The sequence below is a fragment of the Ureibacillus acetophenoni genome, from assembly GCF_900220965.1.
Lineage (GTDB): Bacteria > Bacillota > Bacilli > Bacillales_A > Planococcaceae > Ureibacillus > Ureibacillus acetophenoni.
Window position 1 is genome coordinate 1 of the sequence record NZ_OBQC01000018.1, and the last position, 57,671, is coordinate 57,671.

56 protein-coding genes and 1 riboswitch (1 of these 57 running past the window's edge) are annotated in these 57,671 nt (G+C 34.5%); of the genes, 41 read left to right on the forward strand and 15 right to left on the reverse strand.

The features are described 5' to 3' along the window. Positions 1-266: 266 nt before the first annotated feature. The 4 genes from CRO45_RS17615 to CRO45_RS17630 all read left to right on the forward strand — a co-directional run bounded on the left by CRO45_RS17615 (position 267) and on the right by CRO45_RS17630 (position 4,467). The gene (locus CRO45_RS17615; protein ID WP_097150944.1) at positions 267-1,250 is read left to right on the forward strand and encodes a glutathione S-transferase family protein; all 984 of its coding nucleotides are present in this window, start codon (positions 267-269) and stop codon (positions 1,248-1,250) included. A 12-nt stretch (positions 1,251-1,262) separates the two neighbouring features. Next, positions 1,263-1,766, forward strand: a complete 504-nt coding sequence (locus CRO45_RS17620) for a GNAT family N-acetyltransferase (RefSeq protein WP_097150945.1) — start codon at positions 1,263-1,265, stop codon at positions 1,764-1,766. Positions 1,767-1,945: 179 nt separating this feature from the next. After that, entirely contained in the window at positions 1,946-2,860 is a 915-nt protein-coding gene (locus tag CRO45_RS17625) for an ABC transporter ATP-binding protein (protein ID WP_097151003.1), read from the forward strand. Beyond that, complete coding sequence (locus CRO45_RS17630; RefSeq protein ID WP_097150946.1) at positions 2,857-4,467, forward strand: ABC transporter permease; 1,611 nt, start codon at positions 2,857-2,859, stop codon at positions 4,465-4,467. The genes CRO45_RS17625 and CRO45_RS17630 overlap by 4 nt, the downstream gene beginning before the upstream one ends. A 66-nt stretch (positions 4,468-4,533) precedes the next feature. Here the strand turns inward: CRO45_RS17630 and CRO45_RS17635 are convergent, their stop codons facing one another. Then, entirely contained in the window at positions 4,534-6,438 is a 1,905-nt protein-coding gene (locus CRO45_RS17635; protein WP_097150947.1) for a trypsin-like peptidase domain-containing protein, read from the reverse strand. Positions 6,439-6,996: 558 nt separating this feature from the next. Here CRO45_RS17635 and CRO45_RS17640 point away from each other — a divergent pair. Further along, positions 6,997-7,407, forward strand: coding sequence for a gamma-type small acid-soluble spore protein (locus CRO45_RS17640; protein ID WP_141400339.1), 411 nt, complete (start codon positions 6,997-6,999; stop codon positions 7,405-7,407). Positions 7,408-7,482: 75 nt separating this feature from the next. Here the strand turns inward: CRO45_RS17640 and CRO45_RS17645 are convergent, their stop codons facing one another. After that, the gene (locus CRO45_RS17645) at positions 7,483-8,043 is read right to left on the reverse strand and encodes an NAD(P)/FAD-dependent oxidoreductase (protein ID WP_097150949.1); all 561 of its coding nucleotides are present in this window, start codon (positions 8,041-8,043) and stop codon (positions 7,483-7,485) included. 342 nt (positions 8,044-8,385) lie between these two features. Between CRO45_RS17645 and CRO45_RS17650 the strand changes: the two genes are divergently transcribed. The 10 genes from CRO45_RS17650 (at position 8,386) to CRO45_RS17695 (ending at position 21,097) form a co-directional block, all read left to right on the forward strand. Beyond that, positions 8,386-8,619 carry a hypothetical protein gene (locus CRO45_RS17650; protein ID WP_097150950.1) on the forward strand — a complete coding sequence of 78 codons (234 nt, stop codon included), beginning with the start codon at positions 8,386-8,388 and terminating at the stop codon, positions 8,617-8,619. 148 nt (positions 8,620-8,767) lie between these two features. After that, the gene (locus tag CRO45_RS17655; RefSeq protein WP_097150951.1) at positions 8,768-10,258 is read left to right on the forward strand and encodes a class I adenylate-forming enzyme family protein; all 1,491 of its coding nucleotides are present in this window, start codon (positions 8,768-8,770) and stop codon (positions 10,256-10,258) included. Between the two features lie 306 nt (positions 10,259-10,564). Beyond that, positions 10,565-11,380: a transporter substrate-binding domain-containing protein gene (locus tag CRO45_RS17660; protein ID WP_170949549.1), complete on the forward strand. Its 816-nt coding sequence runs from the start codon at positions 10,565-10,567 to the stop codon at positions 11,378-11,380. Positions 11,381-11,474: 94 nt separating this feature from the next. Continuing rightward, positions 11,475-11,990, forward strand: a complete 516-nt coding sequence (locus CRO45_RS17665; RefSeq protein WP_097150953.1) for a GNAT family N-acetyltransferase — start codon at positions 11,475-11,477, stop codon at positions 11,988-11,990. Positions 11,991-12,194: 204 nt separating this feature from the next. After that, positions 12,195-13,415: a carboxylate--amine ligase gene (locus CRO45_RS17670; protein ID WP_097150954.1), complete on the forward strand. Its 1,221-nt coding sequence runs from the start codon at positions 12,195-12,197 to the stop codon at positions 13,413-13,415. Beyond that, positions 13,416-14,138 (forward strand): cysteate racemase, encoded by a 723-nt coding sequence (cuyB, locus tag CRO45_RS17675; RefSeq protein ID WP_097150955.1) that lies wholly within the window; start codon positions 13,416-13,418, stop codon positions 14,136-14,138. 148 nt (positions 14,139-14,286) lie between these two features. Then, positions 14,287-15,429: a DEAD/DEAH box helicase gene (locus tag CRO45_RS17680; RefSeq protein ID WP_097150956.1), complete on the forward strand. Its 1,143-nt coding sequence runs from the start codon at positions 14,287-14,289 to the stop codon at positions 15,427-15,429. Positions 15,430-15,433: 4 nt separating this feature from the next. Next, positions 15,434-16,663 carry an aminopeptidase gene (locus CRO45_RS17685; protein ID WP_097150957.1) on the forward strand — a complete coding sequence of 410 codons (1,230 nt, stop codon included), beginning with the start codon at positions 15,434-15,436 and terminating at the stop codon, positions 16,661-16,663. Positions 16,664-16,847: 184 nt separating this feature from the next. Further along, positions 16,848-18,023, forward strand: a complete 1,176-nt coding sequence (locus CRO45_RS17690) for an exonuclease SbcCD subunit D (protein ID WP_097150958.1) — start codon at positions 16,848-16,850, stop codon at positions 18,021-18,023. Continuing rightward, on the forward strand, positions 18,020-21,097 hold the full coding sequence (locus CRO45_RS17695) for an SbcC/MukB-like Walker B domain-containing protein (RefSeq protein ID WP_097150959.1): 3,078 nt from the start codon (positions 18,020-18,022) through the stop codon (positions 21,095-21,097). Before CRO45_RS17690 ends, CRO45_RS17695 begins: the two co-directional genes overlap by 4 nt. 54 nt (positions 21,098-21,151) lie before the next feature. On the opposite strand, the gene CRO45_RS17700 is transcribed toward CRO45_RS17695, so the two are convergent. After that, positions 21,152-21,475 (reverse strand): DUF4870 domain-containing protein, encoded by a 324-nt coding sequence (locus CRO45_RS17700; protein WP_097150960.1) that lies wholly within the window; start codon positions 21,473-21,475, stop codon positions 21,152-21,154. A 227-nt stretch (positions 21,476-21,702) separates the two neighbouring features. On the opposite strand from CRO45_RS17700, the gene map reads away from it, so the two are divergent. Beyond that, positions 21,703-22,455 (forward strand): type I methionyl aminopeptidase, encoded by a 753-nt coding sequence (gene map, locus CRO45_RS17705; RefSeq protein ID WP_097150961.1) that lies wholly within the window; start codon positions 21,703-21,705, stop codon positions 22,453-22,455. A gap of 24 nt (positions 22,456-22,479) precedes the next feature. On the opposite strand, the gene CRO45_RS17710 is transcribed toward map, so the two are convergent. After that, positions 22,480-23,211: a hypothetical protein gene (locus CRO45_RS17710; protein ID WP_097150962.1), complete on the reverse strand. Its 732-nt coding sequence runs from the start codon at positions 23,209-23,211 to the stop codon at positions 22,480-22,482. Between the two features lie 403 nt (positions 23,212-23,614). Here CRO45_RS17710 and CRO45_RS17715 point away from each other — a divergent pair, with 403 nt between their 5' ends. Further along, a complete protein-coding gene (locus tag CRO45_RS17715; protein ID WP_170949550.1) occupies positions 23,615-24,211 on the forward strand; it encodes a GNAT family N-acetyltransferase in 597 nt (198 codons plus the stop codon). A gap of 36 nt (positions 24,212-24,247) precedes the next feature. Here CRO45_RS17715 and CRO45_RS17720 read toward each other — a convergent pair whose 3' ends face one another. Both CRO45_RS17720 and CRO45_RS20160 read right to left on the reverse strand, forming a co-directional pair. After that, a complete protein-coding gene (locus CRO45_RS17720) occupies positions 24,248-24,823 on the reverse strand; it encodes a beta-class carbonic anhydrase (protein ID WP_097150963.1) in 576 nt (191 codons plus the stop codon). A 99-nt stretch (positions 24,824-24,922) separates the two neighbouring features. Further along, on the reverse strand, positions 24,923-25,063 hold the full coding sequence (locus tag CRO45_RS20160) for a hypothetical protein (protein WP_170949551.1): 141 nt from the start codon (positions 25,061-25,063) through the stop codon (positions 24,923-24,925). A 303-nt stretch (positions 25,064-25,366) separates the two neighbouring features. Here CRO45_RS20160 and motA point away from each other — a divergent pair, with 303 nt between their 5' ends. The 4 genes from motA (at position 25,367) to CRO45_RS17740 (ending at position 29,044) form a co-directional block, all read left to right on the forward strand. Continuing rightward, complete coding sequence (gene motA, locus CRO45_RS17725) at positions 25,367-26,170, forward strand: flagellar motor stator protein MotA (RefSeq protein WP_097150964.1); 804 nt, start codon at positions 25,367-25,369, stop codon at positions 26,168-26,170. Then, positions 26,154-26,909, forward strand: a complete 756-nt coding sequence (gene motB / locus CRO45_RS17730) for a flagellar motor protein MotB (protein WP_097150965.1) — start codon at positions 26,154-26,156, stop codon at positions 26,907-26,909. Before motA ends, motB begins: the two co-directional genes overlap by 17 nt. Positions 26,910-27,041: 132 nt before the next feature. Further along, positions 27,042-28,130: a carbohydrate kinase gene (locus tag CRO45_RS17735; protein WP_097150966.1), complete on the forward strand. Its 1,089-nt coding sequence runs from the start codon at positions 27,042-27,044 to the stop codon at positions 28,128-28,130. Further along, positions 28,130-29,044: a pseudouridine-5'-phosphate glycosidase gene (locus tag CRO45_RS17740; RefSeq protein ID WP_097150967.1), complete on the forward strand. Its 915-nt coding sequence runs from the start codon at positions 28,130-28,132 to the stop codon at positions 29,042-29,044. The genes CRO45_RS17735 and CRO45_RS17740 overlap by 1 nt, the downstream gene beginning before the upstream one ends. A gap of 142 nt (positions 29,045-29,186) precedes the next feature. On the opposite strand, the gene CRO45_RS17745 is transcribed toward CRO45_RS17740, so the two are convergent. Then, on the reverse strand, positions 29,187-29,408 hold the full coding sequence (locus CRO45_RS17745) for a DUF1128 domain-containing protein (RefSeq protein WP_097150968.1): 222 nt from the start codon (positions 29,406-29,408) through the stop codon (positions 29,187-29,189). Between the two features lie 182 nt (positions 29,409-29,590). Between CRO45_RS17745 and CRO45_RS17750 the strand changes: the two genes are divergently transcribed. From CRO45_RS17750 to CRO45_RS17765, 4 genes are all read left to right on the forward strand, one after another. After that, positions 29,591-29,914 (forward strand): YtxH domain-containing protein, encoded by a 324-nt coding sequence (locus tag CRO45_RS17750; protein ID WP_097150969.1) that lies wholly within the window; start codon positions 29,591-29,593, stop codon positions 29,912-29,914. Positions 29,915-30,010: 96 nt separating this feature from the next. After that, positions 30,011-30,946, forward strand: a complete 936-nt coding sequence (locus CRO45_RS17755; protein ID WP_235864655.1) for a YihY/virulence factor BrkB family protein — start codon at positions 30,011-30,013, stop codon at positions 30,944-30,946. 177 nt (positions 30,947-31,123) lie between these two features. Continuing rightward, positions 31,124-31,699, forward strand: a complete 576-nt coding sequence (locus CRO45_RS17760; RefSeq protein WP_097150970.1) for a TetR/AcrR family transcriptional regulator — start codon at positions 31,124-31,126, stop codon at positions 31,697-31,699. Positions 31,700-31,786: 87 nt separating this feature from the next. Further along, positions 31,787-33,982 (forward strand): YhgE/Pip domain-containing protein, encoded by a 2,196-nt coding sequence (locus tag CRO45_RS17765; RefSeq protein ID WP_097150971.1) that lies wholly within the window; start codon positions 31,787-31,789, stop codon positions 33,980-33,982. A 242-nt stretch (positions 33,983-34,224) separates the two neighbouring features. On the opposite strand, the gene CRO45_RS17770 is transcribed toward CRO45_RS17765, so the two are convergent. Continuing rightward, a complete protein-coding gene (locus CRO45_RS17770; RefSeq protein WP_097150972.1) occupies positions 34,225-35,775 on the reverse strand; it encodes a fumarate hydratase in 1,551 nt (516 codons plus the stop codon). A 141-nt stretch (positions 35,776-35,916) separates the two neighbouring features. Next, complete coding sequence (locus tag CRO45_RS17775; protein WP_097150973.1) at positions 35,917-36,114, reverse strand: SE1561 family protein; 198 nt, start codon at positions 36,112-36,114, stop codon at positions 35,917-35,919. A 900-nt stretch (positions 36,115-37,014) separates the two neighbouring features. On the opposite strand from CRO45_RS17775, the gene CRO45_RS17780 reads away from it, so the two are divergent. The 6 genes from CRO45_RS17780 (at position 37,015) to CRO45_RS17805 (ending at position 42,786) form a co-directional block, all read left to right on the forward strand. Continuing rightward, a complete protein-coding gene (locus CRO45_RS17780) occupies positions 37,015-38,211 on the forward strand; it encodes an MFS transporter (protein WP_097150974.1) in 1,197 nt (398 codons plus the stop codon). Between the two features lie 127 nt (positions 38,212-38,338). Then, the gene (locus CRO45_RS17785) at positions 38,339-39,778 is read left to right on the forward strand and encodes a sodium:solute symporter family protein (protein ID WP_097150975.1); all 1,440 of its coding nucleotides are present in this window, start codon (positions 38,339-38,341) and stop codon (positions 39,776-39,778) included. 40 nt (positions 39,779-39,818) lie between these two features. After that, positions 39,819-40,970, forward strand: coding sequence for an NAD(P)/FAD-dependent oxidoreductase (locus tag CRO45_RS17790; protein WP_097150976.1), 1,152 nt, complete (start codon positions 39,819-39,821; stop codon positions 40,968-40,970). A 33-nt stretch (positions 40,971-41,003) separates the two neighbouring features. Beyond that, entirely contained in the window at positions 41,004-41,309 is a 306-nt protein-coding gene (locus CRO45_RS17795) for a (2Fe-2S)-binding protein (RefSeq protein WP_097150977.1), read from the forward strand. A 2-nt stretch (positions 41,310-41,311) separates the two neighbouring features. Beyond that, positions 41,312-42,541, forward strand: coding sequence for an NAD(P)/FAD-dependent oxidoreductase (locus tag CRO45_RS17800; protein ID WP_097150978.1), 1,230 nt, complete (start codon positions 41,312-41,314; stop codon positions 42,539-42,541). Further along, positions 42,538-42,786: a (2Fe-2S)-binding protein gene (locus tag CRO45_RS17805; protein ID WP_097150979.1), complete on the forward strand. Its 249-nt coding sequence runs from the start codon at positions 42,538-42,540 to the stop codon at positions 42,784-42,786. The genes CRO45_RS17800 and CRO45_RS17805 overlap by 4 nt, the downstream gene beginning before the upstream one ends. An 83-nt stretch (positions 42,787-42,869) precedes the next feature. Here CRO45_RS17805 and nspC read toward each other — a convergent pair whose 3' ends face one another. Both nspC and CRO45_RS17815 read right to left on the reverse strand, forming a co-directional pair. Next, entirely contained in the window at positions 42,870-44,009 is a 1,140-nt protein-coding gene (nspC, locus tag CRO45_RS17810) for a carboxynorspermidine decarboxylase (RefSeq protein ID WP_097150980.1), read from the reverse strand. Beyond that, on the reverse strand, positions 44,010-45,236 hold the full coding sequence (locus tag CRO45_RS17815; RefSeq protein WP_097150981.1) for a saccharopine dehydrogenase family protein: 1,227 nt from the start codon (positions 45,234-45,236) through the stop codon (positions 44,010-44,012). A gap of 411 nt (positions 45,237-45,647) precedes the next feature. Between CRO45_RS17815 and CRO45_RS17820 the strand changes: the two genes are divergently transcribed. From CRO45_RS17820 to CRO45_RS17830, 3 genes are read left to right on the forward strand one after another with little or no spacing between them, the layout of a single operon-like run. After that, a complete protein-coding gene (locus tag CRO45_RS17820; RefSeq protein ID WP_097150982.1) occupies positions 45,648-46,028 on the forward strand; it encodes a GntR family transcriptional regulator in 381 nt (126 codons plus the stop codon). 27 nt (positions 46,029-46,055) lie between these two features. Further along, positions 46,056-47,162 (forward strand): DUF1648 domain-containing protein, encoded by a 1,107-nt coding sequence (locus CRO45_RS17825; RefSeq protein ID WP_097150983.1) that lies wholly within the window; start codon positions 46,056-46,058, stop codon positions 47,160-47,162. 16 nt (positions 47,163-47,178) lie between these two features. Then, positions 47,179-47,973 (forward strand): CPBP family glutamic-type intramembrane protease, encoded by a 795-nt coding sequence (locus tag CRO45_RS17830; protein WP_097150984.1) that lies wholly within the window; start codon positions 47,179-47,181, stop codon positions 47,971-47,973. Positions 47,974-48,027: 54 nt separating this feature from the next. Here the strand turns inward: CRO45_RS17830 and CRO45_RS17835 are convergent, their stop codons facing one another. Together CRO45_RS17835 and rlmD are read right to left on the reverse strand one after the other, a co-directional pair. Further along, entirely contained in the window at positions 48,028-49,290 is a 1,263-nt protein-coding gene (locus CRO45_RS17835) for an L-lactate MFS transporter (RefSeq protein ID WP_097150985.1), read from the reverse strand. 441 nt (positions 49,291-49,731) lie between these two features. Then, positions 49,732-51,093: a 23S rRNA (uracil(1939)-C(5))-methyltransferase RlmD gene (gene rlmD, locus CRO45_RS17840; protein ID WP_408057170.1), complete on the reverse strand. Its 1,362-nt coding sequence runs from the start codon at positions 51,091-51,093 to the stop codon at positions 49,732-49,734. 182 nt (positions 51,094-51,275) lie between these two features. Further along, a riboswitch (FMN riboswitch) is annotated at positions 51,276-51,407 on the forward strand. Between the two features lie 304 nt (positions 51,408-51,711). Here rlmD and ribE point away from each other — a divergent pair. Genes ribE through ribH form a run of 3 tightly spaced genes read left to right on the forward strand, consistent with a single transcriptional unit; the run spans position 51,712 to position 53,464 of the window. Beyond that, positions 51,712-52,350, forward strand: a complete 639-nt coding sequence (gene ribE / locus CRO45_RS17845; RefSeq protein ID WP_097151006.1) for a riboflavin synthase — start codon at positions 51,712-51,714, stop codon at positions 52,348-52,350. A gap of 15 nt (positions 52,351-52,365) precedes the next feature. Next, a complete protein-coding gene (ribB, locus tag CRO45_RS17850) occupies positions 52,366-52,980 on the forward strand; it encodes a 3,4-dihydroxy-2-butanone-4-phosphate synthase (RefSeq protein ID WP_097150987.1) in 615 nt (204 codons plus the stop codon). A gap of 16 nt (positions 52,981-52,996) precedes the next feature. Then, positions 52,997-53,464 carry a 6,7-dimethyl-8-ribityllumazine synthase gene (ribH, locus tag CRO45_RS17855; RefSeq protein ID WP_097150988.1) on the forward strand — a complete coding sequence of 156 codons (468 nt, stop codon included), beginning with the start codon at positions 52,997-52,999 and terminating at the stop codon, positions 53,462-53,464. Positions 53,465-53,509: 45 nt separating this feature from the next. Here ribH and CRO45_RS17860 read toward each other — a convergent pair whose 3' ends face one another. Next, positions 53,510-54,310, reverse strand: a complete 801-nt coding sequence (locus CRO45_RS17860; protein WP_097150989.1) for a polysaccharide deacetylase family protein — start codon at positions 54,308-54,310, stop codon at positions 53,510-53,512. A gap of 147 nt (positions 54,311-54,457) precedes the next feature. On the opposite strand from CRO45_RS17860, the gene recX reads away from it, so the two are divergent. Genes recX through CRO45_RS17875 form a run of 3 tightly spaced genes read left to right on the forward strand, consistent with a single transcriptional unit; the run spans position 54,458 to position 55,863 of the window. Further along, on the forward strand, positions 54,458-55,258 hold the full coding sequence (gene recX / locus CRO45_RS17865; RefSeq protein WP_097150990.1) for a recombination regulator RecX: 801 nt from the start codon (positions 54,458-54,460) through the stop codon (positions 55,256-55,258). Between the two features lies 1 nt (position 55,259). Continuing rightward, complete coding sequence (locus CRO45_RS17870) at positions 55,260-55,586, forward strand: YfhH family protein (protein ID WP_097150991.1); 327 nt, start codon at positions 55,260-55,262, stop codon at positions 55,584-55,586. Between the two features lies 1 nt (position 55,587). Continuing rightward, a complete protein-coding gene (locus tag CRO45_RS17875; RefSeq protein WP_097150992.1) occupies positions 55,588-55,863 on the forward strand; it encodes a YfhJ family protein in 276 nt (91 codons plus the stop codon). A gap of 106 nt (positions 55,864-55,969) precedes the next feature. Here CRO45_RS17875 and CRO45_RS17880 read toward each other — a convergent pair whose 3' ends face one another. Next, complete coding sequence (locus tag CRO45_RS17880; RefSeq protein WP_097150993.1) at positions 55,970-56,953, reverse strand: metal-dependent hydrolase; 984 nt, start codon at positions 56,951-56,953, stop codon at positions 55,970-55,972. A 121-nt stretch (positions 56,954-57,074) separates the two neighbouring features. On the opposite strand from CRO45_RS17880, the gene mutY reads away from it, so the two are divergent. Further along, a protein-coding gene (gene mutY / locus CRO45_RS17885; RefSeq protein WP_097150994.1) for an A/G-specific adenine glycosylase crosses the window boundary here: on the forward strand, positions 57,075-57,671 show its 5' portion. The gene runs 468 nt beyond the window's last position; only the first 597 of its 1,065 coding nucleotides appear in the window; its start codon is at positions 57,075-57,077; its stop codon lies beyond the right edge, outside the window.

Genomic DNA, 57,671 nt, shown 5'->3' on the forward strand with positions numbered 1-57,671 from the left:
ATACTCAAGTTATTGAACCGCCGTGTACGGAACCGTATGCACGGTGGTGTGAGAGGTCGACTAGCCAAATAATGGCTAGTCTCCTACTCGATTGTACCGTTAGAAACAGCTAAATATTTCGAAAATATCTTGAAATCAAACTAAATAAATCATATAATCCAATTAAACAAAGTAAAATACTATGTAATTAAGTATTGTTTAACAATTAAAGAATGATGAGAAAATTAGTTTTTATTAAAAGTAGAAAATTACATTGAAAAGGGTGAATGGAAATGGCGAATCCAGTTGAAGTAGACCAAAAGGGGAAATTTAATAGGCAAACGAATCGTTTTACAATTCCTTTCGGAAATGGTGAAGGAGAATTACCGGTTGAGGCAGGAAGATATCGTTTAATATGGGCAGAAATTTGTCCATGGGCACATCGTGCAGTTATTGTACGTAGTTTACTAGGATTAGAAAATGTTATTAGTTTAGGTACAGTAGCACCTATGCGCCCAGACGTACCGCGTGTTGACTGGGATTTCTCTTTAGACGAAGGTGGGGTCGATCCTGTACTTGGTATTCAATATTTAAGTGAAGTTTATTTGAAAACTGATCCAGAATATACTGGGAGACCAACTGTACCAGCAATAGTCGATATAAATGAAGGCAAGGTTGTAAATAACGATTATTTCCGTCTAACAAACTATTTTGAAATTGATTGGGCTCCGTTCCATAAAGAAAATGCACCAAATTTATATCCAGAGAATCTACGCGAAGAAATAGATGCACTAAGTGAAGTGATTTTCCATGATGTTAATAATGGAGTTTACAAATGTGGGTTTGCTCGCTCGCAAGAAGCTTACGAAGAAGCCTATGATGTATTATTTGCAAGACTAGATCAATTAGAAGAGCGTTTAGCGACAAATCGCTTCTTATTTGGAGACTATATTACAGATGCGGACGTTCGATTATATACAACTTTAGTAAGATTTGATGTTGCTTATTATGCGGCATTTAAAACAAATCGTAATCGCATTGTTGATTTCCCTAATCTTTGGGGCTATTTACGTGATTTATATGAAACACCTGGTTTTGGTGATACTACTAACTTCCATGCTATTAAACAGCATTATCATTTGTCGAATCATATCGCAAGTGACGATCAAAAAAGTTTGAATATCCTACCAAAAGGTCCAGATACGTCAATTTTCAACACTCCACATAATCGAGAAGATATTAGTGGCAAAAAAGAAAAGTTCCTTATTTAAGGGGGATATAAAATGATCATTCGTAATGCATTACAAAGTGAACACGAAATTATTCGTGAATTACGATTACAAGCCTATGAAGAACATTCAACTAAAATTCCACAAGAGCATTGGAATGCATTGAAACACCAAATAGTGACAGATGACCATACGAATCCAGACATTGAGTATATTGTTGCAGAAATTGACGGGGAGATTCTGGGTACAGTCGTACTTTTCCCAGCTAAAATTCAAGGTTATGAAGGTTTAGTGGAAGATAAACTAGAATATCCCGAGCTTAGAAAGCTTGCGGTATCTAGTAAAGCAAGAGGGAAAGGTGTTGCAAAAGCCTTAGTAAAGGAATGTATTAAACGTTCAAAAGAAAAAGGCTATTCAGCTATGGGATTACATACATCAGATTTCATGGAATCAGCAGTAAACCTGTACGAAAAAATGGGGTTTGTAAGAGTACCTGGAAAAGATTTTATTCCCCTTGATGATGGAATTGTTGTAAAAGCATTTCAAATTAATTTCTAGTATTTAAATAATAATAAATATTAATTTAAGAGGTCTTTTCGAAGGCCTCTTTATTTTTATAAATTTACATCGATTGTATACCTTTCCAACTATTTGTAAGTTTAATAAATCTTCTATTATCCACGGTTATATAATTAATAGTAAGAAGGTTTTGAATTTGGCGAATGGAGGGGAAGATGGTGAATCTGGTTGAAGTGAAAGGCCTAACTAAGAAATTTGGAAAGTTTACAGCTTTAAATAATATTCAGATGACTATTAATGAAGGTGAAATCTATGGATTTATTGGCCCGAATGGAGCTGGAAAATCAACAACTATTCGAATTTTATTAGGAATGCTTAAAGCGACAAGTGGAGAGGTAAAGATCTTTGGTAAAGACGCGTGGAAGGATGCGGTTGAAATTCACAAACAAATTGCCTATGTTCCAGGGGATGCAAATCTTTGGCCAAATTTAACGGGTGGAGAAGTAATTGATATCTTTTTAAAGATGCGTGGAAATGGAAATAAAAACAGACGAGATGAATTAATTGAAAGGTTTAACTTAGATCCATCCAAAAAATGTAGAGCGTATTCAAAGGGGAATCGTCAAAAAATAGCTTTGATTTCGGCTTTTGCATCTGAGGCTCAATTTTATATTTTTGATGAGCCTACTTCTGGACTTGATCCATTAATGGAAAGAACCTTTCAACAATGTGTGCTTGAAGTTAAAAATGAAGGTAAAAGTGTGCTTCTTTCAAGTCATATTCTATCCGAAGTTGAAAAGTTATGTGAAAAGATTTCAATTATTCGTGAAGGAAAAATTATTGAGACTGGAACTTTAAGTGAAATGCGACATCTTACACGTACAAACTTGATTGTTAAAACAATTAAACCGTTACCTCCTTTCGAAACCAAACAAGGTGTTCATAATGTTAATTACGAAAATGGAGAGATATCATTTCAAGTTGATTCCGAAGAATTAGATTCAATTATTAAATTTATAAGTGAGTTTGGAATTCAAAAATTAGAAAGTTCTCCACCAACGCTTGAAGATTTATTTTTACGTCACTATGAAAATGCAAAGTCGATTGCTTCTAATGGGGGCAAAGGGCAATGAATCTAACATTAATTAAAGGGACGGGTCAGTTAGTCAAAATTATAATACGACAACATCGATTTCAGCTGATTGCGTGGCTAATTGGTATTGTTGGCGTTTCTCTAGCTGTTGCGTCGAGTTATCAATCCATCTATCAGACTGCCAATGACAAAACAGCATTTGCTTTAACAATGCAAAACCCTGCAATGGTAGCGATGTTAGGTCCTGGCTATGATGCAAAGGAATATTTAGTGACTGTTGGCACCCAATTTGCCCACGAAATGTTGTTATTCTCTGTAATCGCAGTTGCAATTATGAGCATTTTACTTGTAGGCAGCAGTACGAGAACAGATGAAGAAACAGGAAGAATTGAAGTTATTCGTTCCCTTCCAGTGGGGCGACTATCCTATTTAGCAGCTTGTATAATTGTAGTAGGATTTGTGAATTTAATCATTACTCTTTTAATAGGGGTTGGGCTCCGCTTACTAAATATTGAAGGCATTACATTTGAAAGTTCTATACTTTATGGTGCTATATTAGGAACTGGTGGTTTTATATTTGGTTCCATTACTGCTTTCTTTGCACAACTCTCTGATACTTCAAGGGGTACAAAAGGGCTAGCATTCGGTGCACTTATAATTGCCTATTTAATAAGAGCGGTAGGCGACGTTGGCAATGAACAACTTGCGCTTATTTCACCACTAGGTTGGTCTGTTAGAACCGATGTGTTTATAGAAAATTACTGGTGGCCTATTAACATTTCAATCTTATTATCTGGCGTTGTATTAATCTTTGCTCTATATTTAAATTCTATTAGAGATATAGATTCAGGATTTTTACCAAAAAGAAAAGGTAAAACAAGTGCATCACCTTACATCATGACAACATTCGGATTAATTTATCTCATACAGCGGACAAAAATTGTTGCTTGGAGTATTGGAATATTTGCACTTGGAGCTGCCTTTGGAGCAGTACTTGGTGATATGGAGAAGTATTTTGCTGATAATGAATTTGTCCAAATGATGTTATCCCAAGTAGGCGACTTTTCAATAACAGAACAATTTTTAACAATGCTAATGGGGATTATGTCTCTAATTTCAGCCATTCCAGTAATCATGACCATATTAAAATTAAAAAGCGAAGAAATTCATAATCGTACGGAGCATTTTTATAGTCGTTCTATTTCACGAAATCAGGTTTTAGGTAGCTATACTTTATTAGCAATAGTTGAAAGTATTATATATCTAATGGTACTTGCATTAGGTTTATGGTTAGCAGCACTAACGATGATGGATGATCCTATCTCATTTGGTACAGTCGTACAGTCTGCGTTAATATATTTACCTGCATTATGGGTAATGATTGGAATTACTGTTCTTATTTTTGGATTTGTACCAAAGATTACAAGTGTCATTTGGTTGTATTACGCATTTTGCTATGTAGTTGCTTATGTTGGGGGTATGTTAAAGTTCCCTGATTGGATGAAGAATGTTTCGGTATTTGAAGTAATACCTAAATTACCTGGAGAAGAGATTAATGTAATTGTCCTAGTATTAGTATTAGCAATCTCCATTGTCCTTCTTTTCATTGGATTCTTTGGTTACAAAAAGCGAGATATTGTGGGGTAAATCAATAATTCAGCTATTAGGTTGATAGGAAAAGGCATCGAACCAATTCGATGCCTTTTTCGAGTTTTATTGAGCTTCGTAATAATACATGTCAGCAATTAAATAGTAACCAAATTCGTCGATGATTACGTAGTACTCTGCTGTTTCTGCGTAAGTAACATAATCACCATTTGCATCATATAAATCATACTCTTCATAAGTAGTGACTACAGCATATTCTTCTTCTTCAAAAATATCGATTCCTGTAATTTCAGTATACCAATAATCGAAAGTATAGTTGGAGCCATAGTAGTCTTCAATTTGTCTTTCAATTTCAAGATAAGCATTACTGTCAGGTGAAATCATGTCTTGCACCCAGTAGAAATCTCCGTCATTTATAGCCCATTCATAATACTCAAAGTAGTATGTGATAAAATTCGTTAACGTTTCTTCATCGAAATAGTAACCGTACGAATCTAAGTAATCATCAAAATCTACAGATTCGTCGGTTCCAGTACCATAATATTGTTCGTACCAATCCCAGAAATCTGAATAATCTTCACCAAGATCACTTATATCCGTATCGTAACCTGCGTAGACATCTACTGCAACAATATCTGATGCTGACATTGGATTTTTAATCCAATCGTCAAAATAATCTTTAACAGTATAAACTGGAATAGCAAAAGCGAAAGATTGATAATTTAAGTACACTATCGAATTAATCCCAATGACATTCCCAGTTGTTGCATCAAATAATGGCCCACCACTACTACCTTGGTCAATTTGAGCATCAATCTGATATAGTTCATCATAAACGAAATTATAACCATCAATGGACATTTCTCTATCTGTACCAGTTAAATATCCTATTGAAGCTGAGTTCTCGAAACCTTGAGGGCTACCAATTGCAATAACTTCTATTCCAATATCGGAAATCTTATTTTCAATTGGAAGTGGTTCTGTTTTTGCGTATTCTTCACTTTGAATAAGGGCGATATCTAACGTATCAGAAATACCAATCACTTTTCCCGGTGATTCTTGACCAGCACTATTTCTAACAAGAACATCTGAGAAACCAGCAACAACGTGGGCATTTGTTACGATATATCCACCTTTTGCATAAAGGAAGCCAGAACCATGGCCATCTTGAGTTATAATTGTAAATACTTTTGGTAAAGATTCTTTAATAATTTGAGTTTTTTCTTTTTCTTCAACTACTTCTTTTTCTTTTTCTTCTTTGGTGTCTTTTCCATTTATATCATCTTTTTCGTCTTTATCTTCGTTGTTAATATCTTTAACGATTTGTTCTACTTTATTATCGTCGTTAGGTTTTGCATTATTTTGACCATTAAAGTAAGTAAACAATCCATAACTAACAGCTAAAATCACAATAAGTAGTGCAGCTACGCCTGAGATAAGCCAAACTTTCTTATTCTTTTTTGGTGGCTGTGGATTAGATCTTTGCGGACTATTTGGTTGAAACGGACCGCTATTTGGTTGTTGATACTGATTCCCTGCTTGTTGGAATTGAGGTCCACCGGGCTGTTGAAACTGGTTCCCTTGTTGTTGGAATTGAGGTCCACCGGGCTGTTGAAACTGGTTCCCTTGTTGTTGGAATTGTGGTCCATTAGGCTGTTGAAACCCTGGTTGTTGAAATTGCCCAGGTTGACCGTGTTGATTAGGTTGTGAGCCAGTATGTTGGTTAAATTGATCATTATTTGGTTGATGGAATTGTCCTTCAGAAGGTCTTTTGAACTGCTCGTTTCCTTGTTGTGGATAAGTACCTCTTTTTGGTTGTTGAAAGTTTTGATGATCTTGTTCAAAGTGAGAAGCATTTGGTTCTTCATAATAAGGATAAGATTGTTCGTCGTGTGACTGTATAGGTTCGCCACTTTGTTGGTTTCCCATTTGATTATTTAATGAGTGTCCACAATTTCCACAAAACTTAGCATTTGAATCGTTACTTCCACCGCAATTTGGACAAAACATTCCCCCACCTCCAATATATAAAATTTAAATTAATACCCATTAACACTATTGTACTTTAAATCTATTAATTTGTTCTTTTGGATTTAATTGAGAAGAAGTGTTTGGTTGGAATAATTTGTTACACACATAATTACTATACATGATGAATTACAAACGAGAAATAATAAAATCTTAAAGAGATTTTGGAAAACATAAATATTGCACAAAGTGAAGTGAATTGTAAAACAAGAGGAAAGAAGTATGGAAAGTAGTCGATGCGTCCAATGATTGAACAATAAAATGAGTAACCAATGGGGAAGATTTGTTTGTGACTTTTTGCTTACGAAAGTTCAGTAATGCATTATATGGTGAATTGAAAAGAATATCCACAAGAAATTGTTAGAATGGAAAAAATTTTAATTAGGCGAGAAAAATATATGAAAATCATTGATGTACTTACATTGTAACGGCAGGTGCTTTTTTATACCTATTTATGTAGAAAAAGAATTGTGATTGTAACTCATAATTAGTTGAGAATTTGGCATGATAAAAGACGTAACCATAAATGGAGGTGTTGAAATGGAAAACAATAAAAATCGTACGGTTACAGGTACAGATATTAACGAGGTAAAACGTCAAAATGCTGGTGGAGCTTCAGGTAGCTCGTTTGGTGGGGCATTTTCTTCAAGTACTGATCCTCAAAAAGTAAGAGAAGAAATTGCTCAAGAAGCGGGCCCATTTGCTTCTGGTCAAGCAGCTTCACAATCAAGCCAGGCATTTGGTAGCCAATCAACATTTGGCAAAACAGCTTCAGGCACAGATATTCAAAAAGTGCGTGAAGAAATTGCTCAAGAAGCGGGTCCTTTTGGTACACAGGCTTCTCGCCAATCAAGTCAATCATCTGGTAACCAAACAGTTGCTGGAACAGATATAGACGAAGTAAAACGTCAAAATGCACAATCAAATCAAAATAAAAACTTCAATCAATAAGTAAAATAAAACGCCTCTAACAATTAGGGGCGTTTTACTATTTAATATGTGTAAATATAAAAAGTAATGGTGAGATTATTTTAAAACATCATGGTCAACATAACGTTCGCCATTTAATTCACTAATAATATTAATGGCAACCTTTGCACCGTCACCAGCAGTAATAATTGTATGAACACTTACTCCTGCACAAGTACCCGCTGCCCAAATTCCTTCAATGTTTGTTTTACCATTAGCATCCACATCAAAGATTGTTTTTACTCTTGGTTCTGTTCCTGGTTTTGTTGCAAGACCAACTTGTTCAGCAAGGTCTGTTAAAAAACCTGTAGCTAAGATAACCTGTTTAGCTTCATATTCACCATTATCAGTAACTAATTTAAAGCCTTGATCTAGTTTAGTTATGTTCGTCACTTTTGACTCAACTAATTCAGCACCAAATTTTTTTGCTTGGTTTAATCCAGTTTCTACTAAGTCAGGACCCGTAATTTCTGCTACACCATAGTGGTTATAAAGCATCGCGCGTTTTGTAACTCCTTGATTACTATCAATAATTACTGTTTTCTTGCCAGCCTTTGCTGTATAAATTGCTGCACTACCACCAGCAGGTCCGCCACCAATAATTGCTACATCATACATATGTATTCCTCCTTTAACTTCAATACTACAATTCTATCAAAAAATTCCCTACATATCCTATGAAAGTGACTTTTGTATATATTTGAAAGATCAAACCGAAGTTACTAAAATTAAAATATAAACTGTTCTCTTTAATCTTCTTAAAGATTAATAACTTAATTGGAGTCCACCTATGTATGATAAAGATCTTATTCGCTTTGTTAAATCTTTAAATATTCCATTTAAAGTTATTGAATGTCCTAATAGAAGATGGAGACAAAAAACTTATCATTATTTAATGGCATAATTGAAATGTATATTTAGAAAAACAAATAACACACTAATAAAAAGGAGTGTGTTGTCATGAATAAGGATTCGATTCCTGATACTAAAAAAGTGTTTATGGATTTACCTGTTCAAGATAAACCAGATATGGTCGATTCCGAAAACATAAGTCTCTTTGACTTACATGAAGATATGCAAACAGTCGATGCAATTCCAGTAGAGGAGTTAAATAGAAAAGTAAAAACTGAGGGAGACGAATTGTTAGAAGAAGTTTGGAGAAAAGAGTCGCCTGATGAAAAGAGACATTCATAATCTAATCTAAAATACCCTGAATATGAATTCGGGGTATTTTTATTTTGTGCTCTATTAACAAAACTATTAATAATAATTCTAAATCGTTTTACATTATATATTCGTTGCATATATATAACAAAGCATATTTTTGTTAGGGGGAAATGTGATGACTATTATTGATGTTTTATACGATCATGCATCAAAAAATCCTGATGCAACGGCAGTAGTATTTGAAAATAGTGAGTGGAGTTATAGTGAACTTTATAAACATTCAAAAAAAGTTGCTTCGTACTTACTAGAAAAGGGATATAAAAAGGGAGATATTATTGGTCAATTTATGCTAAATTCCGATATCTTCCTAGCTGTCTATTACGGTGCTCAATTAGCTGGATTGACAATTATGCCCGTTAATACGAAATTAGCTCCACCAGAAATTGATTATATTTTTAACCATTCAGAAGCAAAAGCTTTATTCTACGATGAAAAACTCTCCAACATCATCGATCGAACATCCTACATTTTCCAAGAAAAAATAAATACTACTGAAATTAAAGAAATTTTAGAAGGAGAAACGACACTTAATCGAACAATCGACCTTGATGAAAATGATACGGCTGTAGTAATGTACACATCTGGGACTACAGGTAAACCAAAAGGAGTTATGCTTTCTCATAAAAATTTATATTCCACTGCAGAAATTTGGTCAGAATCGATGAGAATGACAGAAAATGACCGTATGTATATTTGTACACCTTTATTCCATTGTGCTGGTAGTCATGTCTTTGCAGTGCCAATGATGTATAAGGGTGGGGCAGTTGTGGTAGAAGAAGCATTTTCCCCAGATCGCACCTTGAGAAAACTAGTAGAAACAAAAAGTACCATTTTCTTTGGTGTACCAGCAATGTATGCAATTTTGTTAAACAAACCTGAGATTAAAAACTACGATTTTAGTAACTTAAGGCTATTCTGTTATGGTGCAGCACCTATGCCTTATGAATTAGTGAAGAGATTAAAAGATACTTTCCCTCAAGTAAAAGTGCAAAATCTATATGGTCAAACTGAAAATACTCCTGCTGCAACATCTTTAGTGGACGAATTTGCACTGAACAAAATTGGTTCTGTAGGAAAACCATTATCTAATACGGAAGTACAATTAGTGGATGCTGAAGGTGTACAAGTACCACTTGGTGAAGTTGGGGAAATTTGTGTAAAAGGTCCTCAAGTGATGAAGGGGTATTTACGTAACCCAGAAGAAACTGCAAGAACGATTCAAAATGGTTGGTTATTAACAGGAGATTTAGGTCGCTTTGATGAAGAGGGATTCCTTTATATTGTCGACCGTAAAAAGGATATGATTATCCGTGGCGGAGAAAACATTTACCCAATTGAAATAGAGGAAGTATTGTATCAAATTCCACAACTGCTAGAATCAGCTGTTGTTGGGGTACCACACGAAGTGTATGGTGAAGTACCTAAAGCATATGTCGTATTAAAAGAAGGCGAATCCATAACTGGAGAAGAAATTTTAACTTATTGTGCATCCCAATTAGCGAAATATAAGGTGCCATATGAAGTGGAGTTTTTAGAACAGTTACCTCGAAATGCATCTGGAAAGGTATTGAAACATACGCTTAGATCCGAAGTTAAAATGAATTAATTATTGAATGTAGTACAATCCGGTTATTGGATTGTACTTTTTCTTTTAAATAATATATAAAATTTTTCTATTAATGACTGTATTGCAAATGTTTACCACCGATGTTAGTATTATCGAAAATGATAACCGATAATTCCTATATTAAAAATAGGTTTTATCAAAAATGGAATCAATCAGATTGGAGGGTAAGAATAGACATAAGACTTAAAGTGCCTTTAATAAGGTTCGTTAATTAAATGGGATGGGTTTATGATTGTTTAAAACTAAGTAAAAAACTAAGAATACTATGGATAAGGGGATGTCATTTTGAAAAAAGTATGGCTTTTGTTTGTTAGTTCTTTAGTTCTTTTATTAGCTGCGTGTTCATCGAATGCTACAAATGTTAGTGGTACAACTGAAGTTTCAGCAGCTGGTAAAGTTCAAAAAATTATTGTAGGAACAGGTACTCAATTTCCGAATGTTTGTTTTATTGACGAAAATGGAGAGCTAACAGGTTATGATATTGAACTTGTAAAAGCGATTGATGAAAAATTACCAGAGTACGAGTTTGAATTTAAAACGATGGATTTTACTAATTTAATTATTAGTTTAGAGACGAACAAAATTGATTTTATAGCCCATCAAATGGAGGTTAATAAAGAAAGGGAGGAAAAATTCTTATTCAACAAAGAACCATATAATATATTTCCTTTAAAAGTAACTGTTCATAAAGATAATAATGAGATTCAATCCATTGAGGACTTAAAAGGAAAGAAAGTTGGGGTTACACCTACTAGTAGTGCAGCTGTTGTCATTGAGGACTACAATAAAAATCAAGGCATTGGTGCAGAGGTTGTATACGGATCTGGTTCTGTAGACTTCCAGGAACAATTAAAAACAGGAAGAATCGACGCTATCATTTCTACACCTTTTGCTGTTGATCTTGTCAATGAAATGGCGGATGCACAACAAAAAGTAGTCGGAGACCAGTTAACAAACTCAAAAGTATACTTTTTATTCCAAAAAGATGGATCGGAACTGGCTGACCGCATTGATGAAGCTTTAGTTGAATTGAAAAAAGAAGGTGTGCTTAGTGATTTGAGTCTTAAATGGCTTGGAGCTGACTATACATCTGACTTTTAAGATAGATGGTATCAATAGGACATTTGAATAGTTCAGGAAGTCGAAAATGGATAGTTTTCTATATTAGATGTTAATTTACGGAGGAGGTTGAAATATGGTAAATACCATTTTTATTGATACACTGTTAGAACAGGATAAAGACGCTACGCGTGAAGTGTTAGTTGAAAGCTATAAACAGTATAAAGAGAAGTTTGACAAAATAGAAGATTACAATGAATATCTTGAACAAATTAGTAATTCTCTAGATAATCCTGCTATTGCAAAAGTATTAGTAGCTAAAGAACAAGAGGGTAATGTACTAGGGACTTTACAAATTTATTTAAACTCCAGTGATGCTTATGGAAAACCAGAATTGGATATTAATGCACCAATTGTTCGATTACTAGGTGTACACCCGAATGCTAGGGGGAAGGGAGTTGCAAGAAAACTAATCCAGGCAAGTATCGACTTCGCTAGTGATCAGCGCTCTCCCCATCTTTACTTGCATACGGGAGAATTTATGAAGGATGCTATTCGTTTATATGAGACCTATGGATTTGAGAGAAGTTATGATAAAGATTTTAAAGTGGAAGAAAGAAACGTAATTTGTTATAGAATAGATATTGAGTAATACCTTAAAAAAATAAGAAACAAAAAAATAATGTAGATTTAATATCAATTTTCACCTAACGCCAGCTAAAATAGATTTAGCTGGTGTTATTATTTTTCGAAAAACAATAGTATATGAGAATATATATGTATGAATACTTAATAACAAATAAAAAATATGCTAAACTTTTTTCATTACTAAATATATTAAAGTGAGTTGAAATTAATGGAACAACCATTTTTACCAATATTACTAGGATCAGATATGAATGCTTATGGAATGGCTCGTGCATTTTATGAAGCATATGGTATTAAACCTCTTGTACTAGGACGTTCTCATCTTACCGCGACACAAGATAGCAATATTTTACACTTCAAACAAATATCAAATTTAAACGAACAAGAAACATTTGTACCTGCAATGGAAAAAATTGCACAAGAATATAGTGATCAAAAGTTATTACTATTAGCTTGTGGCGATGACTATGCAAAACTAATTATTAAAAATAAGCCTGAATTACAAAAATACTTCACGGTTCCTTATATAAATGAATCCTTAATGGACAAGATTTTATTGAAAGAAAACTTTTATAAAATGTGTGATCAATACAATTTCAAATATCCAGGAACAACTACGGTAACGGCAGAAAATTATGAGGAATTTACTCCACCTTTTGACTATCCGATTATTTTAAAAGCCTCTAACTCCGTTGAATATTGGGCGTGTTCATTCCCTGGGAAAAAGAAAGTGTTTGTTGCTCACGATGAAGCAGAGAAGACTGCAATTTTAAAGGCTATTTACGCTTCTACTTATCAAGACACAATGATCGTTCAAGAATTTATCCCTGGTGATGACTCTTACATGCGCGTATTAAACGCTTATGTCGGGAAAGATGGAAAAGTGAAATTAATGTGTTTAGGTAATCCAATTTTAGAAGAACATTCTCCAGAAGGAATTGGAAGTTACGCAGCGATTATTACAACATACGATGAACAATTAATGGATAAAGTTCGCTTTTTCCTAGAAGACATCGGCTACACTGGTTTTGCAAATTTTGATATGAAATACGATGCCCGTGATGGTGAATATAAACTATTTGAAATTAACTTACGTAATGGACGTTCAAGCTATTATGTAACTGCGGCTGGATATAACTTAATGAAGTATGTGGCAGATGACCATATGTTAAATGTCCAACAAGAATTAACATATGCTAAAAACAAACACCTATGGACAATCATTCCTAATGGAGTTTTGTTTAAGTATGCATCAAATCAAAAATTAAAGCTTGAAGCAAAAAAGTTAATTTCAGAAGGAAAATGTACAAACTCTCTATTCTTCAAAGAGGATATGAATCCGAAACGTTGGGCTAAATTGACATTAAATAATTTAAATTATTATCGCAAATATAAGAAATACTTTAATAAAAAGGGTTTGGCTGAATAAATGAAAAAGACATTAGGTATTATCGGTGGTGTCGGTCCACTAGCAACTATGTTTCTTGGCGAGATGATTGTTCGCCAAACGAAAGCATCTAAAGATCAGGAACATGTACACACAATCATTGATAATGATACAACAATACCTGATAGAACAGCGTATATACTTGATCAGTCAAAGGAAAATCCAATCCCGTACCTAATTCGAGATGCAAAAAAATTAGCAACTGCTGGTGCTGATATTATTTGTATACCATGTAATACGGCTCATACATTTTATGATGATTTACAGTATTCTTCCCCAGTTCCGGTGATTCATATGATTCGTGAAACAGCAAGAAGGGCATCAAGTTTAGAAGCAAAACGAGTAGGAATACTTGCAACGGATGGCACTATTGCAGCAGGTGTGTATCAGCGTGCATTATTAGAAGTAGGGATTGAGCCAATTATTCCAGATGAACGTACTCAAAAAGAGGTAATGTCCTTGATTTATGATTACGTCAAGGCTGGAATTAGTGTGACCTATGAACAATGGTATAAAATCGAACAAGCCATGTGGGCATTAAAGTGCGATAACATTATTTTAGGTTGTACAGAACTTTCAATTATTAATAAAGAGCTAAAACTAAATAAACGGTATATCGATTCATTAATTGTTTTAGCAGAAAGTGCTATTGTTTACTGCGGTTACGAATTAATAGATCACAACGTACCGTCAAAAAGTGTATAAAAATTAAAAGGTCCTTGATTAGGGAATACTCTAATCGAGGATTTTTTTTGCGGATTGAAAATCGATCTATGTGGGAGAATTGTGTTTTTCAGTAAAATTAATCTAAAATATGGTACACTAAACGCGAAGATGTAAAGGTGGGAAATAGATGTCAGTAATTAGCTTATTAAATGAAACATTACAAAGTAAATGGAAGTTTGAAACAACGATGAAAGTGCAAGATGAAATGATTCCAGCGATGTTAGAAGGAAAAGACATTGTCGCAGAATCACCAACAGGTTCAGGGAAAACTCTTGCATATGTTTTACCTATATTAAATAAAGTAAATGGTAGTAAAAAACAAACCCAAGCTCTAATCGTTGCACCTTCACAAGAACTTGCTATGCAAATTGTAGAAGTGATACGTGAGTGGATAATAGGAACTGATATTACTGTGCAACAATTAATTGGAGGAGCAAACTCAGCACGTCAAATTGAGAAGTTGAAGAAAAAACCAACTATCGTTGTAGGAACACCGGGTCGTTTAAATGAGCTAGCAAGAGCAAACAAATTAAAACTAAAAGAAATTGAAACAATTGTATTAGATGAATGTGACCAATTATTAAGTCGAGATTATCGTGTCGTTGTAAAATCCTTTATTGAAGGAGCGGCATATGGTCGACAAGTTGTTGTCGTATCAGCAACAATTACAGATGAAATTAAACTTGTAGCAAGTCGTATGATGTTTGAACCAATTCTTATCAAGATTAAACCTGAAGATATGGTAAAGGTTGGAAAAGTCGTTCATTCATTTATTAAAGTAGATGAGCGAGATAAGACTGACATGCTAAGAAGATTAGCGAATATTGAGGGATTTAGAGGGCTTGCATTTAGTAATAATGTGGACCAAGTAATCATGAAAGAATCAAAGCTAAAATATCGTGATGCAAAAGTAGTAACTTTACATTCAGATATGAAAAAAGAGGAAAGAAAAAAGGCGTTGGATTCCTTTAGAAAAGGTGAAGCAAGAATTCTTATTGCTACAGATTTAGCAGCGCGGGGATTAGATATTGGGGGATTAACACATGTAATACATGTTGATGTTCCACACACGATTGAACAATATACTCATCGTTCAGGTCGTACTGGCCGTGCTGGGGCAGATGGCGAAGTATTAACTTTACTATCTTATAAAGACGAAAAAACATACAAAAAATTAACAAGAGAATTAGAAATAAAAGCTGTTCAAAAGGTATGGAGTCAACGTGAGATAATAGAGGGTAACTCCAAGACAGTTGCAAAACGGGGGTAAATTGATGGAATTTCAAGAAAAACTAGAACAATATGCTGATTTGGCGGTTAAAATAGGTGTAAATATTCAACAAGGGCAATATCTATTAATTAATACGTCAACAGATGCTCTTGATTTTGCTCGAATTGTAGTTAAAAAAGCATACGAGGCTGGAGCAGGAAGAGTACATGTTCAACTAACAGATTCATTTATTACACGTGAATTTTATGAACATGGAGCTGAAGAAGAGTTTAGCAATTATCCAAAATGGATCGTTGCTCAACGAGAAGAGTTGATTGAGAAAAAGGGTGCACTACTTTGGATTGATGATGAAGATCCAGATTTACTTGCAGGTATTTCTGTATCTCGAATTTCTGCAAATCAAAAAGCAGGTGGGCAAGCTTTAGTCAATTATCGTAAAGCGGTTATGAACGATGATATCGCATGGTCAATTATTGCAGTACCATCGCCAAAGTGGGCTGCAAAAGTGTTCCCTAACTTACCAGGTGCAGAACAAGTACCTGCTTTATGGGAAGCAATTTTCAAAACAGTGCGCATTGGTGAAGGTAGCGCGGTTGAAAAATGGCAAGCACATATTAAGCACTTAGATGAAAGAGCTTTAAAGTTAAACGAACGAAAATTTGCAAAGCTTCATTATAAAGCACCTGGAACAGATTTAACAATCGAACTTCCAGAAAAACATATTTGGGTTTCAGGTAGTAGTCGAACTCCTGAAGGTACGGTATTTATTGCAAATATGCCAACAGAAGAAGTATTTACATTACCATCGAAATACGGTGTAAATGGCTATGTAAGTAATACGAAACCATTAGCGTATCAAGGGAATATAATCGACCAATTCAAACTAACATTTGAAAATGGAAAGATTGTAAAAGCTGAAGCAGAATTAGGAAATGAACTATTACAAGAGTTAATTACGGCTGATGAGAACTCTTGTTATTTAGGTGAAGTAGCATTAGTTCCCCATGAATCACCAATTTCAAATTCTGGAATTTTGTATTACAATACGCTTTTCGATGAGAATGCTTCAAACCATTTAGCAATTGGGGAAGCGTACCCTACTTGTTATGAAGGTGGTCGCGAATTGGATGAAAGAGAGTTTGATTCACTAGGAATTAATAATTCTATCACTCACGAAGACTTTATGATTGGTAGTGCTGAGATGGATATCGATGGAATCCTGCCAGATGGATCTTCCGTGCCGATTTTCAGAAATGGAAACTGGGCATTTTAAATAACTGTTAATTTGACTGTCGAAGCTTAATAGCTTTGGCAGTTTTTTTATTTTTCGTTAGAAATATTCGGTCTAATATGGGAATAATTTTGCAATGAAATAATACGAACATATGTACCGATTTTGTGGATGTTTTATGAGATAAATGGTAGAATTAAAACACTAAAAGCGAGGAGGTTACATAGTGAAAATCTTTCATACCGCAGATTGGCATTTAGGTAAACTTGTTCAAGGTGTTTATATGACAGAGGATCAAGAGTATGTATTAAATCAGTTCTTAGAAGCCATTGATGAAGAGCAACCAGATGTAGTAATTATTGCAGGAGATTTATATGATCGTGCAGTACCTCCAGTAGAAGCAGTAAATTTACTAGATTCCATTCTAGCTAAAATTGTACTGAAGAGAAAAATTCCTGTGTTAAGTATTGCAGGAAATCATGATAGCCCTACCCGAGTAGGCTTTGGACAGAAATTACTAATGGAAAGTGGATTATATATCGTTGGGGAACAAAGTGAAAATATTGAGCCAGTCATTATTAATGATGAGTACGGAGAGGTTCATTTTCATTTAATTCCTTTTAGCGAACCTTCTACTGTGAAGCATGTTTTTGGTGATGACTCAATCAGTAATTATAACGATGCAATGAAGAAAATAGTAGATGTGATTGAACAAAAAATGGACAAGTCTAAACGACATGTTTTTATTGGACATGCATTTGTAACGCCACATGGTGAAATGGAAGAGAATACGAGTGAATCAGAGCGACCGCTTTCAATTGGGGGTTCAGAATATGTGAGTGCGGAAATTTTTAAGCCGTTTAATTATACAGCTTTAGGGCATTTGCATAAGGCGCATTATGTGCTAAACGAAACCATTCGCTACTCAGGATCGCCATTAAAATATTCCTCATCCGAAGCAAACCATGAAAAGGGTTTTTTAATTGTCAATTTGGATGCTGAAGGACAAGTTTCTGTTGAAAAAAGACCGTTCAAACCAAGAAGAGATTTGAGAATCATTGAGGGTTCTATGCAAGAAATATTAAGACATGACATAAGCGAGGATTACGTTTTTGTGCGTTTAACAGACTTAACACCAGTTGTCGGTGCTATGGAACAAATTCGTACAGTCTATCCTAATGCAATGCATGTTGAACGAAAAGCCCTACAGCACCAAAGTATTACGGCGGAAGGTGAAGTAATTCACCGCGAACAGATGGATGATTTATCTTTATTTAAGGCGTTTTACCAAGAAATTTTAGATGATTCCCCAACTGAATTACAAATAAAGCTGTTTGAAGAAGTATTAGATGAAATGTTGACAGAAGAACGAGAAACAAAAGTGGCGGTGGTGAACCAATGAAGCCGATTAAACTAACGATGCGTGCTTTCGGACCATATAAAAATGAAGAAACAATTGATTTTACAAAATTACATGACAATCGCCTATTTGTTATTTCTGGTTCAACTGGAGCAGGGAAGACAACGATTTTTGATGGAATTTGTTTTGCTTTGTACGGTTCGGCAAGTGGCTCTGATCGAAAAGATGTAAAAATGTTGCGAAGTGATTTTGCAGATGATGACATTCATACAGCAGTCGAATTTGTTTTTGAACTACACGGTAAAAAATATCGTGTCTTAAGACAAGTTCCTCATGTGAAAAAAGGGAGAAAAGGTGCAACAGGTGAAAAATATGAGTTGTTTGAAGTTCTATCTAACAATGAAGAAGTTCCCGCAGTAGAACGGCAGAAAGTTACTGACATTAACAAGAAAATTCAAGATTTAATCGGACTCAACTTTGATCAGTTCAGTCAAATTGTCATGCTACCCCAAGGAGAGTTTCGAAAATTACTAACCTCTCAAACAGAAAACAAGGAAGAAATTTTACGTAAGATCTTTAAAACAGATCGTTATGGACAAATTGCAAATAAATTAGAAACAAAAAAGCAACAAGCTGAACAAAAACTTAACGAAGCTAAAGTTTTAAAAAATAGCTACCTAAGCCACATATCAGGTGCTTTACCATACCGTGAGTCAAATTTATTTACACTATTAGATAGAAATTCGAATATTTATCAAATCCAAGAGGCTCTTCAAGAAGAGTTAAATTATTATCAACAGAAAATTGAAGAAGATCGAACGCTTTATGAGAAAACGTATCATCTTCATAAACAAAAGTATGAAAATTATTTAGCCAATAAATCATTAAATGAACGAATTGATACCTTTCACCAAAAAGTTCTAAGATTACAGAAACTTGAAGAGCAGAAAACGTTCTATGAAACGTTGAAATTAGAATATGATTCTGCTATCAGAGTAAGTCAAATTGAACCACTCTATAAACAAATTGTTTCAGTAGAGATTGAATACAAAGGGAAACAAAAGAAGCTAATTGATGTCCAACACCAACTAGACCAATCAAAAGAAAAGTTAATAGAAGCTAAGGCAATTTATGAAGAAGAACTACAAAACCAACCTGTTCGAGAGGAATCAATTAAGAGGGTAATGGATTTAGAAAAACTTCTACCATTATTCGAAGAGATAGAAAAACACACAAAGATTGTGGAACGATTACAAATTGACGTGGAAACGAAGAAAGCAGAATATACGAAGTTAGTTAGTATGTTCAATGAAAAGAAATCTTCAATTCAATTGATCAATCAATCGATTGAACAACTTGAAGAAAAAACAGAGAACATCCAATCCGCAGTGGATGAACAAAATCGTTTAAAGGATATTGTACAAGCATTTAATCAGTACAATGAAGTTCAACTCCACTTAAATAAACTAAACGAAGAGTTTACTAATGCTTCACAACAGTTTAAAGAAGCAGAACGTGAATACGAGCTGGAAGAATCAAAGTGGTTAAGCAATCAAGCCGCGATTCTGGCAACGAAGTTAATACCAGGTGAAGCATGTCCAGTATGTGGAAGCACTGACCACCAACTAACTAGCCAAGAATTAACCGAAATGATTGATGAAAATGCTCTCAAACAGTTAAAACAAATACGAAGTAAAAAAGAACAACGTGTATTTGAAATAAAAGCAAGTTTAAATTCAACAAATGAACGACTTGAATCAATTAATAACGAGCTTAAAAAGTTGAATGCATCGATTGATGAAAAGGAATCTATTCAATTAAAATATGATGAAAGCATTAAATTAGTAGCATCCTTACAAAAAGATATTCAGCAACTATCTGAACAAAGAAAACAATTAAAGAAATTAATGCTCGAAGAACAAGAGCTTGAAATTCAAAAAACGCAAGCAGAGAAACAATATCGTGAAAAGAGCAATCAATTATTAGAACAATCGACAATTCTAGAACAACAACAATTATCAATACCAGTAGAAATCCATAATTTAAACGAGTTGCAAGTAGCATTAATTGAAGCACAAAATGCAAAATCGGTGCTATTGAAGAAATGGGAAAATGCCCAAAATGCTTATCAAGAATCACAAACCGAACTTGCAAAAAACGAAGAGATATTAAACTTAACTTCACAACAAGTTATAGAGCTTTCTTCTAAATTACTGCACTCAAAAGAAGATTTTGAAAGAGCATTAGAAACTGCAGGTTTTGAAGATATTGAACAATTCCAAAATGCGAAGAGAACAGAAATTGAGCAAAAGCATTTATACGAACAGTTTATGAACTATACGAAGGAACTGCATTCTATTACAGCTCAAGTAAATGAGGAAAAAGAGCAGTTAAAGGATAAAGAAAAAATCGATTTAAGTGAGTTGGAAGAACAATTAGATCTATTAAAAAGAGATTATGAAAGAGCGTTACAACATCTAAATTCGTCGACGAACTACGCTGATATTTGTTTAGATTATGCGGAGAAATTAGAGAAAATCGCAAATGACATCATTCAATTGGAGGAAACATCCAGCCAAATTGTTGATTTATATAATTTACTTCGTGGTCAAAACAATAAGAAAATTTCGTTTGAGCGTTATATACAAATGGGTTACCTTGAACAAATTACAGAAGCTGCGAACATTCGATTAAGAAATTTATCAAATGGTCAGTTCTATCTACAATGTTCCGATCGTCAGGAATCGCATGGTCGCCAAAGCGGTTTAAGTTTAGATGTCTACGATACGTATACTGGTCAATCTCGAGATGTAAAATCTTTATCAGGTGGAGAAAAATTTAATGCCTCTCTTTGTTTAGCATTAGGGATGGCAGATGTCATTCAAAGCTACCAAGGAAATGTACAAATTGATACCATGTTTATCGACGAAGGGTTTGGCTCATTAGATGAAGAATCATTAATGAAAGCTATCGATACATTAATTGATATTCAAAAATCTGGTCGAATGATTGGGGTCATTTCCCATGTTGCAGAACTAAAAGCTGCTATGCCTGCAATACTTCAAGTGGAGAAGTTAAAAGAGGGTTATAGTAAAACTTCTATTATAGTTAAGTAATATTTAAATAAGGGGTATCTAGAAAGCTTCTAGACACCCCTTTAGTATTTCATTTTATCGATATACTTTTACCGCTTGCACTAAATTCCAAATAACAATAGCGATGGAAATGACAAAATAGACAGACATCCAAACCATAAAGTTAGAATAGAATGATGCATCATAAATAGTGCCGTTGAAAGAAAATAGACTAATTAGTGCAACAAATGAAATGACTACACCGATTATTGTGGGGATAAGATGTGAAATGGATGCACGTTTCGCATGGTACTTCACTTCTTTTTCTTTTGAAACAAAAAATAGGATAACTGGAAGTATAAATGGTGCGAAAAAAATGCTTAAATAGCTAACAGCAGATAATGTCTTCGGATTAAACATAAAAATCCCTCCATCGTAGATAGTAGTAATGCTACTTCTATTCCGTACGTAATATTTATTACAATTATTGTTATTTAAACTAAATTTTATTCTCAAGAAATTTTCTAAAGCTTTATATACTATTTTCGTATTCTAATTGGAACGGGACTTTAAAATGTATTGCCTAATCCCATTTGAATAGATGTGGTATATTATATAAAGAGATTGAAGAAGGAAGGAATTTTTTCATGATAGTAAAAACAACAGAAGAGTTAGAAGCTCTAAAGAAAATCGGTCGCATTTGTGCTGAGATTAGAGATACGATGAAAGCAGCCACTAAACCAGGTGTGACAACGAAAGAACTAGATGAAATTGCAGGTCGTATGTTTGAGGAAGCTGGTGCCATTTCAGGTCCAAAAGGTGAGTATGATTTTCCAGGCTACACTTGTATTAGTGTGAACTTTGAAGTAGCACATGGTATTCCAGGAGATCGTGTCATTCAAGAAGGTGACATGGTGAATATAGATGTATCTGGTTCATATGATGGGTATTTTGCAGATACTGGGATTTCTTTTGTTGTCGGTAATGGTTATGAAAAACAGGAGAAACTTTGTGAAGTTGCTAAGTCAGCCTTTGATCGGGCAATGACGAAAGTAAAAGCTGGATCCAAGCTTAATCAGATTGGTAAAGCCGTTGAACGTGAAGCAAAAGATCATGGTTTACACGTAATTATGAATTTAACAGGTCATGGAGTTGGAAGAGCTCTTCATGAAGCTCCAGATCATGTATTAAATTATTACGATGCTTGGGATACTACAATTTTAAAGGAAGGAATGGTATTAGCAGTAGAGCCATTCATTTCTGAAAAAGCAGAGCATATTGTTGAAGCTGGTGATGGTTGGACATTCATTACACCAGATAAATCATTAGTTGCTCAAATTGAACATACAATTGTTGTTACTAAAGATAAACCAATTATTATTACAAAAATAGAAGATTAAAAAAACCCTGTTTCCTCTAAAAATTTATCTAGAGGAAACAGGATTTTTTTTCATAAATAACATACCAACAACCATGACGCCACTTAAGAAAAGTGCAGCAGTAGCTACAAGTAATTCGTCAAAACCATTATCAATTGCTATCCCAACGTAACACCAAATGAAAACAACTGGTGATACTAAATCGTAATGATGATAGCGGAGATGCATAATGACTGCAGTACCGATTGTCATTGCTAATACACACCATAAAGCATTGCTCAACCCAAACCCGTTCCATTGTATATGTACTAATACATAACAGATACTTAAAATTAGTAAAAAGAATGTCCAACTTAAATAAGCTGCAATAGGAAAACGATTTTGAATAGATTTCCCGTTTAATGGATATGTCAAATATAATAAAAATAATAAAACAAATTGCAATGCTATAAGTATTACTGAAGCAAAAAATTGTTCATAATGCCAACTTACAATTGAAATCAATTGAAATATTATAATAGCAACAAAAAGATACGTTTGTTTGGAAGTGACAGCCTCGTTTAACCGTTGTAATTTAAAGAGTTTTAAGACCCAAATTAGAAGTAAAATATAAAGAATAATCCAAATGCTAAAGACGTAATTAGAAGGTGCGAATAAAACGGGTAAACGATTAATAATATCAATTGTAGAAACTCCATTTAATTGTAGCCAAAATGCATTAATTGTAAAAACAGCTGCTACAATTGTGGATAATAATATGGTGATTAATCGAGCCATGCATTCACTCCTTTCAATAAAATTATATACATAGTGTTACGATTCAAACAACAGTTTCCAATAACATACAAATATTTGTAAAATATTAACGAAAAAAATGCAGAAATGATAGTCATTGATACTAATAGGGAAGAATGAATTCTTAATTCCTTTAGTGAAAAAAATCTTAAAAAACTAGTTTTTTCTGGACAAATTAGTGTTTTTGACCGTTCCTGGTATGATAGAGTATTTGTATAAAGAATTAAAAAATTTTCATTGTAAATATAATGCATAAGTTTAAATTAATCTTTTTGAAAAAACGTAACCCATACCGTATAACAATTATGGTAAATGAATTTTTTATAGAAGAACATATAAAATATTAAAAAATACCACGAAATATATTGCAAAGATAAGGTGGGGCATGGTGAGAAAGTTTCTTAATTTACTTCAGAAAAAAGGTGATCAAGTGGTAAAAATTGAGGGGGATCGGCTGTTTTTAAGAACATTTATTGAGACTGATGCTAGGAATCTGTCCGAATTATTAAGAAATAATAAATACTTTTGGTCACAATACGAACCTTTACACGAGGAATATTTTTATACAGAAGATGCACAGTTAAGAAAGATTTTAGAAAGTTTACAGTTGATGCGAGTGAACAGAGAATATTCTTTTGGAATTTATACAAAAGGTAGACAGCAGCTAATCGGTCATATTTCTTTGTACGCTATTAAAAATCTGCCTTATTCTAGTGCGTTTATTGGCTATTCGATCGATGAACGGTTTACAAGAAAGGGAATCGCATCAGAAGCAGTTAATCACCTAGTACACTTTGCATTTAATGAGTTAAATATACATCGTGTAGAAGCTTATGTATCGCCAAGAAATATAGGTAGCATTAAAGTATTAGAAAAAGCAAATTTTGTTCGTGAAGGTTTGCTAAGAAAATTACTGTATATTAATGGTGTTTGGGAAGACCATTATATGTATGCTATTTTACAAGAGGATTATAAGATGTAAAAGAAAAAGGGAGCTCAATAAGAGACTCCCGATTTTTTATAGCTCTTTTAAAAATTCTCCACCATCAGAAAGTAAATCAAGTTTTCCTGTACCTGGATCCATAACTAATCCATGAACTGGAACACTTTTTGGCATAAGTGGGTGGTTACGTACAATTTCAACACTTTTTAATACGCTAGTGCTTACATCACCAAATCCTCGCAGCCATTCAACTAGGTCAATACCAGTATAATTTACGATGTTAATAATATCATTATTCACACCACGTTCAATCATCTTATCAATCATTTGACCGGGTTCAACAGAACTCATTCCACAATCATGATGGCCAATAATGTATACTTCGTCAGCTTTTAATTCATACACAGCTACGAGAATACTTCTCATAACTGCTCCAAAGGGGTGACTCACTTGTGCTCCAGCACTTTTTACGACCTTCACATCACCATTTCTCATATTCATTGCTTTAGGTAACAGTTCAACTAATCTTGTATCCATACAAGTTAAAATAACAATTTTCTTATCTGGAAATTTTGATGTTATGTAAGGCTCGTATTGTTTAAATTTAACAAAGGATTCGTTAAAACTTAAAATATCATGTAAAGATGACATACTATGTTCTCCCTTACTATTTATTTTTTAATACTATAACAAAAAAGCATAAAAAAAGTCGACAAATTCTTTTTAGTGAAGTTGTCGACTTTAACATTATTAATATTTTTCAGTTGGTTTAGGATCAATTTCTACTGAAGAATGTGAATTTAAACCCATTCGTAAATAATTGATAAACATTGCAAGACTAATCATTAAAACTACAAAGAATCCAGCTACTGTTGAAATATATAAGCCCATAGTTAAACCCCTTTCTAGTAAGCAAGTAATCTAAAAATATTATACTACAAAGTCCACGATAAATGTTAGGAAATCCAGTAAAATCTCTTTCCAATATGATGCATATGAGTCGGATTTTTGACATTGCAATACAATGAGTATGTTATTATGCAATATATTATACCAAATTTTCCTATATAGTTCATGTGTAGATTTCATAATTTCGTCGAAATATAGAGAATTACCACTTATATTTAAACTATATAGTTAATAAAGTTATAAAATTGACGAAATAAATGGTAGTGAGTAATTGGAGGTAAACATATGGATATTTCTTCATTAATAGGGATTATACTTGCTTTTGTTGCTATAGTTCTAGGAATGTACTTCAAAGGCGTTACACCCGATGTATTAATTAACCCTGCCGCAATACTAATCATTATCTTGGGGACAATTGCTGCGGTAACAATTGCATTCCCTATGAAAGAGTTAAAACGTGTTCCGAGATTATTTGGAATATTATTTAAAGAAAGAAAATTAACGAGTGACTTTGAAATTATTAAAATGTTTTCAAGTTGGGCTGATTTAGCACGTAGAGAAGGTCTACTCGCTCTTGAAAGTAGAGCTGCTGATATTCAAGATCCATTCCTAAAAAACGGCTTATCATTGGCTATTGATGGTCAAAATGCAGATTACATACGTGATGTTTTGACGGAAGAAGTAGAAGCGATGGAGGAACGTCATGCTGCAGGTGCAGCGATTTTCACTCAAGCAGGTACATATGCCCCAACTTTAGGGGTACTTGGAGCAGTTGTCGGTTTAATAGCCGCATTAAAAGATATGAACGATATTGAAGCACTAGGCTACGCAATTTCAGCAGCTTTCGTTGCCACTTTGCTTGGTATTTTTACTGGTTATGTACTTTGGCATCCTTTTGCCAATAAATTAAAACGTAAATCTGCTGAAGAAGTGAGACAAAAAAGAATGATGATTGAAGGTGTTTTATCTGTTCTCGAAGGGGAAGCTCCTCGCGTAATTGAACAAAAGTTAGCATCTTACTTAACGATGGAAGAACGTAGAAAAATAACGGCTGAAAGCGGGGCGAACGGCCTTGGCAAAGAAAACTAATCGTAGGAAGAAAGAAGAAGAAAATATTTCAGAATCATGGCTAGTACCTTACGCTGATATATTAACCCTATTATTAGCCTTGTTTATCGTACTGTTTGCCTCAAGTAATGTTGATCAAGAAAAGATGGACCGTATGTCGCAAGTATTTAGCCAAATATTTGATGGTGGCACAGGTTTTCTAGATGAACAAGCTGTTATTGAACAAACAAGAATGGGAAACAATTTTACAAAAGAGGAAAAAGCATATATAGAAGAACAAGAGGCCCTGAAAGAAATACAAGGTCAAGTTGATAATTTTATCGCTGTCAATGAATTAGAAAACACATTTGTAACTTCTATGACAGATAACGGTTTATTAATAACTATACGTGATAGCATACTATTTGACCCTGGGAAAGCGGATATAAAACCAGAGTACCTACCGATTGCAGAAGAGTTATCTAAAATTCTTGAAATGGATCCTCCACGTTATATAGTGATTACAGGTCATACCGATAATGTCCCTCATAATGGTGTAGTATTTAATTCCAATTGGGACTTATCCGTTATGCGTGCAGTAAATTTACTTGAAATAATTGTAGAAGGTAATCCAAATCTTGATCCGCGATATTTTAGTGCAAAAGGTTATGGCGAATATAATCCAATTGCATCAAACGAAACAGCAGAAGGTAGAGCACAAAATCGACGAGTAGAAGTATTGATACAACAATTAGTTAATGAAGATGGAACAACAAATTAGTTAGAATAAATTAAAGACAAAATCTCAAGCTAAAAAAAGAATTGAGATTTCGTCTTTTTTTCTTTATTTTTATTAAACAACTGTTTATAATGGTAAACAGTTGTTTAAACTTGTTGGAAGGAGGGCTGTGTGTTGTCAGATAAAGAACTTCAAATATTAGAAATGATTAAAACTAATCCATACTTATCTCAACAAGATATGGCAAAGCAGTTAAACATCTCACGACCAACATTAGCCAATATTATTTCTGGATTAATGAAAAAAGGTGAAATCATAGGACGTGCGTATATTTTACCTGAAAAAAATTCAGTTATTGTTGTTGGTGGAGCAAACGTTGACCGTAAATTTCACCTAAATGAAGTAGTGCAATATGGTACATCGAATCCATCTGATATCTCAATTAGTGTAGGTGGAGTTGCCAGAAATGTTGCGGAGAATTTAGGAAGACTTGGTTCAAACGTAAAACTCATTACTCTAATGGGGAAAGATCAAGATGCTCTATTTATTGAAGAGGCGAGTAAAGCCTATGTAGATCTTGATTTAGTTGTAAAGCTAGACGAAGAAAAGACTGGTTCATATTCGGCCATACTAAATCCAGATGGTGAATTAGTATTAGGTCTTGCAAATATGTCAATATACGATTTACTCCTACCTAATGTTTTAAAACAATTTGAGGTGACGTTGCTAAATACGTCATGTATTATTGCAGATTTAAACTGTCCAAAAGAGACTGTAGAATATTTACGTGAAATTGCTATTAATAGAGATATTAAATTTACAATTGTCCCTGTTTCCTCTTCAAAGATGAAAAATATGCCTGATGACTTAAAAGGTGTTGCATATTTCATATGTAATTTGGACGAAGCAGAAAGTTACTTAAATATTCGAATAGAAAAAGACGAAGATTATAAAAAGGCTGTTCAACTATTACTTGAAGATGGTGCAGAAAACGTTGTGCTAACCCTCGGGGAACGAGGTGTCTATATTGGAAATTCTTCTGGTATTAAACATCTTAAGCCAATAAGAGTCAATAAAGTGCAAGATGTAACAGGTGCTGGGGATGCTTTTGTAGGTGCTACTATGTATGGTGTTTTAGCAGGAGAATCTTTTGAGGATGCTGTTCGATTAGGTTTATATAATGCATCAAAAACGATCGAATCAGACTATACGGTAAGACATGATTTAACGATCGAGGAATTAACAAATTGGAGGAATTCATAATGGAAAAATATTTATCATATTCACAAGAAGTATTAGAAGCAAAAGAAAAAGGACTACCGATTGTAGCTTTAGAATCAACAATTATCTCTCATGGTATGCCATATCCACAAAACGTTCAAACGGCTCGTGAGGTAGAAGACATTGTACGTTCTTATGGAGCAGTACCTGCTACTATCGCAATTATCGATGGGAAAATTAAAATCGGTTTAACAGACGAAGAACTTGAAATGTTTGGTAATGCAAAAGATGTAGCTAAAGCTTCAAGAAGAGATTTAGGCTACTTAGTAGCTACTAAAAAATTAGGAGCAACAACAGTTGCTGCTACAATGATTGCTGCGGAATTAGCAGGAATTGAATTGTTCGTAACTGGAGGAATCGGTGGGGTACACCGCGGCGCAGAAACAACAATGGATATTTCAGCTGACTTAGAAGAATTAGCACAAACAAATGTAGCTGTAGTATGTGCAGGTGCTAAATCAATCTTAGATATTGGTTTAACTCTTGAATATCTTGAAACTAAAGGGGTACCTGTAATTGGATATGCTACAGATACATTACCAGCCTTCTTCACTCGTGAAAGTGAATTCGGATTAAATTTAAGAGCAGACTCTCCAGAAGAAGTAGCAGATACAATGCGTGCAAAATGGGATCTTGGATTAAAAGGTGGAGCTGTAATTGCAAATCCAATTCCTGAAGCAGATGCAATGGAATCTTCATTTATCAATGGAATTATTGAAAATGCATTAAAAGAAGCAGATGAAAAAGGTATTAAAGGTAAAGATGTAACACCATTCTTACTAGGTAAAGTAAAGGATTTAACTGAAGGGAAATCTTTAGAAGCAAATATTGCGTTAGTAAAAAATAATGCTGTAGTTGGTTCACAAATTGCAGTAGCTTTACAAAAAAATAAATAATAATAATGTTTCATACTATTGGTGCGATTCTTAAATAAATCCACAAAAAAAGAAGTTCTTAAAGGGTGTAAAATACTCTGTGTTGGCAAAAGCTAAGACAGGTAAGTATGTATCCCTTTTTAGAACTTCTTTTATTTTGTATTTACTTTCTTAAAGAACCTAATTCAGAAACAATCGCTTGCATTTCACTTGGGCTAAAGGAGTTTCGTTTCATTACCATTTCATAAAGGTAGTGGATATCTTCATAATTTTCATCAGTGAAATGTTCTGATTTCATAGCATCAACGTTAACCATACGAAGTTTTTCTTTAATTTGCTCAATCATGAAAACAACATTTTCTTTTGTTGGGTTTGATAAATCCATTTCATAATCCGCCTTTCAAAGTTTACTTATTAATCATTTCATTTCAACATAAAGAAGTCAATAAAAAGGTGACCCATTAGGCCATACGCTTTCAAAAAGTGTTAACATTCATTAAAATGGAAATACAAAGGTTTATACCCAAATTGAGGATTTCCCTTTCAAAACTAGGAGGTATTATAAATATGAGTCAAAGTAAATTATTAAAATCAATGCTTGCTGGTGCTATTATTGGTGCTGCTTTAAGTATGTTGGACCGAAAAACAAGAGAACATACGATGAATAACATAAAAAAGGCATCTGAAACTGTCCAATATTATGCGGCACATCGCGATGAACTACAACAAATGATTGAACAAAAAGTTCAACAAGTTCAGAAGCTTTATGAGACAACACAAGATAATGTAAGTTTTATTAAAGATAAAATTACCGAAGTATCAGAAATTCCGGTTGCAGTTCAAGATATAGTGGAAGAAACAAAAACAACTTTTACAAACCCAATTAACTAAATAACATTGGCGGATTATTTTTATTTCCGTATAAGAAAATCATCAATGCATCTTTTGTCACTATTCGTGATGTATTAGTGAAAGGAAGTGAGCTTTTTGGTAAGTGAAGACAAAAAAGTACCAAATAAAAAAGGTCTAAACTTTATCTTCTCTTTCCTTTTTCCTGAAAAGTCAAAAGTTGATATTACAACATCTAAGGGATTGGTACAGGATTTGTTGTTACGTATGTATGCTGTTGACGTTTCAGGATTAGGCGCTCAATTAGCATACTTCTTTTTACTATCTTTTTTTCCACTTTTGATTTTTTTAGTCGCTTTACTTCCTTTATTAAATTTAAATCAAGAACACGTTTTTGATTTTATGCAAAGTGTTGTTCCTACAGAAGTGTTTTTATTAACTCAAGGAACTCTTGTTGATATTTTAACGAGTAATAACAATGGCGGAATACTATCATTAAGTATTATAGGCACGATGTGGTCAGCGTCAAGAGGTGTTAATGCACTAATAAAAGCACTAAATGAAGCTTATGATACGAAACCAAAAATAGGAATTATAGTCCGTGGGTGGTCCATTGTATTTACAATTGCTTTAGTGATTATTATATTAATCGCTCTAACTTTACCAATTATTGGATTAAGATATGGTTATCAATTATTCGACTATTTAGGGTTTGAAAAGTCATTTATTACAATATGGATGTATGTTCAGTGGATACTTCCTCCTTTACTCATATTTATTGTGCTTTTATTAATTTACTGGATAATACCGAATACAGATCCACGTTTAAAAATTTTAAGTGTCCTACCTGGAGCAATTTTTTCGTCAGTTGCATGGGTTGTTTTAATTTATGCTTTTTCATATTACATTAATAACTTTGGTAATATTTTTTCTACTTATGGAAGTATTGCAAGTGTAATTGTTTTAATGCTTTGGCTGTACTTTACTGGAATGATCTTAATTTTTGGAGGGTTGTTAAATGCAACATTCCAAAGTCGAAGGTTGGCAATGAGGAGAAAAAAGAGACTAAGTTAAAACAGCTTTCGTAAAGGGATTCCTTGCGAAAGTTGTTTTTTTATCCAATTGGCAGCAACTAATAATCTATAATGATTTACAAATGTAAGTTATTAGTAGTTGCAATTATAATTTATTTATATATAATAATGACTGGTTGACCGTACTTGGATTTTGGTCACTTTTGGAGGGATACTTGTGGATCGTAGACAAGAAATTTTACTCGGTGCGGCAAAGTCATTTTCCATGTTTGGATATAAAGCTACAACTATGGAGCAAGTAGCGAAAATTTCGAACGTTGGAAAAGGAACAATCTATAATTTTTTTACGAATAAGGAAGAACTTTTGCAAGAAGTTGTTATTTCAATGATTCGTGACATGAAAGCTGAGGCAGACCAAACGATATCGTCTGATGTGAGTTTTATCGAAAATGCTCACAATGGGTTAATGAAGATGCTTCAATTTAGAGAACAGCATTTATTGTTCGCAAAGTTAATCGAAGAAGAAAAGGCTATGCAAACTCCAGCTGTAAAACAGATGCTCGTGAAAATTGAAGAAGAGATTGTTACTTATATAGGCAAACGTATTCAAATAGGGATTAATAAGAACGAAATACGACCATGTAATACTCAGCTTGTTGGTTATTTATTATTAAAATCTTATTTAGCGATGGTTGTTGATTGGCAACTAACTCATGAAGAAGCGCTTCAAGAAGAGGAAATTTTGGGGCTTTTTAAAGAAACGATATTTCGAGGGCTTGCCATAGCACCTTAAATTTGTTTTCTATAGGAAAACAAATTTTTTATCCAATAATGTGACCAAATGACAAAATTGGTCATTTAGTTTTAGGGAGATGATATTTTGTTAAAGGCAGAATGGTTGAAAATTTTTAATACGAGAAAAATGCTCATTTCAGTAATCGCTATTTTATTTATTCCGGTATTATATAGTGGCATGTTCCTGTGGGCATTTTGGGACCCATATGCAAACTTAAATAGCATGCCCGTTGCCATACTTAACGAAGATACTGGCGCAACAATGGAAGGAGAGCAACTTGCACTTGGTGATGAGGTAACAAAAAAACTTATAGATAGTGAACAATTTCATTTTATAGAAGTTGATGCAAATAAAGCAGATGAACAATTAAAGAATCAGGAATATTATATTTTAATAAAAATTCCTGAGAACTTTTCACAACATGCCACAACTTTACTTGATGAAAATCCAGAGAAGTTAACGATTGAGTACATTCCAAACGAAGGGTATAACTTCTTAGGTGCACAAATCGGTGATACAGCAATGGAACGAGTGAAGTCAGAGGTAAATACGCAAGTTTCAAAAACATATGCTGAAAAACTATTTACATCAATTACTGAATTAGGTGATGGAGTAATAGAGGCTGCAGATGGCGCGGGAAAAATCGATGACGGAGCTCAAAAAGTTACTGATGGTGCAGAAGAGTTACATGGTTATTTAGAACAATTGGCTGCAAGTTCAATTGAGCTTTCTGATGGCTCTAACACTTTACAAGACGGTATGCAATCAGCTGCAATTGGCTCATCTCAGTTGTTAGATGGTATTAAGCAACTTCAAAACGGTACATCTCCTTTAATGGATGGTGCAAATGCAGCAAGTGAAGGTTCCAAACAATTACAACAAGGTGTAACAGATTATACAAATGGAGTGGCACAGCTGTCAGAGGGACAAAAATCAGTTACTGCTGGTGGTCAAGAATTAGCTACAAATTTACAATTACTAGCTAATGGAACTGAAAATATGGACGACAAAATTGCATCTCTAGCTGAAGGTTCTGAAGGGGTCACAAGTGGGATTGAACAGCTTACTACAGCGCTACAACCGGTACTAGCAAACTTGCCAGAGGCGAATAAACAAGAACTATTACAAACATTGGCTCAAATTCAAGCGGGTAGTTCGCAAGTTAGTAATGGATTAGGTCAACTAAAAGAAGGTACGGTTGATATTGATGATAACATCGCAGCCCTATCACAAGGTGCAATAAATTTAACTGAAGGTCATTTACAAGTTTCTTTAGGTATTGAGCAATTGATGAATAATTCAAACGCGTTAGTATCAGGTGTGACAAAACTAGCTGATGGAAATGCAAAACTAGCTAGCGGATTACAACAATTAGCATCAGGTGCTGATAGTGCAGTAGCAGGTGCTAATGACTTAACATCTGGTATTAGCCAATTAGTAGATGGAACAAATCAAATTTCAGATGGTACAACTTTACTTTCAGAAAAAACAGGTGAGCTTGCTGAAGGATCTACATTATTAGTTGACGGTTCAAAAGAATTAGCAAATGGTACATCAACGTTATCAGGAAAACTTTCGGAAGCTAGTGGAAATGTAGACATTAATGTATCCGATGATAATTACGATATGATGGCTGCACCGGTGGAAGTGGAGAAAACTTCTGTAAATCATGTTCCAAACTATGGTACCGGTTTTGCACCATATTTTATCTCTTTGGGCTTATTTGTTGGGGCATTAGTAGTTTCCATTGTGTTCCCATTAGTGGAACCAGCAATTCGTCCAACTAGTGGATTTAAGTGGTTTATTAGTAAAGTATCAGTATTGGCGGTAATTGGTATTATCCAAGCAGTAATTACAGCAATAGTTGTAATTGGTGCATTAGGCTTAGAAGTCAACAATTTACCGTTATTCATGGGCACAAGTATTCTTACTAGCTTTACATTCTTAGCATTGATTCAGCTATTAGTATCTGTTTTGGGTGACCCTGGACGATTCATTGCAATACTGATTTTAATTTTACAATTAACAACTAGTGCAGGTACATTCCCATTAGAATTAGTTCCTAGTCAATTGCACATCTTTAATGCTTTCTTACCGATGACATTCTCAGTACAAGCATTTAAAGCGGCAATTTCAACTGGCGATACATCATTCTTAATATATAACTGGTCAATTTTAGGTATTTATGCAGTGGCATGTTTAGCAATATCTTTAGGTTATTTCACATTGCTAGTTAAAAAACGTTACTCTAGACAAGCTAATGTTGAACAACAAGCATAAGAGCTAAGGACATATGTCTTTAATCGCTTAAGAAGCAAGCTGAACTATTTAACGAAACTCTATATCAGTGTTTCGTAATAGTTCGGTTTTTTTCATTTTATCTTCACTTCTCTTTATAGTGTCACGTAATCTGACGTATTCCCTGGAATAAATCCTTCGGAGATTATAAAAAAACTCGTAAGAAATTAAATTTCTTACGAGTAAATTACAGTCTCTGTCAAAAAAAAATCTTACTTTATAAATTAGAATACACGCTCTTTGTATTGAGAGAGTTTTTCTAATGAAGATTTCTCAACGTCTGCATGTAATGAATTACCGTGTGAATCCATTGTTACAACTGCTGTGAAGTCTTCCACAGTTAAATGCCACATTGCTTCTGGAATACCAAATTCCATTAAATCTACGCCATCTACTGATTTAATACAGTCAGCATAGTATTGAGCAGCTCCACCGATAGCATTTAAGTAAACACCGCCATGTTCTTTAAGTGCAGCAAGTGTTTTTGGTCCCATTCCGCCTTTACCAATAACAGCGCGGATACCGAATTTTTTCATAATATCGCCTTGGTATGGCTCCTCACGAATAGATGTAGTTGGACCAGCAGCTTTAACAGTCCAGTTACCCTCTTCATCTTTTGCCATTACAGGACCACAGTGGTAAATAATGTGTCCATTTAAATCAACTGGAGCATCATTGCTCATTAAGTGATGGTGGATTGCGTCACGGCCAGTGTACATACGTCCACTGATTTTAACAACATCCCCAACTTTTAACTCACGAATTTGCTCTTCTGTAATAGGAGCTTTAAGTTCTACAACTTTACTATCTGAATTTGTTTCAGTTTTTGGCTCATCACGGAAAGTAACTCTTTCACCGTCTTGATAATGCCATTTTTTAATTTCACCAGTCGTTGCATCGATATCTATTGCCATACGACGGTAAGCCCAACAGTTATAAGCTACCGATACGTAGAATGAAGCTGGGATACGGTCCATCACACCAATTTTACAGCCTAGTAATGTTGCTTCACCACCGAAGCCCATTGTACCAACACCGAATGTGTTTGATTTTTCAACAATATATTCTTCTAATTTTGCAAGGTCTTCATTTGGGTTTACGTCATCAACAGAACGGAATAATTGTTCTTTTGCTAGGTCATAGCCAGAAGAACGATCTCCTCCAATTCCTACTCCGATGAAACCTGCAGAACAGCCTTGCCCTTGTGCTTGCCATACAGAGTGAAGGATACATTTACGAATACCATCTAAGTCACGACCTGCACGACCAAGACCTTCTAATTCAGTAGGTAAGCTGTACTGGATGTTTTTATTTTCACAGCCGCCACCTTTAAGGATTAGCTTCACTTCAATGTAATCGTTTTCCCATTGTTCAAACTTAATAACAGGAACGCCTTCACCTAAGTTATCTCCACTGTTTTTACCAGTTAAAGAGTCTACAGAGTTCGGACGTAATTTTGCATCTTTAGTAGCTTGTACGATGGCATTTTTAATTACAGCTTTAATTTCTAATTGGTTTACGCCAATTGGAGTTTTTACTTTAAAAGTAGGTAAGCCTGTATCTTGGCAAATTGGAGATACATTATCTTCAGCCATAACGATATTGTTAGTAATAGTGTCTAAGCTCATTGCAGCACGAGTACCAGCATTTTCAGCCTCTTTTGCTTTTTTAATTGCGCGACGAACATCAGTAGGTAAGTTTGTAGATGTTTCACTCACTAAATCATAAAGACTTTTTTCTAAAGTCTGTAAATAAGAAGTTGCAACTTGCGACATTGATCTATTCCCCCTAAATAGTTAGAAAAAATGTAATACCATGTTCATTATACCCTTTTAAATCTATTAAAAAAAGACTCGTAGTTTTATATGTAAGTAAAATAAAAACAACAGAACCTGTTTAAGATTCTGTTGTTCGTATTATTGGTCTAGTAATTTTTCCCGGTTATTGAAAATTTCTATTTTTTCTTCAACATCGGTAATCATTTGAATTAATCGATCAATATCTTCAAGGCTTGTTGTTTCTGGATCAATTGATTCTAATACTTCCAAAAACATATGAAGACGTTCTTTTAGATAGCTAATTTGCTGATCTTTATCTGTTATGGAGTTGGACATGGATACACCTCATTCAATTTTTTCACATCGTTAATTATAGCATGTACAATTGTTTCAGAAGAATAAGTAATTAAATAACAATCAATAATTTTGAAATTATTTATTATCAGAATATTTACAAAATTAAGATAATGTGTTAAAGTAATTACAAATATAACGAAGGAGATGGTCGAAGAAAAGATGAAGATGCTCACTCTAAATCGAAAGGGAGGGAGTTTAAACAGTATTCGGCTATCTGTGTATGCTGAATTTTTAGTTTAACTTTATGATGGAGATAATTATGATGTAACCCTAGTGAATGATTGATTCATTGCTAGGGTTTTTTTGTGGAGATTTTTAAATTTTGTTCGTGGCAAATAAACTGATATTTTGGCCAATAAGTCTTTGTTGGTGGCGATTAAATGCTTAGTGGATACTATAACGCTAGTAAGTGGCGAATATCTTTGTAGTTTCGACCAATAACATGTGCAAAAATGGCGGATAAGTCTACCTAATTGGCGAATAAAAGTTGCAATGAACTCATGAACTCTAACAGGTGGCGAATAACCTTTAAGTTCTGGAGAATATTAACTACGGAATGGCGAATAAGTTAATTAAATTGGCGATTAAGGTTCTAGAATTGTAAAATTCATAAGTTAAATAATAGAACGAATAGCCATGCTAAATAAATGCTCAATTCTTTATAATCCGAAAATGACATACGACATATTCAGAATTAAGCGCAATTACACATAATTTTAGTTATGTCGTATATGAAATACGTCAATGAACGAATTTCAAAAGTTAAAATAACGATAAATTTTAAAATGGATATAAACGAAATATTGTCGGAAAATAAGGAATTCCGTACTCGGTATGTTAACATAATTAAGGAACATAACATATGTGCGGAGGACATGCATGAACACTGTAGTAAGACACGATCGACGTTGGTTTTTAACGTTGGTTATTATTGTAGGTATCTCAGGATTTTCCCAAGGGATGTTACTACCCCTTATCTCAATTATTTTTGAGACAGATGGAGTTTCTACCACATTAAATGGATTAAATGCAACGGGTTTATACATAGGTACGTTATTAATTTCCCCATTTGTCGAACAACCATTACGAAAATTTGGATATAAACCAATTATCATTGTTGGTGGAGCAATTGTCTTTGTATCTCTTTTAATGTTTCCACTATGGAAACATGTCGTTTTCTGGTTTGTTTTGAGATTATTAATTGGGATTGGCGATCATTGTTTGCATTTCGCTACGCAAACTTGGCTAACAAGCTCAGCTCCACAAGGAAAGTTAGGAAAGAGTATGGCAATTTACGGATTGTCCTTTGGAGTAGGGTTTGCTGTTGGCCCATTAATGACACCACTTCTAAGAATCTCTGAGTCATTGCCATTTATCGTTTCATCTATTTTATGTTTAATGGCATGGTCGCTTGTATTTTTTATCCACAATGAGCACCCTGCAGTTCTTGCAGGTGATGCGAAGCAATCAAATAGCTTTACAAGATATAAGTTAAGCTTTAAATATGCGTGGTTTGCATTTTTACCACCTTTTGCTTATGGTGCTCTAGAAACTTCTTTGAACGCATTATTCCCTGTATACGCATTACGTATGGATTTTGATCTAACAATGGTGTCGATTATTATTTCATCCTTTTCAATTGGCGGAATAATTACCCAGGTACCACTTGGTCTACTTGGTGATCGTATTGGAAGAAGAAAAGTAATTTTAATAAGTATTTTTGTAGGAACTATAGGTTTTGGAGTTGGAAGTTTCCTTGAAGACTCGGAAATTTTAGTAGCATTTGTATTTTTAACTTGTGGAATGTTCCTTGGATCCATATTCTCATTAGGTATAACTTATATGGCAGATTTAACACCTAAAGAATTACTTCCTACAGGGAATCTGTTGTGTGGAATATTTTTCAGTTTAGGAAGCCTACTTGGACCATTTGTTGGTGGCTTATATTTACAAGTTGTCGAAGGGATTAGTTTTTTAATTTTCATGTCTTCTGTATTATTAATTATTTTTATTATTTTAATAATCTTTAGTAAAGAAACCAATATTGCAGAAACAAAAGGTAGTGAGGCAAAGTAATTGCTTCCTACCTTTTTTAAATTGTCTACAATTGTCAGAATTGTTTGGGTGACAGGTACACATACAACAACATAATTTTCTGAATATTCACATAAGGTGTTAGAAAACTTTGTATGGGGGGGATTTTATGTTAGTTACTTGGACCTGGGTCGTGACGATTGTTTTGAGTGCGGGATTCATTATTATGTCCCTTGTTTTTAGGAAGAAATCTAGTGAAAGCTTTATGCAATTTGCTATTGCAGGTGGGACTCTTCCATTCTTTCTAATTCTATTTACTGACATTGCGACAATTATGGGTGTCGGGAACTTTATTGGTCATTCATCTAAAGGGTTTGAGACAGGGGTTGCCAATATTGTCTTTATCGTTGGGGAACAAGGATCGAAAATTATTTTTGCATTATTGTTTGCAGGGTTTGCAGCTAGATTTACTTATAAGAGTATTGGGGAATTGCTAAATGATTTAATTCTTCGGGACAAAGTATCAAGGGCATTGATCGGTATACTCACTTCTGCAATTATGATTGCATGGATTGGCGGTCAAGCAAAAGGAATGGGAGCTCTATTTGGGACATTTACCGGGATGGATCCAATGCCATTAATTTTCTTCTTCTCGGCGGTATTCATCGCTTATACAATGATCGGCGGAATGTATTCGGTTGTATGGACTGATTTAATACAAGGTGCAGGACTAACAATTCTTGCTATATGGTTTTACTACGTTGTGTTTGGAAAAATTGATTTTAGTTATGGAAAACTTACGCAAATGCTATCAGATGTTGGTGCAGCAGAACTAACAACGTTAAATATTTCATTCTTTGAAGTTCTTACATTGTTTGTCACAGGATGTTTTGGTATTTTGGCAGCACAAGTATACTGGCAACGTAGTTTTGCTGCTAAAAATCCAAAAGCTGCGAGTCGTGCAATGCTTTATAGTGGATTCTTTGCAATTGGATTTACGGCATTAGCTTCTATTTCGGGGATGGTTATAAAGGCTTTAAATCCGGATGTGGAATCTGCAAATGCTATTTCATGGTTAATTATGAGTGAAATGTCTCAATTTGCAGCTGTGTTGTTCTTTATTCTAATTTTCTTAGCTGCGATTTCAAGTGCGTCTTCTCAATTACATTCAGCAGCGGTTGTAATTGTAAATGACTTAGTGATGCCATTTAAACCAGGAATGAAGGATAAAGCATTAGTTTCTTTATCGAAATGGCTAGTAGTCGTAGTTGGTGTATTTTCAATTTTGGCAGCATTATATTCTCAATCGATTATTAGCTTATTCGCCTTTGCCTACACGATGACAGGTGGTGGGGTTGTACCGGTATTAATCGTTGGTTTACTTTGGAAAACTAGAAAAGGCGAACAATTTGAAATGGGTTATCAAAACAGTAGAGTTTCCGTTTGGGGTGGAAGAATCGGCTTAGTATCTGGAGCTGTAGTATCAGTTGTATTCGGAATTTTATGGGGAGTATTAGTTTCAGCACTTTTAACAATTATCGTTTCTTTAATATTACCGAACAAAAAAGATCCGAATGAAATTAACGCTAACGAAGTGGCAAAAGCTTAATAACATAATAGTTTATGTGAGTAATTAGGAGGCCGGCAAGTTGAAACAAAAAGTGATAGTCATCGGTGGAGGAATTATAGGAACTTCAATCGCCTATTACCTTTCAAAAAATGAAGTAGATGTTACATTGTTTGAGTCAAAAGATATTGCTGCAGGTTCCTCTGGTTCTTGTGATCGAGCTATTATGATCCAGTCTAAAAAACCAGGACCAACTTTAGATTTAGCTTTAAAAAGCGCAGAAATGTACAAGACCCTTGAATTAGAATTGGAAGAAGATCTGGAGTACCGAAAAGGTGGAGGAATGATTTTAATTGAAAATGAATTTGAACTAGAAGTCATTCAAGAAATGGTAGAAAGGCAAAATCAGGCTGGATTAGATGTCTCCATTATTAGTGGGGAAGATGCGAGAGAAAAAGTTCCTTTACTTTCCAAAAGTATCATTGCTTCAACTTGGTGGTCAGAAGATGCGGAAATAAATCCTATGGGGACAGCCTTTGCTTTTGCAAGGGCTGCCCAAAAAAGAAATGCAAAGATGGAATTAAATTATATCGTTCAAGGATTTCTAATTGAAAATGGTCGTGTTGTCGGAGTAAAAGCGAATAATGAGAACTTCTATGCAGATGGCGTTGTAGTTTGTACAGGTGTTTGGACAAAAAGCCTACTTCAATCCATTAACATTGATGTACCAATTGTTCCGAGGAAAGGTGAGATTCTAGTAACAGAACGATTACCGAAAGTAATAGATTGCAATATTTTAAGCGGTTCTTATATTGCATCAAAGCTACAAAAAGGTAATGATAACCCTTATGGGATTGGGTTGGCAATTGGACAGACGAAGAGTGGAACTCTGTTAATCGGTGGATCTCGTGAATTCGTCGGTTTTGACAGTTCAACAAATAGTACAGTAATTAGAGAAATTGCAAAAAGGGCCGTACAAGCTTTTCCTTTTTTAAAAAATGTCAATTTAATTAGGACGTTTTCTGGTCTAAGGCCATTTACTCCAGACAATTTACCTATTTTAGGTGAGATTCCTAGTGTGGAAGGTTTATTTATAGCTGCAGGGCATGAGGGAGATGGAATAGCTTTAGCACCAATAACAGGAAAATTAATGGCAGAGATCATCTGTGGACAAAATACAGATTTTGATATGGAACCTTTTAGTATTCAACGATTTGCGAATATGAAAATTTAAAGTAGTTTGTATTATTTCTTTAGGAGAATCGTAATGAAAAGGAAAGAAATACCATATAAAGACCTGAAATCAGATAAAGTCAGTTTCATCTTTAATGATATAACTGTTACAGGTGTTAGGGGACAACCTATAGCGGTTGCTTTAATGTCTAATGGTATTTATACAATTAGACATTGTGAAGTTACTGGTGAGCCAAGAGGAATCTATTGTGGAATCGGACATTGCTACGAATGTAGGGCTACTGTCAATGGGATTCCAAGCAAACGAACATGTTTAACTTTAATAGAAGAAGGTATGATCGTCTCGAGTGATACAGACATTAGCTATGGAGCTGAATAAAGATGGATGTGGATGTATTAATAGTAGGAGCAGGTCCAGCAGGTATAGTATCTTCAATTGAACTTGCAAAACGAGGTCTTAAGGTAGTCGTCATAGATGAATACTACAAACCTGGAGGCCGCCTGTTAGGTCAACTATATGAAGATCCAAATCTTCCAAAGGAAAATAATCTTTGGGATGGTAAAGTAATCGCATCAAAATTAACGGAGGAAGCAGTTGCGCTAGGTGTCACTATTCTATGTGAAACAACTGCCTGGAAGATTGAAGAACAATTTATAGTTTATATAACGGATACTACTGTAAAAGAAATTCATACTAAAGCAATTATATTAGCTACCGGAGCTATAGAAAAAGCTTTACCAGTTAAAGGGTGGACTAAAGTAGGGGCAATAAGTGTCGGAGCAGCCCAGACATTTACGAATCTTCATAATGTGAAAGTAGGAAGTAATGTAGTTTTTGTTGGAATTGACCCACTTTCAATTTCTGTTGCATTAGAAATGAAACATGCAGGTATTAATGTGCTAGGAATGTTTTTACCGGCTCCTTCAATGCTAGTTAGTGAGAAGAGTAACCCAAAAATAACGTTAGAAACCCTAGCTTTAGCATCTAATTTAGCACCAAATAAACTATTTCGGATTTTCGGGAAATTTGTAAAAGGAAAAATATCAAATTTAGTACTGAGTATGTTGAAGTTTAATTTAATAAAAATTAATGGAATTCCTATTTATTTAAGAAAGGCAGTTACGGAAATAAATGGGAAACGGAAAGTTGAAAGTGTAACGATAAAGAAACTCTCAGTAAAAGGTCAAATAAACCGAGATCAAGAAAAGACCCTTTATGTTAATACTGTTTGCTTGTCAGGAGGTTTATTACCTTTAGTTGATAGTTCACAGTTAGTTAACTGCGAGATGGTAGACATTCCGAAATTGGGCGGTATTGTCCCTTTACATAACCAATTTTTAAAAACGACGATTGATGGTGTGTATGTAGCCGGTAATATAACTGGTATAGAGGGTGCAAAAGTAGCGATGGCCCAAGGTAAACTTGCTGCTTTAAGTTTGTTATATGATCTTCAATTAGTGGAGCAAGATGAGGTTATAGAGGCCTTTGAATCTGTTGAAGTAGCTAGAATTGAATCACCATTACAATTCTATCCTGAAATTAAAATAGGAAGACAAATTATGAAAGACAAATGGGAAGAGTTTCAGGGAGTAAGGGGCGTTGTTAATTGAGCGATATAATCATTTGTCGTTGTGAAGGGGTTCGTTTACACGAAATTCTAGCTTCAATTGAAGATGGTGCAAATTCAGTTCAAGGAATAAAAAAACGTTGCAGAGTTGGAATGGGTTATTGCCAAGGTAGAACATGTCAACCTGTAATTAGAGAAGTGCTAATTAATAAATTAGGTTCAAACCCAATAGACCGAACTTCAAAAATTCAATCCCCTATTCGACCGGTACTATTGAGGGATTTATAAAAAAGAGAAGGCTCTACCGACAAAATCGAGTAGAGCCTAAATTGTATTGAATTGTCAGAATTGTTTGTGTACCTGGTACAACCTTAAGACAATCTATTTCGATAATCTTCATAACTGAAGCTGCGAACGACTTTAACGCCCTCTTCTTCGTTATATAAGCAAATGCTTGGTAAGTTGACACCATTAAACATATGGTTTTTCACCATTGTGTAATGGGCCATATCAGTGAAGACAACTTTGTCTCCTGCCTTTAATGGTTGATCGAAAGAGTAATCCCCGATCACATCTCCAGCCAGACAAGTCATTCCACCTAAACGATATGTATGTGCTTTATCGTTTGGTGTACTTGCACCGATAATTTGTGGGCGATATGGCATTTCTAGAACGTCTGGCATATGACATGTTGCAGAACTATCTAAAATCGCGATATCCATACCATTTTTCACAACATCTAGAACTGTTGTTACTAGGTAACCAGTATTTAAAGCAATCGCTTCACCTGGCTCTAAAATGACATGTACATCATATTTCTCTTTAATATAGTTAATTAAGTTAACTAACTTATCCACATCATAATCTGGGCGAGTAATATGGTGGCCACCACCAAAGTTTACCCACTTCATTTGATGTAGGTAAGGACCGTACTTTTCCTCAAAGTGAGGAAGGATACGTTCTAAAACATCAGAGTTTTGCTCACACATCGCATGGAAATGAATTCCTTCAACACCGTCTAATTCGTCGGGACGGAATTGGTCAAATGGAATACCTAAGCGAGAGTTTAGCGCACAAGGATCATATAATTCTGTTTCAACTTCAGAGTATCCCGGGTTTACACGTAATCCAATAGAAACGTGTTTATCTAAACTTTGGACTTTTTCTTTGTATTTATTTAATTGATCAAATGAGTTAAATACAATATGATCTACGTATTTTAAATACTCATCAATTTCATGCTCTGCATATGCAGGTGCGTATGCATGCACTTCTTTTCCAAACTCTTCGTACCCTAAGCGTGCCTCGAATAATGAGCTAGATGTGATCCCTTTTAGATATTGATTTACCATTGGGAAAGTTGAAAACATCGAAAATCCCTTTAATGCTAATAAAATATCGCAACCAGTTCGATCTTGAACAGATTTTAAAATTTCTAAATTACGTTTAAGCAAGCGCTCGTCTACAATATAGCTAGGTGAAGGCACTTGTGTCCAATCGATTTGTTTCATTTATTTAGCCTCTTCTTTTTCAAGATCAAGGTCGATTAGTTCAGGATTGAAGCTTTCTTGCCATGGTAGACCCCATTTGTTTAATGCTTCCATGAATGGATCTGGATCGAACTCTTCTACATTATATACACCAGGTTTTTGCCAAGTACCGTTCATTACAAGCATTGCACCAATCATAGCTGGTACACCTGTTGTGTAAGAAATTGCTTGTGAACCAACTTCGCGATAACATTCTTCATGGTCACAAACGTTATATACATAGTACGTTTTTTCTTCGCCGTCTTTAATACCGCGTGCAATAACACCGATATTTGTTTTCCCTTTTGTACGTGGCCCAAGAGAAGCTGGATCTGGTAATACTGCTTTTAAGAATTGTAATGGTTGAATCATTTTACCTTCGAATTCGATAGGCTCAATGGATGTCATACCAACATTTTCTAAAACATTTAAGTGAGTGATATATTTTTGGGAGAACGTCATCCAGAAGCGGATTTGTTTAATTCCCGTAATGTTTTTTGCTAAAGATTCTAATTCTTCGTGGTATAGAAGGTACATATCTTTAGGTCCAATTTCAGGGAAGTTATATACCTCTTTGTATTCTAAAGGTTCAGTTTCAACCCATTCTCCTTCTTTCCAGTAACGGCCATTCGCTGTAATTTCACGAATATTAATTTCTGGGTTGAAGTTTGTAGCGAAAGGATACCCGTGGTCACCCGCATTCGCATCTAAAATATCGATATAGTGGATTTCATCGAAATAGTGTTTTAGTGCGTATGCACTGAATACACCTGTTACACCTGGGTCAAATCCGCTACCTAATAGTGCAGTAAGACCAGCTTTTTCGAATTTTTCTTTATATGCCCATTGCCATTTATATTCAAACTTAGCTGTTTCAGGTGGCTCGTAGTTTGCAGTATCTACGTAGTGAACACCTGTTGCTAAACATGCATCCATAATTGTTAAGTCTTGATATGGTAAAGCTACGTTAATTACCACATCTGGTTTAAATCCATTGATTAATTCAATTAGTTCGTCCACATTATCCGCATCTACTTGAGCTGTATGGATAATTGTTTTACCGCCGTCTAATTTTTCTTTTAAAGCGTCACATTTTGACTTCGTTCGACTAGCGATCATAATCTCCTCGAACACTTCTGAATTTTGTACACATTTGTGCACGACTACACTAGCTACACCGCCAGCACCAATAATCAATGCTTTACCCAATTCCTTATTACCTCCTTAATGAGATCGTCTATATTATGTGCTACAAATATTCGCACAATAAAACAGATTATACAGAATTTACTTTTTCGTATCAATGACTTTTTTTCAAAATATTACATGAAATGTAGAACATTTTCTACTAGTTGTTCACTTTCTATTATCCCTACGAAATTATAGGTTAAACCAAATGAATGAAATTATGTTTCATTTATTGATTCGAGATGGAAATATGTCCGATAAATCCAAAATAGTGTCCGATATTCCAAACAAAGTGTCCAATAAACTCTGAAAACTGTCCGATAACCATAAAAATACAAGAAACAAGAATTTTGTTCTAGTCAATATAGAACACATTTGTTATAATGAATATAGAACAGATACAAAGAAACAAACAGATTGGAGAGTCTAAATATGATGATTCAGATTGAGCCTGATACAGATATACCAATTTATACACAACTAACGAATCAAATTATTGAGGGAATTGCTCGTGGCCATATTAAGCCGGGGGATTCATTACCTTCTGTTAGATCTTTTGCTGCAGACCTTGGTGTTAATATGCACACTGTGAATAAAAGTTATCATGAGCTTGAGAAAAAGGGAATTATTCAAATTGTTCCTAAATCAGGTGCAGTCATTATTAAACACGAAGGAATCGATGATGTAACATATCAAAAACTGAAGGAAGATGTAAAGCCGCATATTGCAGAGGCAATGGTGTTTGGTATGACAGAAGAGGATATTCAACAATTAGTGAAATCAATTATAGTTGAACTTAAAGAAAAAAATTAAAAAAACAACAAAGAAGGAGGACGTTCAATGTCAGTTTCATTAGTAATAAGTGCGGTTATAATTTTATTTCTTGTAATTGTGCAAACGGTAGTTCCTTATTTAGTGAAGAGAACTGTAGTATTTGGTGTGACGATTCCAGAGCAATATCTTCGAGACACCAAACTTACACAATATAAAAAACAGTATTCAATATTCACAATAGTTGTAGGGCTGATCGCCTTAGCAGCATATATTGGATGGGCAGCTAATAATCAACTAACTGAAGAACAGATTATTATTGTTGGTACATTTATTGAATTTGGAATCATTATTATTAGCTTGTCTTTATATTTTTATTTTCACGGGAAAATTAAACAACTTAAACAGGTAAATAAATGGACGGAAAATTTAAAGCAGGTGAAGGTAACGGATTTATCTATCCGCTCTCAAGATGAAATGCTACCGTGGTTTGTGTTTTTACTTCCGATGATCATCACAATTGGTTTAATGATATATACGATAATGAATTACCATTTATTGCCTGATCTAATCCCTACACATTGGGGTCCAACTGGTGAACCTGATGCCTTTACGGCTAAAACACCATTTACAGCAGTGCAAATGCCCGGAATGCTACTGTTAATGCAAATAATGTTTATATTCGTTCATATAGGGACAAAAAAGTCTGGCATAAAATTAAGTGCAACGAATGCATTGGCTTCGAAAAGACGACAACTTGGTATGCGAAAATATTCAAGCTGGTTATTGTTCTTTGTCAGTTTCGCAGTAACAATCATGTTTTCTTATTTCCAACTATCAACGATTCATCCGAACTTGTTTGAAGGAACATCATTACAACTTATTATTCCATTTGGATTTTTAGCATTAGTCTTAATCGCTACGATTATCTTTTCCATTAAGGTCGGGCGATCAGATAAAGAAATTGAACCTATTATAGAGGGGGACATTACAGATATTGATGAAGATCGCTATTGGAAGGGTGGTCTATGGTATTTCAATAAGAACGATCCATCTATTTTTGTAGAAAAGCGTTTTGGTATAGGATACACTTTAAACTTTGCAAATCCGCTAGGCTATTTAATCGTTTTAGTTCCGCTTGTAATTATCTTATTGGTTTCGTTTTTCTTAAACTGATATAGGGGAGATTGCCTTGAAATTGAAACTAGACTTCAAGATTGCTTTATTGTTAGCTGTAATTTGTTTTATCGGGGGATTGTTAATAATCCCCTACTCATTTAATGCATTACAGAGTCTTTTACCTGCAGAATTTGAAAAAGCAATCGCTTCAATTACAATGCCTTTTCCGATTCTAATGTTAGTTAGTGCTCTTCAGGTGGGAATCGTAACTTTAATTCTTGCTTTTATAGGGTTAAAAGTAGCTCGTAAAGCTGGATTTTCTATTGCTATATTAGATGCTCTCTTTAATAAAGAAAAGATTCTTATCGATAAAGCGGGAATGCTATTAGCCATTGTGTTTGGTGCTATTACAGCGTTTACCCTTTCAGGTGGGGATTATTTCTACTTTCAATACAAAATTGAGGCAATTGCTCAAACTGAACAAAAATTTTCCCTCATTGGTTTAGCAGCAGGTGCTTTATACGGTGGGGTATTTGAGGAAGTATTGTTAAGATTGTTGTTTATGAGTATAGTTATTTGGATCTTCTTAATAATCACAAGAAAAACTTTTGGTACGTTAAATCCTGCATTTTTCTGGTTTGCTATCATTCTAGCAGCAGTGCTATTTGCAGTGGGTCATTTACCAGCAACAGAAGTTTACTTTGGAGAATTGAACAGTACCTTAATTGTTCGAAGTTTATTATTAAATGGTATTGGTGGAATCTTTTTTGGTTACCTTTATTGGAAAAAAGGTTTGGAATATGCAATAGTAGCCCATATGTTTTCGCATATTTGGTTACAAATCGTCTTCATCCCTATCTTCTATTAAATTTTTAAAAAACATCCTACTTACTAGATTAATAGCAGGTAGGATGTTTTATTTTTATGAAATTGTAGAAACATCTCCGATTTGAGTTGCGTTCTCTTTTTGTTGTTGTTTCTTTAATTTTCTTACATCAAAGCGAATCCACAATGAAATACATAATGAAATACCGATTAATAATGAGAATAAATAGAATACAGGCACGTAACTATTTGTTGCATTACGGATTGTTGTAACGATAATTGGACCGAAAATTCCACCTAAAGACCAAGTCGTTAATAAGTAACCGTGAATAACGCCAAGTTGTTTTGTACCAAATAAATCACTTGCAAATGCAGGAAGATTTGAGAATCCTCCGCCATAACAGCTAACTACAAGGAAAATGAATAATTGGAATAGAATGACGTTCGTTGTAAATGGAAGTGTAACGAAAGTAATTAACTGAATGACAAAGAAAATTACGAATACGTTATGTCTTCCGATATAATCTGAAGCGGCAGCCCAAAGTAATCGGCCCCCTCCATTGAATAAGCCCATTAAACCAACCATTGTTGCAGCTCCTGCCACAGATAACCCTACAATTTCTTGAGCCATTGGAGACGCTACAGAAATCATCATAATACCTGCTGTTACATTCACCAAGTGCATAGACCAAAGCATCCAGAAATGTTTAGTTTTCACAGCTTCTCTTGCAGAAAGTTGTCCAAGTGGTTGAATCCCCTTAGATGAACTTGCGTACTTATCTACTGAAGTGTTCACAGCTGGCGGTGCGATATAAAGAGCACCAATTATCATTAAAACAAAGTAACTAATACCTAAAATGAAGTAAGTATTTGAAATACTAACAGTTTCCATTAAATATGTAGCAACAGGTGCTGTAAGTAGTGCGCCTGATCCAAAACCAAGTACTGCCATCCCAGTTGCTAACCCTCTGCGATCTGGGAACCATTTTACTAAAGTTGAAACTGGAGCGATGTAACCAATACCCATACCTAAACCACTTAACACCCCATATGTTAACCAATAAAGGACTATAGAGTCTGATAGAATTGCGATCCCTGAACCTGCTTGTCCAGCTCCAAAAAGTACAGCTGCGACCATTGCTGATTTACGTGGCCCTAATTTCTCTACCAAACTACCGAATAGTGCTGCAGCAAATCCTGCTAACCCCATCATTATCGTAAATGCGATCGTTACTTCTGTAGTTCCCCATCCCATTTGCTCCGTAATTGGATTTTTATAAACGCTATATGCGTATGCACCACCAATAGATAAATGAATAGCAATAGCTGAAAGTGCAATTAACCATCTATTTTTATTCATAGTTTCTCTTTCAACCCCTTATTTTCTAACATTGGAATTTTTCGCGAATAATTCTTGTATAAAAACATAACATTTTTCAAAATAACATTGCAACAAGAATTTTCGCAAAAATACTTTCCTTAAATAGAAATTTTATAGATTGAAAGAGAAAATATCTGTTTTACTGTTTTATAACAGTATGTGAATAGGGTGGTCGAAACCTTATGTATAGCGGTGTTTCATTGTACTATTTGAAGAATGGTACAGGGGCGGATAGGTCTAAAGTAGAAAAAATAAGTTTTAGGTAAAAAATAATGATTTTTTCTAGAGTATTTACTAGTAATATAATTTTAAGTGTTGGATATAAATGTAAAACACTATACTATAATCACGTTTTATAGATGTATAAAAATACAAAAGGTGGAAATGAAATTGTATAATTTATCTCCACCTGTTAGATATTTATTTATTTTTTAAATGCATCTTAGCAACAATTTCTACCCTTGCAGTTTGAGGGAACATATCTACTGGTTGAATGTATTCAACAGTATATAGTTTTGTTAATTCAGCCAAATCCTTCGCAAAAGTGGAAGGGTTGCAAGACGTATATACGAAACGTTTAGGTTTTATTTTTAACACAGTTTTAATAAAGCTAGGAGCAAGACCTGTGCGCGGAGGGTCAACTGTGATCACATCTGGAACAAAACCTTCGCGACGCCATTTTTCAAGCCATTCTTCTGCAGTACCTGTATAGTATTTAGCGTGTTTAAATCCATGATTACGAGCATTCTTCTTCGCATCGATAATACTTTCAGGAACAACGTCCATGCCTCGAACTTCTTTTGCATCTTTAGCTAGCCATAATCCAATTGTTCCCACACCACAATATGCATCAACGACTGTTTCTTTTCCTGTCAGTTCAGCAGCTTTTTTGATTTCATCATATAAATGGACAGTTTGCTCTGGGTTAAGCTGGAAAAATGCTCTTGATGAAAGATCGAATGCAAGCTCACCTAGTTTTTCATGTATTGTTTCTTTCCCGTATAAGGTAATTGTTTCATCACCAAAAATAAGCGATGTCTTTTCTCGATTCACATTTTGTGTGATTGACACGATGCTAGGGTCAATTTTTAACATTCTTTCAATGAGTTCCTCTTTATGTGGTAGTTCTTTTCTAGTTGTCACAAGACAAACTTGAGTTTCACCTGTTGAAATACCTGTTCGTACAACAATTGTACGAACTAAACCATTTAAAGATTTTCCGTCATATATGGAGATATTTAATTTTTGTAGAATTTTACGTGTGCCAACTGTAATTTTTGATGTAAGCGGATGTTGAACTGCACAATCGTTAATGTTTAGTAATTTATTTGTCCCTTCTACATATAGACCGGCATATACTCGTTTTCCTTCTTTGCGAACTTGGAAAGAGCTTTTATTTCGGTAGTGCCAAGGATCGTCCATACCAATTGTTGGTCGAACATCTAGTGAATCTGCAATTGGCTTCACATATTTTTCCAGAGATTGAACGACCATGTCACGCTTTTCTTTTAATTGACCTTCATATGTTAAGTGCTGAAGTTGACATCCTCCACATTCTGCATATACCGGACAACTTGGTTCTTGTCGATATGGTGATGTCGTTCGTATGTTTAAGACTTCTGCTTCTGCAAAGCTTCGTTGTACGTTCGTAACTTTTACAGTTACTACTTCACCTGGTAAAGCTCCTTTCACAAACACAACATTGCGTTTGAAAAAGCCTACACCTTCACCATTTATTCCTAATCGTTTTATCGTTAAAGGAAATTTTTGACCAATTTCCATTATTACTTTGTTACTCAAGCTTTTTCACGTCCTTCATTTGAACTTCTTCTACTTTATATCGGAAATATAGACTAAAGCAAGTGAAGAAAATTCTCCAAATATTATTAAAAGTATAATATTACTCAAGTATTTATACTCGCATTTACTTCGATTTCGTGATATTGTAATAGCAATCGAATATTATTGTCCTTCGGGGTCGGGTGAAATTCCCAATCGACGGTGATGAAGCAATTCTAAGCCCGTGAGCTCTATTCGAGCAGGATTTGGTGCGAATCCAAAGCCGACAGTTAAAGTCTGGATGGGAGAAGGATGTAAATGTAAAAAGCTATTAATCATTTATTAATGGTTTAATTTCTTATTGCATTTTAGCATGTAACGGACACTCCCACTTAATTTTTTTAAGTGGGCTTTTGTTTGTTTTAAAACTCTTTTTGAATGTATTTCAAAAAGGCTTTTTAGTCATGCAAGTATTTAATAAACTCCCAAAACCTCTTAGGCAAACAATGCTTAAGTGGTTTTTATTTTGCTTTTTTGTAAATACAAAGAAAAGCAAGGGAGACAATGGTATTTCGGTCAATCGTTAAACACCAATTTACAAAATTAAGTAGAGGTGAAGTTATGTTTACGGGAATTATAGAAGAGATAGGAAAAGTAACTGCAATTAAAAAAGATTCAACAAGCATGGAACTTACACTACATTGTCCCAAAATATTAACAGATGCCCACCTAGGAGATAGTATTTCGGTTAATGGTGTTTGCCTAACGATAACCAATTTACAAAATGAGCAAATGACTGTGGATGTTATGCCAGAGACTGTAAAAGCTACGAATATACATCAACTTAAAATTGGTGATCCAGTTAATTTAGAACGAGCGATGGCAGCCAATGGTCGATTTGGAGGACATTTTGTTTCAGGACATGTTGATGGATCAGGAATAATCCGTGGTATTAAACCTGTATCTAATGCGGTTTATATTGAAATTGGCATATCAAAGGAACTTGCTGAAAATTGCATTCCAAGAGGGTCAATTACAATAGACGGTACAAGTTTGACGATTTTTAATGTGACGGAGCAAAGTGTAACAATCTCACTGATTCCACATACTTTCTCTGAGACGATATTAGGAATGAAAAAAGTCGGAGATCAAGTAAATATTGAAACAGATTTACTTGGTAAATATATACAACATCATATAAAAAATAAAGAAAATCAATCAAATATTACGCTCGATTTTCTAAGACAGCATGGATTCTAAAAGGTGGTGGCTTGTGTGTTAGATAATATTAAAGATGCTATAGAAGACTTAAAACAAGGAAAGTTAATAATAGTTGTAGATGATGAAAATCGTGAAAATGAAGGCGATCTAGTCGCTTTAGCTGAATTTGCAACACCGGAAAATATTAATTTCATGGCAACTTATGGACGAGGATTAATTTGTACACCGATAACAGAAGAGTTAGCAAATCAACTTCACTTTAATTCAATGGTAGAAAATAATACAGATAATCACCAAACAGCATTTACAGTGAGTATTGATCATATCGAAACGACAACAGGAATTAGTGCGTATGAGCGTTCATTTACGATTCAACAATTAATGAATCTAAGTGCAAAACCTGAACATTTTCGTAGACCAGGTCATGTATTTCCGCTTGTAGCAAAACCGAATGGAGTAATCGAAAGACCAGGACATACAGAAGCAGCTGTAGATTTAGCAACACTTTGTGGAAGTTTCCCAGCAGGTGTTATTTGTGAAATTATGGCGGATGATGGCACGATGTTACGTCTAGATGGTTTATTGGAATACGCTAAAAAACACGATTTAAAAATAATTTCGATTGCTGATTTAGTTCAGTATCGTTTACGAAATGAAAACTTAGTATAAAAGGAGACATAAAAAAATGGGTAGAACATTTGAAGCACAATTAATAGGTACAGATTTAAAAGTTGGAATTGTAGTAGGTCGATTTAATGAGTTTATAACATCAAAATTAGTATCTGGTGCATTAGATGGTTTAAAAAGACATGGAGTAAATGAAGAAAATATAGACGTTGCGTGGGTTCCAGGTGCATTTGAACTACCATTTATCGCAAAACAGATGGTGGAGACAGGAAATTACGATGCAGTAATTGCGTTAGGTACAGTTATTCGTGGAGCTACTAGTCATTACGATTATGTAAATAACGAAGCAGCTAAAGGAATTGCTAAAGTATCATTGGACGCAAATGTACCTGTAATTTTTGGTTTAGTGACAACTGAAAACATCGAGCAAGCGATTGAACGTGCAGGAACAAAAGCAGGAAATAAGGGATATGATTCAGCTGTATCCGCTATTGAAATGGCAAACTTAAAGAAAATGTTTAAGTAAGTAAAAAAGGGATCTTATCGTAAGGTCCCTTTTTCTATGCTGTATTTAATTCTTTTTAGTTTCCAATGCATGATCTAGTACAAGATTATCTAGAGAATCAAATGTATACCCTTGTTTCTTCGCTTCTTGAATAAACTTCGGTAAACCTTCTGCATTGTGCTTTGCTACGGTATGCAATAAAATGACAGCACCCGGATGCAATTGTTTCATAAGTTCGTTATATGCGTAATCTCCGCTTTTCGTTGAATTTCGATCCCAATCTACAAAAGCGATGGACCAGAAAATGTGACGGTACCCGTGTTTATTACCAACTTCAAGAACTTTTTCGCTAAAGATTCCCTCTGGCGGTCGGGCATAGTGAGTGCGTTCAACGCCAGTATATTCTTTTAGGACATTATCAAAGTCTTCCCATTCTTTTACCATTTCTTCTTCTGAAAGTCTCGCCATATTCGGGTGGCCATAAGAATGATTCCCAATTATGTGTCCATCATCGACCATTCTTTTCACGAGATCAGTTGCGCTTTTTACATAATGTCCAGTTAAGAAAAATGTTGCAGGTACATTTTCTTGTTTCAATGTATCAAGAATACTTTCGGTATAACCATTTTCAAAACCGTTATCGAATGTTAAGTAAATGACTTTTTTGTCTGGTTTTCCTTTGTACAGTGAGTCATGCTTTTTTAGAACAGACTCTAGTTCACCACCAACATTTACAGGTTCGCCATTCGTCGATTTTTTAAATCCCCAACTGTATTCTTTTGCGTTTGCGACGGATGGATTTGATACAAATGCAATTATAACTGTAATGATTATAAGTAAAGTATTTATTATATGTTTTTTCCGCATAGTAAATGGACCTCCTTTTGTCAAAATTAGATTGTGCTAAAAATGAATCATTATGCGGTGCTACATTGGTAGGAAAAAATACCAAGGAATACTTCAAATGAAACATCAGAAAAAACAATGTATACTAGGCTTTAAAGGAGTGTTTCTATGCAAGTTATTTCAAAGATTACTCGGCAGAAAAAAAATGACCAGCGATATAATATATATTTAAATGAACAATATGCCTTTGCAGTCGATGAATCTACTCTTATAAAGTTTGGTTTAACAAAAGGAAAAATACTCGAGCCATTTGATATCGATGAAATTACATATGAAGATGAAATTGCCAAAGCGTTCAATAGAGGTTTGAATTTTTTAAGTTATCAAATGCGTAGTGAATATGAAGTAAAAAAGAAGTTGTTGGATGCAGGCTTTGGAGAAGCAGTAGTGCTAGAAGCGATTCGAAAACTTGAGAAACTTGGATTTTTGAATGACGAAACATATTCAAAAGCACTTCTTGAAACGAAAAAGAAAACAGCAAAAAAGGGTCCTAAAGCGATTAAGCAAGATTTAATTAAAAAGGGAATCGATAAAGAAACCCAAGAAAAAGTGCTAAACACCTTTACATATGATGAACAACTAAAAATTGCATTGTCTCTAGCAGAGAAAACAGCTAAAGCAAATGCAAAAAAAACTCCGATGCAAGTAAAACAAAAAATCCAAGAGTTTTTGTCTCGAAAAGGATACTCTTTTGATATTATCAATGAGATACTTGACCAAATTGACCTAGAGCGAGAAGATGATGATTGGCAACATATCGTTAGTCTTCAAGGGGAAAAAATATGGAAGAAATATAGTGCGAAATTTACAGATAATGAACTTCGGATGAAAGTTAAACAAGCCTTATATCAAAAAGGTTTTCCTATAGAGGTAATTGATCAGTTTATAGAGGAAAAGGAGAGCGAATAGTATGGAAAAAAGTTATGCGTCAATGACGGAACAAGAACTCCGTGAAGAAATTGCAAATTTAAAAGAAAAAGCTCGTAAAGCGGAACAATTAGGAATTGTAAATGAATTTGCTGTGTATGAAAGAAAAGCAGTAATGGCTGCTGCATATTTAATTGACCCGGACACAATTGAAAAAGGTGAAATCTATCGTCTAGATGGATCACCTGGTGAGTATTTCAAAGTAGAGTATTTAAAAGGTCGTTTTGCTTGGGGCTATCGTCTTGGTGGAGAACAGTTCGAAGAAGCTTTACCTATTTCGTTATTATTACCAGTGAAAGCAGGAAAATAGAATGGATGCAAATGTAATTATTGAACAGTTAACTCAGGATCTTTTGTCAAAGAACACTCATTTATCTGTTGGGAAGGCTAGAACGTGGATAGAATTACTTTGGAGTGATTTCGAAACGACTTATGCAAAAGCTGGTTATGAATATCGAGGAGCAGAATATACTGAGCGAATTATTCGTCAATGGATAGAAAGTTATGGAGATAAAATTCATGAATTCGCTGGACGAAATCCAAAGTATGCACATTTATTGGATGAAAGTGATGAGTCATTGAATTAATGAGGGCTTAACTTTTGACCAATTTTTGGCGGATACTAATAATCATTGAAAAAACACAAGAATGCTCAGCTACAAGAACATTCTTGTGTTTTACTTATTGTTAAAATCAACTAGAACCAATCTGTAATTTTCTTTGTAATTTATCTTCACTAAAAATCCAGCCTGTATATGAATTAACAATATTCAACTCATCATCTAAATGGGCAACGGCAACAAAAGGGTAACGATCGTTACTTCGGTATCGTAAGTCAATTAAACGGACTTCCGTTAATCCACTCGGAAGTTCGGAAATCTCCCAATTGTACAATGGGGAGAATGAGACAAATGCTGCTAAATTTGTATCACTTAAAGCTTTTTCCACTAAAGGAGTTTTAGGAATGGGACGAATTTCAATCTTGTCGTGAATATTTACAGTTCGACCATATGCTCGTCCAACATAATAGTGGGTTTTTGACTTTGCAGCAACCCGCCAATAAAAGAACCGCAATGTTGGAGCGACAATGACATAGTCTTCATCTTGTATGGTATTGCTAACTGCATTTTTTACAGCAGATTGAATAGCAAATCTTAAAAGATAATAAATAAAAATGATAAAATACATAATGCCGAAAGTAACTACTGGATTTGCTCCAAAAGCCCAAAGCAAAATACCGATACAATGGAGTCCGAAAATAATGGGGTCAAACGTATTTATGACACCCAATGCAACCCACTTTTTTGAAAAAGGTCGTAGTGCTTGTGTTCCATAGGCATTAAATATATCAACAAAAACATGGAGAAAGACCGCTAAAAAAGTCCAAAGCCATAAGTGAAAAATATTCGCATTTTCTACAATAAGTGACAATAAACCTGTAATTGCAAGTGGCCATAAGATGACAGCTGGAATTGAATGCGTAATTCCACGATGATGTCTTATATAAACCGCATTATTTCTTAATTTTAAAACAGTATCGACATCAGGAGCTTGAGAACCTAAGATTGTACCTGCCATTACGGCACCAAATGTCATGGAATTTTGAGCCACAACAGGATCTACAAGTGCAAGGCCACCTAAAGCAACACCCATTACAAGATGTGTACCAGAATCCATATTTATCAACTCCTTATGTCGGAGATTTACTATAAGACTATTATATTGGATAAATACCCACTTATCCTCAATCTTATTATACCCTTTTTACGTAAAATTAAATCTGTTCAAGGAGGATGTCGTGAAATATCCATATAAAAATGAATTTACCTCGAATCTTGTGGAATGGTACCACGGTGAAAAACGTGATCTTCCATGGAGGCGTACAAATGATCCATACAAAATTTGGGTTTCTGAAGTAATGCTGCAGCAAACGCGCGTTGATACAGTAATCCCTTATTATAATAGATTTTTAGAAAAATACCCAACACCACAATCATTAGCTTATGCCCCACAAGAAGAACTATTGAAAATGTGGGAAGGTTTAGGTTATTACTCCAGAGCACGAAATTTACAATCTGGAGTAAGGGAAGTCGTTGAAAAATATGATGGACAAGTTCCAAATAACCGTCATGACCTATCAAAATTAAAAGGAATCGGCCCCTATACAGCTGGAGCCATATTAAGTATTGCATTTAATGAACCTGAACATGCGGTTGATGGTAATGTAATGAGAGTACTAAGTCGAGTGCTACATATTAAAGAAGATATTGCTGTAACTAAGACGAAAAAAATATTTGAAGAAGCAGTAATGGATTTAATTGACCAAGATGATCCAGGTGCGTTTAATCAAGGTTTAATGGATCTAGGAGCGCAAATATGTACACCAACATCGCCA

Excerpts from the sequence above, each read along its gene's own strand:
- CRO45_RS17615 (WP_097150944.1), top strand. The coding sequence starts at position 267 with ATGGAAATGGCGAATCCAGTTGAAGTAGACCAAAAGGGGAAATTTAAT.
- CRO45_RS17620 (WP_097150945.1), top strand. The coding sequence starts at position 1,263 with ATGATCATTCGTAATGCATTACAAAGTGAACACGAAATTATTCGTGAA.
- CRO45_RS17630 (WP_097150946.1), top strand. The coding sequence starts at position 2,857 with ATGAATCTAACATTAATTAAAGGGACGGGTCAGTTAGTCAAAATTATA.
- CRO45_RS17635 (WP_097150947.1), bottom strand. The coding sequence starts at position 6,438 with ATGTTTTGTCCAAATTGCGGTGGAAGTAACGATTCAAATGCTAAGTTT.
- CRO45_RS17640 (WP_141400339.1), top strand. The coding sequence starts at position 6,997 with ATGGAAAACAATAAAAATCGTACGGTTACAGGTACAGATATTAACGAG.
- CRO45_RS17645 (WP_097150949.1), bottom strand. The coding sequence starts at position 8,043 with ATGTATGATGTAGCAATTATTGGTGGCGGACCTGCTGGTGGTAGTGCA.
- CRO45_RS17650 (WP_097150950.1), top strand. The coding sequence starts at position 8,386 with ATGAATAAGGATTCGATTCCTGATACTAAAAAAGTGTTTATGGATTTA.
- CRO45_RS17655 (WP_097150951.1), top strand. The coding sequence starts at position 8,768 with ATGACTATTATTGATGTTTTATACGATCATGCATCAAAAAATCCTGAT.
- CRO45_RS17665 (WP_097150953.1), top strand. The coding sequence starts at position 11,475 with ATGGTAAATACCATTTTTATTGATACACTGTTAGAACAGGATAAAGAC.
- CRO45_RS17670 (WP_097150954.1), top strand. The coding sequence starts at position 12,195 with ATGGAACAACCATTTTTACCAATATTACTAGGATCAGATATGAATGCT.
- cuyB (WP_097150955.1), top strand. The coding sequence starts at position 13,416 with ATGAAAAAGACATTAGGTATTATCGGTGGTGTCGGTCCACTAGCAACT.
- CRO45_RS17680 (WP_097150956.1), top strand. The coding sequence starts at position 14,287 with ATGTCAGTAATTAGCTTATTAAATGAAACATTACAAAGTAAATGGAAG.
- CRO45_RS17685 (WP_097150957.1), top strand. The coding sequence starts at position 15,434 with ATGGAATTTCAAGAAAAACTAGAACAATATGCTGATTTGGCGGTTAAA.
- CRO45_RS17695 (WP_097150959.1), top strand. The coding sequence starts at position 18,020 with ATGAAGCCGATTAAACTAACGATGCGTGCTTTCGGACCATATAAAAAT.
- CRO45_RS17700 (WP_097150960.1), bottom strand. The coding sequence starts at position 21,475 with ATGTTTAATCCGAAGACATTATCTGCTGTTAGCTATTTAAGCATTTTT.
- map (WP_097150961.1), top strand. The coding sequence starts at position 21,703 with ATGATAGTAAAAACAACAGAAGAGTTAGAAGCTCTAAAGAAAATCGGT.
- CRO45_RS17710 (WP_097150962.1), bottom strand. The coding sequence starts at position 23,211 with ATGGCTCGATTAATCACCATATTATTATCCACAATTGTAGCAGCTGTT.
- CRO45_RS17715 (WP_170949550.1), top strand. The coding sequence starts at position 23,615 with ATGGTGAGAAAGTTTCTTAATTTACTTCAGAAAAAAGGTGATCAAGTG.
- CRO45_RS17720 (WP_097150963.1), bottom strand. The coding sequence starts at position 24,823 with ATGTCATCTTTACATGATATTTTAAGTTTTAACGAATCCTTTGTTAAA.
- CRO45_RS20160 (WP_170949551.1), bottom strand. The coding sequence starts at position 25,063 with ATGGGCTTATATATTTCAACAGTAGCTGGATTCTTTGTAGTTTTAATG.
- motA (WP_097150964.1), top strand. The coding sequence starts at position 25,367 with ATGGATATTTCTTCATTAATAGGGATTATACTTGCTTTTGTTGCTATA.
- CRO45_RS17740 (WP_097150967.1), top strand. The coding sequence starts at position 28,130 with ATGGAAAAATATTTATCATATTCACAAGAAGTATTAGAAGCAAAAGAA.
- CRO45_RS17745 (WP_097150968.1), bottom strand. The coding sequence starts at position 29,408 with ATGGATTTATCAAACCCAACAAAAGAAAATGTTGTTTTCATGATTGAG.
- CRO45_RS17750 (WP_097150969.1), top strand. The coding sequence starts at position 29,591 with ATGAGTCAAAGTAAATTATTAAAATCAATGCTTGCTGGTGCTATTATT.
- CRO45_RS17770 (WP_097150972.1), bottom strand. The coding sequence starts at position 35,775 with ATGTCGCAAGTTGCAACTTCTTATTTACAGACTTTAGAAAAAAGTCTT.
- CRO45_RS17775 (WP_097150973.1), bottom strand. The coding sequence starts at position 36,114 with ATGTCCAACTCCATAACAGATAAAGATCAGCAAATTAGCTATCTAAAA.
- CRO45_RS17780 (WP_097150974.1), top strand. The coding sequence starts at position 37,015 with ATGAACACTGTAGTAAGACACGATCGACGTTGGTTTTTAACGTTGGTT.
- CRO45_RS17785 (WP_097150975.1), top strand. The coding sequence starts at position 38,339 with ATGTTAGTTACTTGGACCTGGGTCGTGACGATTGTTTTGAGTGCGGGA.
- CRO45_RS17795 (WP_097150977.1), top strand. The coding sequence starts at position 41,004 with ATGAAAAGGAAAGAAATACCATATAAAGACCTGAAATCAGATAAAGTC.
- CRO45_RS17800 (WP_097150978.1), top strand. The coding sequence starts at position 41,312 with ATGGATGTGGATGTATTAATAGTAGGAGCAGGTCCAGCAGGTATAGTA.
- nspC (WP_097150980.1), bottom strand. The coding sequence starts at position 44,009 with ATGAAACAAATCGATTGGACACAAGTGCCTTCACCTAGCTATATTGTA.
- CRO45_RS17820 (WP_097150982.1), top strand. The coding sequence starts at position 45,648 with ATGATGATTCAGATTGAGCCTGATACAGATATACCAATTTATACACAA.
- CRO45_RS17825 (WP_097150983.1), top strand. The coding sequence starts at position 46,056 with ATGTCAGTTTCATTAGTAATAAGTGCGGTTATAATTTTATTTCTTGTA.
- CRO45_RS17835 (WP_097150985.1), bottom strand. The coding sequence starts at position 49,290 with ATGAATAAAAATAGATGGTTAATTGCACTTTCAGCTATTGCTATTCAT.
- rlmD (WP_408057170.1), bottom strand. The coding sequence starts at position 51,093 with ATGGAAATTGGTCAAAAATTTCCTTTAACGATAAAACGATTAGGAATA.
- ribE (WP_097151006.1), top strand. The coding sequence starts at position 51,712 with ATGTTTACGGGAATTATAGAAGAGATAGGAAAAGTAACTGCAATTAAA.
- ribH (WP_097150988.1), top strand. The coding sequence starts at position 52,997 with ATGGGTAGAACATTTGAAGCACAATTAATAGGTACAGATTTAAAAGTT.
- CRO45_RS17860 (WP_097150989.1), bottom strand. The coding sequence starts at position 54,310 with ATGCGGAAAAAACATATAATAAATACTTTACTTATAATCATTACAGTT.
- recX (WP_097150990.1), top strand. The coding sequence starts at position 54,458 with ATGCAAGTTATTTCAAAGATTACTCGGCAGAAAAAAAATGACCAGCGA.
- CRO45_RS17870 (WP_097150991.1), top strand. The coding sequence starts at position 55,260 with ATGGAAAAAAGTTATGCGTCAATGACGGAACAAGAACTCCGTGAAGAA.
- CRO45_RS17875 (WP_097150992.1), top strand. The coding sequence starts at position 55,588 with ATGGATGCAAATGTAATTATTGAACAGTTAACTCAGGATCTTTTGTCA.
- CRO45_RS17880 (WP_097150993.1), bottom strand. The coding sequence starts at position 56,953 with ATGGATTCTGGTACACATCTTGTAATGGGTGTTGCTTTAGGTGGCCTT.